Consider the following 55,025-nt stretch of genomic DNA (forward strand, 5'->3'; position numbering starts at 1 on the left):
TGGCGATGCGCTTGAGCAAGGCGAGCGTGCCATCCCCGTCGAGGCGCCGGTGGCGATCGAGATCAACGGCGTAGTCTATGCCGTGATGATGGCTACACCTACGGATCTGGACGATTTTGTCATAGGGTTCATCCTGTCCGAGGGGTTGGCCAACGCGGGCGAGATCGGGCCGGTGGAACTGGTGCGGGTTGCAGACGGCGAGGGAGTGGTCGCGCGGGTCAACCTGCCTGCTGACCGGGCGGCGCCGATCATGGAGCGTGCACGCAGGCGGCTGGGTGACAGCAGTTGCGGACTGTGCGGGGTGGAGAGCATCGAAGCGGCGCTGCGCCCGCTGCCCAAGCTGGCCACACCTTCGACCGCGACACCGCAGGCGATCCGCAAGGCGCTGGCTGCTCTGGACGAAGCTCAGCCCCTGAACGCGCTCACCTCCGCCACCCATGCCGCCGCCTTTGCGCGGGTGGACGGCGCGCTGGTGGCCGTGCGCGAGGACGTGGGCCGCCACAACGCGCTGGACAAGCTGATCGGCGCGCTTGCGCGCGCGGGCGAGGATGCCTCACGCGGTTTCATTGTGATGACTTCGCGCTGCTCCTACGAGCTGGTCGAAAAGGCGGTGCGGGCGCGTTGCCCATTGCTGGTGACCATCTCTGCACCAACCGACCTTGCGGTGCGCCGGGCCGAGGCCGTCGGACTGGCCCTCGCCGTAGTCGCACGCAACGATACTATGCTATGGGTAACAGGCCCGGAGATGGAGGCCGCATATGGGCTATGAACCGCAGGCTGATTTCGGTACGCCGGAAGTCCTCGCTGAAACGATAGTGACGCTGACGATAGACGGGCGCGCCATAAGCGTTCCGGCGGGCACGAGCGTGATGCGCGCGGCGGCGGAAAGCGGCGGCTCCATCCCCAAGCTTTGTGCCAGCGATAATCTTGCCGCATTCGGCTCCTGCCGCCTGTGCCTCGTTGAGGTGGACGGCATGCGCGGCACGCCCGCAAGCTGCACCACGCCGGTAGCGGAGGGCATGGTGGTTCACACCCAGACGCCCCGGCTGCAAAAACTGCGCAAGGGTGTGATGGAGCTGTATATCTCAGACCATCCGCTCGATTGTCTGACATGCAGCGCCAACAACGACTGCGAGCTTCAGGATACGGCTGCGCAGGTCGGCCTGCGCGATGTGCGCTATGGCTATGACGGCGCGAACCATATGGGTCTGGGCGTTGACAGCTCCAACCCCTATTTCGATTTTGACCCGTCGAAGTGTATTGCCTGCTCGCGCTGCGTGCGCGCGTGTGACGAGGTGCAGGGCACGCTTGCGCTGACTATGGACGGGCGCGGTTTTGCCAGCACCATCAGCGCGGGGCAGAGCAGCGATAACTTCCTCTCCAGCGAATGTGTCTCCTGCGGCGCCTGCGTTCAGGCCTGCCCGACGGCGACCTTGCAGGAAAAGGCGGTGAAGGAAATCGGCAAGCCGGAACGCGCTGTCGTCACCACCTGCGCCTATTGCGGGGTCGGCTGCACCTTCCGCGCCGAGATGCGTGGCGAGCAATTGGTGCGCATGGTGCCGTGGAAGGATGGCAAGGCAAATCGCGGACATAGCTGCGTCAAGGGGCGCTTTGCCTGGGGCTATGCCCATCACAAGGACCGCATCACCAGCCCGATGATCCGCGAGAGCATCGACCAGCCGTGGCGCGAGGTGAGCTGGGACGAAGCGCTGAGCCACACCGCCGCGCGGCTGAAGGAAATCAAGGCGCAGCACGGCGCGCGGGCGCTGGGCGGCATCACCTCCAGCCGGTGCACCAATGAGGAAACCTTCCTCGTGCAAAAGCTGGTCCGCGCGGGCTTCGGCAGCAACAATGTCGATACCTGCGCGCGCGTGTGCCACTCGCCCACCGGCTATGGTCTCAAGACAACCTTCGGCACGTCTGCGGGCACGCAGGATTTCGACAGCGTGATGGATGCTGACGTCATTCTGTTGATTGGCGCGAACCCGACGGACGCGCATCCTGTCTTCGCCAGCCGCATGAAGCGACGGCTGCGGCAGGGAGCAAAGCTGATCGTCATCGACCCGCGCCGGATCGATCTCGTGCGTTCGCCCCATGTCGAGGCCGCGCATCATCTGCCGCTGCAGCCGGGCACCAATGTCGCGGTGCTGACTGCCATGGCCCATGTGATCGTGACCGAAGGGCTGGCAGACGAGGCGTTCATCCGCGAGCGGTGCGATTGGGATGAATATCAGGACTGGGCCGCGTTCGTCGCTGACGAGCGCCACAGTCCCGAGGTGCTGGAGGCTGTCACGCGAGTCCCCGCTGCAGACCTGCGCGCGGCCGCGCGGCTCTATGCTACTGGAGGCAACGGCGCGATCTATTACGGTCTCGGTGTGACCGAGCATAGCCAGGGCAGCTCAACTGTGATGGCGATCGCCAATCTCGCGATGGCGACCGGCAATATCGGCCGCCGGGGCGTCGGCGTGAACCCGTTGCGTGGCCAGAACAATGTGCAGGGCGCCTGCGACATGGGCAGCTTCCCGCACGAGCTCTCCGGCTATCGCCATATTTCAGACGGCACCACCCGCGCTCTGTTCGAGGCGGACTGGGGCGTAAGCCTAGACCCCGATCCGGGCCTGCGCATCCCGAACATGCTCGATGCCGCGGTGGATGGCAGCTTCCGCGCGCTTTATGTGCAGGGCGAGGACATCCTGCAATCCGATCCCAACACCCACCATGTCGCTGCGGGTTTGAAGGCGATGGACCTCGTGATCGTCCACGACCTGTTCCTGAACGAGACGGCCAACTACGCGCATGTGTTCTTGCCCGGATCTACGTTTCTCGAAAAGGACGGCACTTTCACCAATGCCGAGCGGCGCATCCAGCTCGTGCGCAAGGTGATGGAACCGGCCAATGGCATGTCGGACTGGGAGGTTACGCAGGCGCTGGCCAACGCGATGGGACTGGGCTGGAGTTATTCCCACCCGAGCGAGATCATGGATGAGATCGCCCGCCTTACGCCGACTTTCGCTGGCGTATCCTTCGCGCGGCTGGAGGAGGCGGGTTCGCTGCAATGGCCGGTGAACGCCGCGCATCCGGACGGCAGCCCGATCATGCATGAGGATGGTTTCGTGCGCGGCAAGGGGCGTTTTGTCGTGACGGACTATGTGCCGACTGACGAGCGCACCGGCCCGCGCTATCCGCTGTTGCTCACCACAGGGCGGATCCTCTCGCAATATAATGTAGGCGCGCAGACCCGGCGAACCGAGAACAGCATCTGGCATGAAGAAGACGTGCTCGAGATCCATCCGACGGATGCCGAGAATCGCGGTCTTGCGAGCGGCGACTGGGTCCGCCTCGCGAGCCGCACCGGCGAGACGACGTTGCGCGCGCTGGTGACCGACCGGGTCGCACCCGGCGTCGTTTACACGACTTTCCACCATCCGGGCACGCAGGCCAATGTCGTTACCACCGATTATTCGGACTGGGCCACGAACTGCCCGGAATATAAGGTGACGGCGGTGCAGGTTGCGCCATCCAACGGCCCGTCGGAGTGGCAGCGGGACTATGATGCGCAGGCGCGTCAGTCACGGCGTATCGCCGGTCATGCCGAGGCCGCGGAGTGAGCGCATGAACGTTGACACGCTCGTGATGATGGCGAACCAGATCGCGCGCAACGTGCCGGTGCGCGGCGATGAAGCAGCGATCGCCGCAACCGCCGCGCATATCCGCGAGTTCTGGGAACCGCGCATGATCGGCGCATTGCGAGCTGCGCGGCCGGATACGCTCAATGCGGTTGCCCGCGCGGCGCTCGCGCGGCTGGAGCGATAGTTGCCTCAAATATCGACGGGAGAGGTTTAAAACGCCTCCGCGCTGAGCGACATGATTGGTTCCGCGCCACCCGATATGGAGGTCGCCAAACCATGCGCCTGGCACAGCACACGCTCGGCGAACAACCTGGCGACATGGCGCTTGCCCTCATGAAACGGAGTGTCGCCCTTTGCTGCGGCATGGGCCATGCGCACCCACATCCACCCCAGCGACACCAGCGCAAACAGACGCAGATAATCGGTCGCGGCTGCACCTGCGGCGTCGGTATCCGCACCGCGCAGCTCAGCGGTCGCCGTGCGCAGCAATGCCAGCGCCTCGGCCACGCGCGCGCCAACTGCGGCGGCTGAAGGCGCTTCGCCCGCGCGCGCGATGTCCGCCTCGATCATCGCGAAATAGCCCTCGACTACCGCCCCGCCGCCGAGCGGCAGCTTGCGTCCCACCAGGTCCATCGCCTGCACGCCGTTGGTGCCCTCGTAAATCTGGGCGATGCGGGCATCACGCACATATTGTTCCATGCCCCATTCGCGGATGTAGCCATGACCGCCGAACACCTGCTGGGCCAGCACCGCGCTTTCGAAACCGAAGTCGGTGAAAGCAGCTTTGACGACGGGGGTGAGCAGCGCGACGAGCGCGTCGGCCTTGGCCCGTTCCCCCGCGTCGGGATGGCTGTGGGCGCGATCGAGCTGGAGCGCGGTCCATCCGGCGAGCGCACGCCCCGCTTCCACGAAGGAGCGTGCGGTCAGCAGCATCTTGCGCACATCGGCATGTTCGATGATCGCGACCGGGCCTCGCGCGCCGTCGGCGCTGCGCCCTTGCAAACGCTCTTTGGCATAGGCAACCGCTTGCTGATAGGCTGCGCTGGCGATGCCCAGCCCCTGGATGCCGACGAACAGGCGTTCCGCATTCATCATCACGAACATGGCGGCAAGACCGCGATGGGGTTCGCCTACCAGCCACCCGGTGGCGCCATCATAATTCATCACGCAGGTCGGCTGGGCATGGATGCCCATCTTCTCCTCAAGCGCGCCGACCGAGAAGCCGTTGCGCACCGTGAAGTCCCCGTTCGCATCGGCAAGGAACTTCGGCACCAGGAACAGGCTGATGCCCTTCACGCCGGGCGGCGCATCGGGCAGGCGGGCCAGCACCAGATGGATGATGTTGCCCCCGAAATCATGATCGCCCGAGGATATGAAGATCTTGGTGCCGGTCACCGCGTATGTGTTATCGCCGTTAGGCACCGCCTTGGTGTTGAGCAAACCAAGATCGGTGCCTGCTCCGCTCTCGGTCAGCGCCATGGCGCCGGTCCACTCCCCTGAAATCATACGGGGGAGATAGGTGGCTTTCAGCTCTTCTGAAGCGTGGGCCTCGATCGCCTCGATCGCGCCGCGTATCAATCCGGGGAAAAGCCCGAAGGAGAGGCTGGCTGAGGATACCATTTCATCAAGCCAGAGCTGAATTACGAAGGGCAGGCCTTGCCCGCCGAATTCCGGATTTCCAGAAAGGGAGGTCCAGCCCGCCTCCGCATAAGCGCGGTATGCTTCGGCAAAGCCTTCCGGCGTTTGTACATTACCGTCGACCAGCTTGCTCCCCTGCTCGTCGCCCGCGCGATTGAGCGGTTGGATGACCTTTGTGCAAAAACGTCCGGCTTCCTCCAGCACGCTGACGGCCAGTTCGGCGTCAACTCCGTCTTTGCCGACCTCCGCCATGACGGCGTCAAAATCGAGCACCTCACCAAGGAGAAAGCGGAAGTCTTCGATGGGGGCGGTATAGTCCTGCATGACAGCCTCTCAGTGTTGAAACGGTATCGCGACAGCAGTGTACCAAACACTTGTTACAATTTCAACCGCGCTGAATTCAGTCCGGGCGCGGTCCGGGACAGAGCGACGAAAGGGGGCGCTTTTCCCCTGCCAAAGGCTCAGGCGGCGCCTGCCTCGTGGCGATATATCCTGATGACTTGTGCGCCGATCTCAGCGGGAGTCAAGCGGCCGGGCTGGTACCATTCGCCCGCGCTATTGAGCAGAGAGAGCAGCATGATACGATATAAACGGCGGTCGATCTCCGCCGGAATCGGCAGCTCGTCAACCAGCCTCCTGAATACGTCTTCAAATGCGTCGCGTGTCGCGATCATCTGGTCCTGCACGCTCGGGGGCACCCGGCGGAAATCGTTCATCAACGGGAGTGTGAGCGAGTCGGGCGCGAGCTGGATTTCCAGCAGGGTGCGGCATGCCGCCTCGAGCCGGAGCCACGGGTCAGTGTAGCGAGCGATTGTGGTCTCAACGGCCTGCCGCGCGGATTCAAGCGCCGCATGATGAATCTCGACGAACAGCGCATCCTTGGACTTGATGTAATGATAGAGCGAACCGCCGAGCAGACCGGCACGCTCGCCTATGTCGCGGATCGATGTGCCCTGATAGCCGTGCCGCGCAAACAGCTGAGCCGCAATCTCTAGGATCTGCCGCCTGCGCGGGCTGGCATCGCCGGAAAAAAGGGTAGGGGCGAGGGTAGGGGGAGCAGAGTCTGGGCTGGCCGATGCGTTCATAACCCACGCCTATACCAAGCTAGCCCCGTGCGCGAAATGCCTGTTCGGAGTAGGAGCAAGTTGCATGACCATAGCCAACCGCCGTACCCTTTAGCGTAAAAACTCTGCCCCAAGCGCAACCAGCAACTTTACGTCGATCGCCAGCCCGTCCGCCCGGCGCGTGGCAAGGAAGCCATGGATGTCGGCAAGTGGTGCGCGGTGCACGGTGATGTTCTCGCCCTCGTGCCCACCGCCATCGCCCGTCCGCGTCAGCCCGTCGGCGCGAAACAGGGTGAAGCTTTCCGACACCAGCCCCGGTGAACTATAATATTCGCCGAGGTCACGCATATGGGCGGCTCGATAGCCGGTTTCCTCCTCCAGCTCGCGGATCGCCGCCTGGGAAGCGTGCTCATCCTCCGATCCCGCCTCGTCTCCCACCAGCCCGGCGGGCAGCTCAAGGCAGGCGCGGCCCAGCGGCACACGGAACTGCTCGACGAGGATGAGGTGCGGCCCATCGCCACCGCTCTCGTCCACCGCGAGGATCACAGCGGCACGGATGCCACGGCTGCGTGAGACATATTCCCACGGGCCTTCCCTTTTTGCCGTTATATATTTTCCCGCCCACATGATTTCGGGCGTGCTGTGTCCGGGCATGGATTGTCCTTTGTTTATTGCTCTGGAGAGTTATTTTCCGTCATCCCGGACTTAGCGTTGCCCGGAAAGCTGGCAAGCTTTTCGCGGCAATGCTTGATCCGGGATCCAGCTTTCCCTGCGCAGCGCCCCGTTCATGGATCCCGGATAACGCGATTCCCTGCCCAAATTCTTTCTGATTTAGAGAAAATCGGTTTCAGGGATGACGGATCGGAGTGGACAGTCATAGCCCTATAGTTCGATGAGCCGGTCGGGCAGTTCATTGGGATTCTGGCTGGCGAGCGGGCGCTGCTCGGCGAGGATGGCGCCCAGCATGGATATGGCGTCCACCATGCCGTCTGCCGTACGATCCTGCCGCACCGCGTGGATCAGCGCGGCCATCGCATCTCCCCAGCGTTCGGGCGCCACCGCGCTGCTGATCGCGCTGTCGGCCACGATCTCGGCGCGGTGCTCGGCGAGCGAGAGGTAGAGCAATATTGCGGTGCTGGCGTGGGTGCGCCCTTCAGCTGAAGCGCGGAAGATCGTCACCGCCTGCCGCCGCACGCGCCGTGCCTTGGTGGCGGGCGGGGTGAGCGCGAGTCGCAGCGGCATCCAAGCGAGGGCGTAACGGATGACGAGAAAAACGAGGATCTGCGCGCCGACCAGCAGGGTGAGCAACTCCCATACGGGCAGCTCGTGCTGCCAGCCGCCCAGTGCCGTGACCGCCAGCGCCTCGAACCAGCCAGGAAAGGCAGCCACCAGCGCCAGCAGACTCAGCATGCCTGCCACCGCATAATGCAGGCCGACGTCATGATAGGCGTCCGAGCGCGGGGCGATGACGGTGACGATTTCGCCATCCGTCTGCGCCTCGGCCACGCGCACTGCGGCGCTGATCCGCTCATGATCCGCCTCGCTCAAAGAGAAACGCGCCATCACCAGCCTCCCGAAGCCCCGCCGCCGCCGAAGCCGCCGCCCCCGCCGGAAAAGCCGCCGCCAGACGACCAGCCTCCGCCGCTGCTGCCGCCCCAGCGCGATCCGCCGCCGGTGCCCGGGCCCCAGAGGATGACCGGCAGCGCGCCGCCGCGATAGGCCCGGCCCATGCGCCCGCGCAGCAGCATCGGCAGGATGATGAACATGAAGATGAGGAAGATCGCAACCAGCACCTGCCCCTGTTCCTCGCCGCCCTGCTGCTCCTGCGCGGCTTGCGCGGCGAGCTTGCGCGCTTCCTCGGGCGGCAGCATCAGCACGCGGACGATCTCGTCCGCCCCCGCCGCGATGCCGCCGGGATAATCGCCCTGCTTGAAGTGCGGCACGATGGTGTTGCGGATGATCCTGCCCGAGAGCGCGTCAGTCAGCACGCCTTCGAGGCCATAACCCACCTCGATGCGCAGCTTGCGCTCATTGGGTGCGACGATAAGGAGCGCGCCGTCGTCCCGCTCCTTGTTGCCGATTCCCCAGTGATCACCGAGCCGGAAGCCATAGTCGGCGATGTCATAGCCTTGCAGGTCGGCAATCGTCACCACCACCAGCTGCCGCTGGCTCTGCTGCTCCAACCGCGTCAGCTTCGCCTCCAGCGAGATTTCCTGCGCGGGTGAGAGAATGTTGGCGGCGTCGACCACGCGGCCGGTCAGCGTCGGAAACTGCTGCGCGCCCGCCGCCTGCGCGCTCAGCAGGATCAGGGGCCAAAGCAGCGCAACAATCAGGCGCGTGGCTGTGCTCACTTCGCTCCGTCGGTGTCGAAATCGACCTTGGGCGCGACATCGGCATTGGGGCTGGTCGCCTGATAGGGCGTGATCGGCTTCGCGCCGCGGATCGCCGCACCGATCATCTCGGGGAAGGTGCGCACGCGCGTGTTATACTCCTGCACCGCCTCGTTATATTTGATGATCGCGGTTGAGATGCGGTTTTCCGTACCCTCAAGCTGCACCTGCAGATCCTGGAAGTTCTGGTTGAACTTGATGTCCGGATAGGCCTCCACCGTGGCGAGCAGGCGACCCAGAGACTGGCTCAACGCGCCCTGCGCGGCGGCGAACTGCGCCATCTTGGCGGCGTCGCCAAGCTGGTCAGGCGTAACCTGAATCGATGTCGCCCGCGCGCGTGCCTCGACGACGGCGGTCAGCGTGTCCTGCTCCGCCCTTGCCGCACCCTTCACTGTGGCGACGAGGTTGGGGATGAGGTCTGCGCGCCGCTGATATTGCGCCTGCACGTCGGCCCAGCGCGCCTTGGCCGCTTCCTCCGCCGTGGGGATGCTGTTGATTCCGCACGCGGAAAGCGCCAGCATCAGCAACGCCATCACTGCGGCGCGCATTGGCGTTGTGCGGTTGCTTTGCATCATGTGGTCCCCCAGAGTCAGATGGCGCGAGCCTACAGCCCCCGTCCGCGCTACGCAACGTCTGGACAGCCAGGGGGTTCCGTGCAAGATTTGTGCGCTGAACTGGCCTAAATGTGGGGAGAAACGGGATGTCGATCGGTTCGGAGTTCAAGGAATTCATCGCGCGGGGCAATGTGATGGACCTCGCGGTGGGTGTCATCATCGGCGCTGCATTCGGCAAGATTACCACATCGTTGACCGAAGATGTTATCATGCCGGTGGTGGGCTGGCTGTTCGGCGGGTTTGATTTTTCCCAGCATTTCATCCGTCTCGGCACGCTCCCGGCAGACTTCAAGGGCAATCCTGAGAACTATGCCGACCTCAAGGCCGCCGGAGTGGCGATGCTCGGCTGGGGACAGTTTCTTACCGTGGTCATCAACTTCATCATCCTCGCCTTCATCATTTTCCTGATGATCCGTGCGGTAAACCGCATGATGGCGCCCAAGGCCGAGGCCGCGCCCGCCGGACCGAGCGAGGAAACCCTGCTGCTGCGGGAGATACGCGACTCGCTCAAGAAATAGCGGGGCGCACTTTTCGACTTTTCTCGGTCGGGAACCTCCTCTCGTCTCGGTGGTTTGCACCGCATCGCGCCGTTAGCGTGCGTGCACCGCCAAAGAGTGCGAACAGGAGTTAGATCTATGAAGCCTTTCATCGCCGTTATTGCCCTAGCGACCGTCGTCGGAGTCTCGGCTTGCGACTCGAAGCAGCAGGATGCTGTCGAGAACCGCGCAGAAAACAAGGCCGAAACCATCGAGAATATGGCTAACAAGCTTGAGGACCATGCGGATAACGTCGGGGCCGCGGTCGGCAACCAGGTCGATGCGCTCGAGCAGAAGGCCGATGATGTCCGCGAAGCCGGCGAGGCTGCCAAGGACCGGATGGAAAACAGCCACTAAGGTTGTTTGCGCACCCATTCGGGCCAAACAGGGCATGGATTTCACGATCCATGCCCTTTTCATTTGGGGGCGTTGCGCCTATATGGATCAGGCCGGTTTCGGCCGGCTATGGCGATAAATTGTGCCGTGTAATAGATGCAGCGGACCCGGGGGCAGTACCCGGCGGCTCCACCATATCCCCTGATCGCTCAGGGTATCTGACGGGGCCGAACCAGGATCGACGTGTATTCAAAGACGGTGTTTTCGCTCGGGCTGAGTAACCCGTTCAAGGCTCAAAACCTATAAGTGCCAACGATAACGAAGCACTTGCTCTTGCAGCGTAATTGAGGGCCTCACGGCCTGACATTACCCTAACAGAACGCGGCTGGGCCAGCCGGGCAACAGAATGGATTCCAGCGGCCGCCAGGGGGCCGGGCAACAGAACCCCTGGCACTCTCTTTTTGCGACGATGGTAAGGGGCAACGATGTTCGCCTGTTCCGGCGCTTTGTCGCCCTGCTTGCACAGAATGGCGAATTAGGCCATATGCCTCGCCGCGACAGGTTCCCGGAGACGGGATGAAAAGGGAAGCCGGGAATGGGGAAACCCATAATCCGGCGCTGCCCCCGCAACTGTGACCGGCGAGCCGCCGCTCCATATGTCACTGGGCTTAATGCCTGGGAAGACGGGGCGGATGGCGCTGACCCGGAAGCCAGGAGACCTGCCTGACGCGGTCGTTCTTCAGCCGGGCGGGGTGTATCGGATGAACGGGGGAGTTTCCTTCGCGTGACGGCGTGTGTGTCAACCGTCACGAAGAGGAGATTCCTGTGACATTTCAAAAAATTGCCTGCCTGTCTTTATGTGCGCTCTATGCTCTGCCAGCGTATGCGGAGGAGGCAGGAGAGCAGATTGTCGTCACCGCAAACCGGGCCGAAACGCCGGTCAGCAAGGTTGGGCTATCCGTCAGCGTCATAACATCGGAGGACATGGAGCGGCTTCAGTCTCCGGCCGTCACGGAGCTGTTGCGCACGGTACCAGGTCTCACGGCCACCCGTAGCGGCGGTCTGGGCACGGTATCGAGCGTGTTCATGCGCGGCGCGTCATCTGACCATACGGTTGCGTTGATTGACGGTGTGAAGATCAACGATCCTTCCCTTCCGGCGGGCGGGTTCGATTTCGGGCAACTGATGGCCGGCAATCTTGAGCGTGTCGAAGTGGTGCGCGGGCCGCAGTCCGTCCTGTGGGGCAGCCAGGCGATCGGCGGCGTCGTCAACCTCATCACGCGCAAGGCGGAGGGCGGTCGGCCTGTCGCAACGATCAAGGGTGAGTATGGCGGCCATGACACCATCGATCTCGTCGGCAATGCGGCAATCAAGGCGGGGCCGCTTTCGGTGAGCGGCGGCGCGTCATGGCTGCGCACGGACGGCATCTCTGCCTTCAGCGCGGCGCGCGGCGGGCGCGAGCGCGACGGAACAAAGCATTATGGCGCCAACCTCAACCTTGGCGTTGCGATGACCGATGCTCTCTCGCTCGATCTGCGCGGCTGGTATGCCCACAGCCGTATCGAGATTGATGGCTTCACGCCCGCCTTCACCTTTGGTGACACCGATCAATATAGCCGCACACGTGAAGCGGTGGGCTATGCGGGCGTCAACTGGAACGCCCTTGATGGCCGCTGGCGCAACCGTATCGGCTATGCGATCACAAATGTGCTGCGTGACGATTATGACCCCGCCGCGACGCCGGTGCATCAGGGCGACTCGCTTGGCCGCAACGAGCGGATCGAGGCTCAGACCATTTTCGACATCGCCGAGGGCTGGAGCGTGATCGCCGGGGCGGAGCGGGAATGGTCCCGCTTTCGCCAGACCAACGATTACGGCTTCGGCGCCAGCACGGACAAGGGCCGGGCGCGCCTGACCAGTTTCTATGGCCAACTGAGTGCAACGCCGCTTGCCGGCCTCACGGTGAATGCGGGCGCGCGGCATGATGACCATAGCGACTTCGGGGATCACACGACCTTCGCCGCCAACGCCGCTTATACACCCAATGCGGGCAATACGGTGATCCGTGCCAGCTATGGCGAGGGGTTCAAGGCGCCCTCGCTCTACCAGCTCCACAGCCCTTACGGCAACCTCGCGCTTCAGCCGGAGAGCGCGAAAAGCTGGGACATCGGCGTGGTACAGCAGGCTCTGGATGGGCGCGCCGAGTTCGGTATCACGTGGTTCCGGCGTACAACCCGGAATCTCATCGATTTCGTCTCGTGCTTCGGCAGTGCTTCACCGCTCTGCACCGGCTTCAACTTTGGCTATTACGACAATGTGCGCGCAAAGCGTGCGCGCGGTATCGAGGCGGAGATAAAGCTGCGCCCGGTCGACGAGCTGGCGGTCGAGATGAACTACACCCACGTGAAGTCACAGGACCGTGCGACCCATCTCGATCTGCTACGCCGTCCTCGCGACAAGGCCTATGCCAGCATCGACTATCGCTGGCCCTTCGGTCTCAGCGCGGGAGCCAGCGTGACGCTCGTAGGGGACAGCGAAGACATCGATGATTTCGGTTCTCCGGTTCAGAACGACGGGTTTACGGTTACCGACATTCGCGCGTCGTTCCCCCTTGGCCAGCATGCCGAGCTCTATGCACGGATCGAGAACCTGTTCGACACGCGGTACGAGACGGTTTTCAACTATGGTCAGCCGGGCCGTACGGCGACAGCAGGCGTGAGGCTGAAGATCTGATGGCGGCGCGGGCAGCGGCGCGCGGTGCGAAGGTGGCGGCTACGGCCGCGCTCGTCGCGCTCGCGCTGCTGCTCGGCTGTTCCGTACCGCGGGGAGAGGGCGAGGCAACCGCCGCCTCAACCCGTACCCCCACGCGCATCGTGTCGATGAACCCATGCGTCGATGGCATATTGCGCGAAGTGGCAGACCCGGCTCAGATCGCTGCGATCAGCCATTATTCGCACGATCCCCGATCGACGTCGGTGCCGATTGATTGGGCCAGGCGCTTCCCGGCAGTGGGCGATTCGGCGGAGGACGTCCTCTCCGCCCGGCCGGATCTCGTCATCGCCGGGCCGCACATCGCGCCCGATACGTTGGCGGCGTTGAAGCGCATGGGCGTGCCCCTGCTCAGCACGACAGTGCCCGCCACCGTGGAAGAGAGCACGGCGCAGATCGCGCAGATCGCCGCACGCATCGGGCGGGCCGAACAGGGCAGGGCGCTTGGCGCACGCATCGACCGCGCAGTGGCGGAGGCGCGGGCAGAGGCTGGCAGAGGCGCCAGGCCGCGCGCGCTGATCTGGCAGGATGGCGGCCTCGTCCCCGGCCCCGGTACACTCGCAAACGCTCTGCTGGAAGACACCGGCTTTCGCAGCTCCGCCGCGCAGATGCGCCTTGCCCAGTGGGACATGGTTTCGGTTGAACAACTGCTGCTTACCCCGCCCGATGTAGTGATGACGGGTGCGGGCGGCATGGAGTCCAGCGGCGACAACGGAAACGCCCCGGCGCGTCATCCGGTGCTGGCGAAGGCACGTCAGCACATCATGGTCGCGCCCTTTCCCTCGCGCCTGCTGCACTGTGCCGGGCCGACGATCGTAGAAACGGTGGGCCAGCTCACTTCTATCCGTGCGCGCTGGCGGCGGAAGCATGGGGCATGAGGTTGAACTTCACCCTTGCCGCCGCGCTGCTGTGTGCGATGCTGCTCTCGCTTCTCGCCGGGCGACACTGGATCGCGCCTGAAGTGTGGCTGGCGGGCGATCTGCCGTCGCTGATCATTACGCAGCTGCGCCTGCCACGCATCATTCTCGGCGCGCTTGTGGGGGCAGGGCTGGGGATATCCGGCGCGGCGATGCAGGGTTATCTGCGCAATCCGCTGGCGGACCCGGGCCTGTTCGGTATCTCGGCTTGCGCGGCGCTCGGCGCGGTGCTGAGCATCTTCTTTGGGCTGGGTGGCGTGCCGATGGCGCTTGCGCTTTGCGCGCTGGGCGGAGCGGGGGCAGGCGTCGCACTGCTGATGCTGCTCGCGGGCCGTTCCGGCAGCCTGATCCTGTTCACCCTGGCTGGCGTCATGCTCTCCAGCCTCGCCGCCGCGCTGACGGCGCTGGTGATCACGCTTGCGCCCACACCGTTCGCGAGCGCCGAGATCATCACCTGGCTGATGGGCGCGCTGACGGACCGGAGCTGGGACGATGTGCTACTCGCGCTGCCGCTGACGGCGGCGGGCGCGGCGCTGCTCTTTCTCACCGCCCGTCGTCTCGATGCGCTCAGCCTTGGCGATCTCGCCGCGCGCTCATTGGGGGTGGACCTCCCCGCATTGCAGCGCCTGCTCGTGATAGGGCTGGCCCTGTGTGTCGGCGGCGGAGTAGCGGTTACGGGGGTGATCGGCTTTGTCGGCCTCATGGTGCCGCATCTGGTGCGCCCGCTCGTGGGGCATCGCCCGTCCGCGCTCATGCTTCCCTCCGCCCTGGCTGGCGCTCTTCTGGTGGTGGTGGCGGATATGGCGGTGCGCGTGGCGCCGCTGGTGAATGAGGTTCGCCTCGGCGTGATGATGTCGGTCCTGGGCGCGCCGTTTTTCCTGATGCTGCTGTTGAAAATGCGGCGGGAGCTTGCATGACGGCGGCACTCTCCTTCTCGGACCTCACGCTGCGAAAGGGCGGCCGCGCGATCCTCGGCGGGGTCAGCGGCACGCTTCGCCCCGGCAAGGTCACAGCGATCCTTGGCCCAAACGGCGCGGGCAAGAGCAGCCTGCTGCACCTCCTCGCCGGGGTGGAGACGGCCCGCTCAGGCAAGGTAATGCTGGGTGATGTGCCGCTGCCCGGCCTGCCCGCGCGAGAGCGCGCGCGCCGTATCGGCTTCCTCCCGCAAAAGGGAGAGGTGCACTGGAATCTGGGCGTCTCGGCGCTCATCGGGCTGGGGCGGATGGGCCACATTGTGGGGCAGCGGCTTTCCCCCGCCGACCACGCTGCGATCGAGGCTGCCATGTGCGATACCGATGTCGCTCACCTTGCCGAGCGCGCTGTGCTCAGCCTGTCGGGCGGGGAACTGGCACGCGTGCTGCTGGCGCGGGTATTGGCGGGGGAGCCCGAATGGCTGCTGGCGGATGAGCCGCTGGCGAGTCTCGATCCTGCCCATCAGCTGGCGGTGCTTGGCCGTCTGGCCGCCACCGCGCGCGCAGGTGCTGGAGTCGCCGTAGTGCTCCACGACATCAATCACGCGGCGCGCATCGCCGATCATGTTCTGCTGATGAAGGATGGCGCGATCATCGCTGCCGGCCCGCCTGCCGAGGCGCTGACGCCGGAGCTATTGGAGGCAGCCTTTTCTGTGCGCTTCCGGCTAGTGCCCGACGGCGAACGCCAGCTGTATCTGGCCGAGTGAGTTACAGTCCGCTGGCGCTGCTGAGGCCGAACATGCGGTCCACCTCCAGCACCAGATCGCGCAAATGGAACGGCTTGGACAAAACCTTCGCCTGCGGCACGGCCTTGCCCGCCTTCAAGGTCACCGCCGCAAAGCCGGTGATGAACATCACGCGCATGTCGGGCGCAACCTTGGCGGCGTGCTGCGCCAGCTCTATTCCGTCCATCTCGGGCATGACGATATCGGTCAGCAACAGGTCGAACCGGTCGTTCTCCAGCAAGGGCAGCGCCTCGGTGCCGCGATCGACGGACACGACTTCATAGCCAGACCGCTCCAGCGCGCGGGCCAGATATTGGCGCATCGCATCGTCATCTTCCGCCAGCAGAATACGGATCATCGACCCCTCAACCCTTGTCCTGTTTGCCCTGTCTCGTGCCTGTGGCACAACGTGCTGTCAATGCCGCGCATCTTATGCTTATCTTTTATGGACAAGGGCTTAATTTCGGCGCCCTTAGGGATAAAAATTCGCGCATGAGCTTCGAAGTGCGTCAAAACCAAGGAGTTCCGGGGCAGATTGAGGCCGAGCCGTTCGTCGTCCTCGGGCCGGATCAGGTGCACGGGCCGGTGTTGATCTCCGTGCCGCATGCGGGGCGAGTCTATCCGGCGGAGGTGCGCGCGCAGAGCGCACACCCGCACGAGGCATTGGCGCTGCTGGAAGACCGCTATGCCGACGCGCTGGTGACTGGGCTGGAAATGCGCGGCTATCGGGTGGTCATCGCGCAGGTTGCGCGTGCCGTGATCGACCTCAACCGTGACCCGCGCGATATAGACCGCCGCATGATCGCCGGGATGCCTCACGGGCAGGCGCTGATCGAGACTGCCAAGTCGCGCGGGGGACTCGGGCTGTTTCCACGCTCGTTGCCGCGCGTGGGAGGGCTGTGGCGCGCGCCGTTGCACTGGGATCAGGCGCGCGCGCGCATTGCCTCGGTCCACGCTCCTTATCATGCGCGGATCGAGCAAGAGATGCGCGCCATTCGCGCCGCCTGTGGGCAGGCGCTGTTGCTCGACGTGCATTCCATGCCGCCCCTCGAAGCGGCGCGGTTCGGTGGTGGCATGCGGCCGGACGTAGTGATCGGCGATCGCTTCGGCGCCAGCGCTGCGGCGCGGTTCTCGGAAATCGCGCGGGGGGTGATTGCGCGGCATGGCCTGCGCTCGGCCCTCAACCACCCTTATCCCGGCACCTATATCGCGGAACGCCATGGGCGACCGGCTTTGGGCCGCCACGCGCTGCAGATCGAGATTTCGCGCGATCTGTATCTGGACTCTCGCTTGCGCGAGCCGGGCCAGGGCCTGGCTGCTATCCGCGCAATGGTGGCGGATCTCGCCGATACGTTGCGCGAAGAAGCCGGGCGCGACTCGGATTTTGCATTGGCAGCGGAGTAGCGGCGACTTCAGGCCAGAAAAAACCACCCTATGCACTGCATAGGGTGGCCAGGTTCAGGGAGGAGACGCCTTCCCGGGGGAAGGCATCCATGCGGGCGCCCGAAAGGGGAACAGGCACCGGCACAAAAGCTAAATAGTGCAAAGCAGCAGAATTTTCAACCGCTCAGTTGCGCGGGAGCGAAAAACTCTTCCTCCAATTCGGCTCAGTTCACCGCTTCCGGCACTTTTACTTGCGGCATCTTGCCCTGCTCCACCTGCTGCTGAAAGATCTCGCGCATCAGCTGAAGCGAGAACAGGTGGGCATGGATAAGCGGCAGCATGCCGTTCTGATTGATCTTGCGCAGCTGGTCACCGCGCAGATCGCGCAGTTTTTCCTCGTTCACCATGCGGAAGCCGCGATAGACGAAGGGCTGCTCGTTGCCGGGTACCTGAATGGCGACCTCGCCATCCATCAGCAGGTCCATCTCGGCAAGATCTTTCATGAAAAGGCCGGTGCGGTGGGCCGCCTGCTCGAAATCTTCACAGAATTTCAGGATGTTCTGCGTCAGCTCGGTCGGCTTGCCATCCTCAAGCAGGGCCTCGCCCTCCTTTTTGAACTCGCCGAGCGTGTCGGATGTCGGGTCGAAGCAGAGCGACAGCTCATCGCTGTCCGGCCGCAGCTTGGCGAGCATCCAGGGATAGCGGCGGACATAAGCGGGTACATAGCCCGTGCCGCGCAGTTTGCCGTCGTCGTCGAGGAACGTATTCACGCCCTCGTTGAGGCCCATCAGCGCCAGGGGGACCGGCTCGTCACCTGCGGAGAAGATGATCGGCACGAAACGCTGGGCCACCACGAACTCGTCGATCGTCAGCGGAACGGCGTGCTGGTCCTTGAGGAAGGGGGCCGCATCCGCAGGCTTGAGGCGCAGCTTGGCGTGCTCGTTGCTGTTGAGCGGCACAAGATCCTTGTAAAAAATGGGCAGATTATTTGCCTGCGGGGCGCTTGCCATCAAATCTTCTCCAAACGTCATGTCATCCGGGCCCACTGCACCGGATTTTTGAAACTAATGTGTCGGCGGATACTGTGCTCAGGCCTCGCTTGCAAGCGGGATGAGCTTGCCCGGATTCATGATGCCCTGAGGATCGAGTGCGGTTTTTATTGCTCTGAGCGCCTTGACGCGCGCGGGGGCGGAAAGGCGGCCCAGCTCCGCTCGCTTGGACTGGCCGATCCCATGCTCGGCAGATATGGACCCACCCGCAGCCACCACAAGATCGTGCACATAGTGCCGAATCTCCTCGCCGCTGGTCTTGAGCCATCCAGGATAGTCGGTAAGGCCAACCGGCGCGCGGACGTGAAAGTGCACATTGCCGTCGCCCAGATGGCCATAGGAAGTGGCGGTAGTGCCGGGGAAGCGGGCGATGCATGCATCGGCGGCGGACAGCATGAAGTCCGGCATGGCGTTGATCGGCACGCTGACGTCAAAGGCGATTGGAAACCCTGCCGCGCGCTCTGCCTCCGGGATGGTCTCTCGGATGCGCCAGAAATCGCGCGATTGCGCCTCGTTTTGCGCGATGGCGGCATCAAGCAGCGGGATGGCCCCGTCCGTCATAAGCTGTTCCAGCGCCGCCTCAAGCTGGGCGTGGCCTGTCTCTCCGAAACCGGAAAGATCGAATTCTATCAGTGCATTCCATGGCGCCGGTGACGCCAAAGGCGCGCGCGTGCCCGGAATATGGTCAATGACAAAGCCGACAGGCTCGGCCGCCATCACTTCAAAGCCCTCTATAACCGGGCCAAGCCGGGCCTCCAGCGCTCTCAGCAGGGCCAGCGCGTCATGGGGGCTGGCAAGGCCAAACCAGGCGGTCGCACTGCGCGTGATCGCGGGCACGAGCCTCAGCGTCGCCGCCGTGACGATGCCCAGCGTGCCTTCGGCGCCGATCAGCAGCTGCTTGAGGTCATAGCCGCGATTGTCCTTCTTTAAAGGCGCAAGGCCCTCATAGATGCTGCCATCGGTCAGCACCGCCTCAATGCCATCCACCAGCCCGCGCATCGTCCCGTGGCGCAAAACCTGCGTACCGCCGGCATTGGTCGAGATGAGGCCGCCTATGGTGGCGGAGCCTTTCGCGCCAAGGCTCAAAGGAAAGCGCCGGCCTTGCGCCTCTGCCGCTTCGTGCAGGGTTGAGAGGATGACGCCCGCCTCGCACACCGCTTGATTGGCAGCAGTGTCGAGCTTGCGAATCCGGTTCATGCGGCGCAGTGAGAGGATCAATGCGCTGCCGTCCGATGGTGGGGTCGCGCCACCCACCATCGAGGTATTCCCTCCCTGCGGTACCAGTGGCACCCCATGCTCGGCCGCGATGCGCACGCAGGCGGCGACCTCCTGCGTGGATGCGGGCGAGAGGATCGCAGCGGCCGCGCCATGATAATGCCCGCGCCAATCGGTCAACCACGGCGCGATGTCATCTGGATCGGTGATCATCCCCTTGGGGCCGAGGATGTCCGCGAAAGCGTTGAAGGGAATAGGGGCGGTCATGTGCTGGTGTATCGCGCCAATTCACCTATTGTTCAACCGCGCTGACCTATGCGAACAGCCAGTGCAGTGTTCGTAACCAACATGGAACAGGCGTGACGCCCCTTTCGTTGCTTCTTTTATCCGGCCTGGCGATGGGGGTGGACACGAGCACGCCTTTAGGTGGCGACGCTGCGGCTGCGCCTTCCCCCCTGCGCATATATGCTCCGATCTCTGATTGGAATAACACCCAGTGGGCGCAGATGACGATCGAACAGCGCGTCATCATCCGTGTGCCGATGCTGCGTCGCCCCCCTCCCAAGCGCATGGATATAGAATGGAAAGAGCGCAAGGGGCCGAAATGCATCGACCTCAAGCGCCTTCGCGCTGCTGCCGTCACTTCGCCGCGCGGCGTGGACCTGATGCTCTCCGGGCGGGAGCGGATGCGCGCGCTGCTGGGGCGCGAGTGCGGCCCGGAAGACCTGTATTCGGGCCTTTATGTGCAACCTAACGAGGACGGTGCGCTCTGCTCCGGTCGGGACAGGGTCCTCTCGCGCAGCGGGGCGGATTGCCCGATCCGCAAGCTGGTGCGGCTGGTTCCGGAGGAAGAGGACGAGTGAGGCTTGTTGGCCGCCGCGCCTTCTAACCCGCGTTTCGCCGGATTACCTTGACAAATTGCCGCAACACCGCCATTGGCGCGGCCTGTGCAGGCGTCCTGTCGGTCGCCACTATAATTACCCGGAAACTGAATGAACTTTGCCGATCTCGGCCTATCCGATGAGCTGCTGAAAGCCGTAAGCGAGGCGGGGTACGACACGCCTACGCCGATTCAGGCTCAGACCATTCCTCCAGTCCTGATGATGAAGGACCTGATCGGCATCGCCCAGACGGGCACCGGCAAGACCGCAAGCTTCGTGCTGCCGATGATCGATATTCTCGCTCATGGCCGCAGCCGCGCCCGCATGCCGCGCAGCCTGATACTGGAGCCGACGCGCGAACTCGCCGCCCAGGTCGCCGAGAATTTCGAGAAATACGGCAAATATCACAAGCTCTCTATGGCGCTCCTTATAGGCGGCGTGTCGATGGGCGATCAGGTTAAGGCGCTCGAAAAGGGTGTCGATGTGCTCATCGCCACGCCCGGCCGGTTGATGGACCTGTTCGAGCGCGGCAATATCCTCCTCACCGGGTGCGGGCTTCTCGTCATAGACGAGGCGGACCGGATGCTCGACATGGGTTTCATCCCCGATATCGAGAACATCTGCACCAAGCTGCCCTCCACGCGCCAGACTTTGCTGTTCTCCGCCACGATGCCGCCGCCGATCAAGAAGCTGAGCGACAGGTTCCTTTCCAATCCCAAATATGTCGAGGTTGCGCGCCCCGCCACCGCGTCGGCCAACATCACGCAGTGGCTGGTGAAGGTCGATGCGCGCAAGAAGCGCGAAAAGCTGCGCGCGCTGCTTCGTGACGAGGGCGTCGCCAACGCGATCATCTTCTGCAACCGCAAGACAACCGTGCGCGAGCTGAACAAGAGCCTGCGCAGCCATGGCTTCGCCTCCGGCGAGATTCACGGCGATATAGACCAGAGCGCCCGCATAGCCGAGCTGGATCGGTTCAAGAGCGGGGAAGTAACGCTGCTCGTTGCATCGGATGTCGCCGCGCGCGGGCTGGATATCAAGGGCGTGAGCCACGTCTTCAATTTCGATGCGCCCTGGCATCCGGACGATTACGTGCACCGCATCGGCCGCACGGGTCGCGCGGGCGCGAAGGGTGTCGCCTATACCTTCGTCACGAAGGACGATGCCGAGGCGATCGACAATATTCAGAAGCTGATCGGCACGTCTATCGACTATGCCGTGGGGTCTGCTCCGGCCGATGACGACGCTGGCGAAGAGGCTGAGAGCCGCGCGGCGCCGGCGCGTTCGACCGCGCGCGGTCGTAGCCGCAAGGCGGACAAGCCTGCAGCCGAAAAGGCGGAGAAGGCACCAAAGGCGGAGCGGTCCGAGCGCGGCAAGGCTCCGCGCCGCGAAGAGGCACCCCGCAGCACCGAATCCTCTGCCCGCGCCGAGCCGCGCGATCGTCGCCCGGCCCGCTATGCCGATGTTGACGGCACGGAGGAAGATGGCGCGTGGAATGGCCCCGTGCCCAGTTTTCTTGGCGTCGGCTTCACCGAGTAACCCGCCTTTCGGGGCGACGCAGATCGCGCAAATTGCCGTTGCCATCGCGCAGTGCCTCGCCTATAGGCGGGCGCCTCGGGGCCGTAGCTCAGCTGGGAGAGCGCGTCGTTCGCAATGACGAGGTCAGGGGTTCGATCCCCCTCGGCTCCACCAAATTCCCATCTATTTCCGGAGGGCCGCCATGCCGTTGTACGAGTTTGACGGCAAGGCGCCGCAGCTTCCAGCGGACGGTTCGGCCTGGGTCGCCCCTTCGGCAGACCTGATCGGCGATGTTGAGCTGGGCGAGAGCGCGAGCGTGTGGTTCGGGGCCGTGATCCGTGCCGACAACACCAAAATCAGCATCGGCGCGCGCAGCAATATCCAGGAGCAGTCGGTGCTCCACAGCGATGAAGGCGTGCCCTGCACCATAGGCGAGGGGGTCACCGTCGGTCATCATGTAATGCTGCATGGCTGCACGATCGGCGACAACAGTCTGGTCGGCATGGGCGCGACGATCTTGAACCGCGCCTTCATCCCGGAAAACTGCATCGTTGGCGCGGGTGCGCTGGTGACCGAGGGGAAGATGTTCGAGCCGGGCAGTCTCATCGTCGGTGTGCCCGCGAAAGCCGTTCGCCAGCTTGACGAGGCGACGATTGCGGGCTTGCGCGTGGGCGCAGACCACTATGTAACCCGGGCACACGCTTTCGCGAGTGGGCTGAAACAGGTGGGCTGACGGGTCCTACGGCCTATTTGTCCACGCCCTTCGCCTTCCCCCACGTCCGCGCGGCCGTATATCCCAGATAGCCGGTGCCGAACAGCGCGTAGAGCGGCTCGGGGATCCCGGCGAGGTAGGCATTCATGCCGCTTGCAATATCGTCCGCCATCTGCGGCTGCGCGGCGGCGATGAGGCCCATGGGGATCGCCCAGAGCAGCAGTGCGTACATGACGTAGAGGAACGCGGGGCGGGCGCGGCTGGTCCATGGGTCGGTCGATTGCGCCTCGGCCAGGATGGCGGAGAGCTGGGTGCGGATTGCCTCCATCTCCTGCGCGCCCTGAAGTTTCAGCAGTTCGAGCTTGGCGGCATCCCGCGCCTTCGGGTCGGGAATGATCTTGTCGATGATGCCCGCGATGGGGTTGATAAGGGCGGCAATGAGGGACATGGGCGTGATCCTTTCAGTCAGGGACTAACCGATACGGTTGGAGAGCCAGCCGTAGAGAAATGCCTCGTTGGCGGGGCGTCCTTCGGCCAGCGCGATATAGCGTTCGCCTCGCAGCGCCTGCATGGCTTTCAGCAACACCGCTTCTCCCTTTCCTCCGCGGACAGAAAGGAAGGTCGAGAGCGCCCGCTGTGTGGCTGGCCCGATGGCGCCGTCGAGGGCAACATCGGCAAAATCTTTCCCACTGCGATTAAGCGCATTGAGCGCGCGCTGGAGGAAGCGCGCCGCGACCGGCGGCCCCATGTTCACACCTGCATCGAACAGCTCTTCGGCTATTTTCGGGGCGATTGATGCAATCAGGTCAAATCGCGGCGCATCCCAATAGAGTTGGCGATAGATCCGCTCCGCCTCCGCACGCGGCAGGGCGCGCATCTCGCCGCCATAGCCATTGGCGCGAGCGACGGCCTGCGTGATCCCCCAGTTCGTCGGTCCGCCACGGTCAGCCGGGTGATTGCAATACCCGCCCTCGCGCACGATGAGGGCGTTCAGCAAGTATGCGATATCGGTCATGAGGCTCTCCGTGTGTCGCGAGAGCGATTAACCTATCTGGCACATTGTAGGACAGCAAAAAGCGCCGTGTCCCGAATGGCCGGCTGCTGCTGATGATGCTGCGTGAAGAATTTGGTCGGGACGAGAGGATTCGAACCTCCGACCCCCACACCCCCAGTGTGATGCGCTACCAGGCTGCGCTACGTCCCGACCGAGCGGCGGCCTTTAGGCCCAAAGCGCCCCCCATGCAACCCCTCTTGCCCGTTGCGCGAACATTCCTATCTGTGGTAGCCGCGCGCATCCTGCCGGGTGCGATCGATCCCAGCGTCCTGATACAAACGACAGAAAGAGCCGTGCCGATGCTTATCACCCCCGCTTACGCCCAGGCCGCAGGTAGCGCCGGTTCCGGTGGCAGCGCCGCCTTCATGGTGCAGATCCTGCCGCTTCTGCTCATTTTCGTGGTGTTCTATTTCCTGATTATCCGCCCGCAAAACAAGCGCATGAAGGATCACCGCGCCAAGATCGAGGCGGTGAAAAAGGGCGATCAGGTAGTGACGGGCGGCGGCCTCATCGGCAAGGTCGTCAAGGTGGAAGACAGCGTGGTTGAGGTTGAGTTGGGGCAAGGCATCAAGGTGCGTGCATTGAAATCGACGCTGACGGACATCGTGGACCCCACCGCCAAGCCCGCGAACGACTGATCGCGCACATGCTCAGTTTCCCCCGCTGGAAGGTCATCCTGATTTTCGCCGTGCTGGCGCTCGGTGCGGCGTTCGCCGTGCCCACCTTCCTGCCGGAGCGGGTGTTCAACCAGCTCCCCTCGGCCTTGCAGGTCAAGGTCAACCTCGGCCTCGATCTTTCGGGCGGCAGCCACATCCTGCTGGAGGCGAACCCGGACGATGTGACGAAGGCGCGGCTCGAGAATATGGAGGAGCAGATCCGCACCGAGCTGCGCCGGGGCGATCCGCGCATCGCCATCGGTGACATCTCGCGCAAGGGCGGGAAGCTGAGCTTCATGGTGCGCAATCCGAGCCAGGTCGATGCCGCTGTGGAGCGCATCCGCCCGTTGACGCAAGGCGCGGGGCTGACCGGCCAGCGCGACTATGACGTTGCAGTGCAGGACAGCAGCACGATAACCATCTCCCCCACGCGGGCGGGCATCGACAATGCCGTCAACCAGGCAATGGAAGTAGCGAAGGAAGTCATCGACCGGCGCATCAACGAGCTGGGCACGCGCGAACCGACGATCATCCGCCAGGGCTCTAACCGCATCGTCGTGCAGGTGCCCGGCCTGCAGGATCCGGCGCAGCTCAAGAGCCTGCTGGGTCAGACCGCGAAGCTGGAATTCAAGCTCGTCGATTACGCCGCCGACCCTGCCGAGCTGGCGCAGGGTCGTGCGCCGATCGGAAGCGAGATTCTGCCTTATCCCAACAATCCCTCGGGTCTGCCCGTCATCGCTGTGAAGCGGCAGCTGATGGTCTCGGGCGATGAGCTGACCGACGCGCAGCAGGGCTTTGACCAGCAGAACAACCAGCCTGTCGTCAACATTCGCTTCAATGGCTCGGGCGGGCGCAAGTTCGGCCGGGTGACGACCGAAAACGTCAACCGCCCGTTCGCGATCATTCTTGACGGCAAGGTGCTCTCCGCACCCAATATCAATGAGCCGATCCTCGGCGGCAGCGCGCAGATTTCCGGCAGCTTCACGGTGCAGAGCGCCAACGAACTGGCGATCGCACTGCGCTCCGGCAAGCTGCCGGTGAAGCTGACGGTCGTGGAAGAACGCACCGTCGGGCCAGACCTCGGCGCGGACTCGATCCGCAGCGGCATCATCGCCTGCGTGATCGCCACCGCCGCCGTGCTCGCCTTCATGCTCGTGACCTACGGTCGCTTTGGGATCTATGCGAACATGGCGGTGGTCATCAACGTGTTGGTGATCCTCGGTGTCATGGCGCTGTTGAACGCCACGCTCACCTTGCCCGGCATCGCCGGCTTCGTGCTGACGATCGGCACGGCGGTTGACGCCAACGTGCTGGTGAACGAGCGTATCCGCGAGGAACGGCGCCGGGGTCGCAGCGTCATGCAGGCGATCGAGCATGGTTACAAGGAAGCAAGCCGCACCATCTTCGAGGCCAACGTGACGCATGCGATTGCCGGCACAATCATGTTTGCGCTTGGCTCAGGCCCGGTGAAAGGCTTTGCTGTGGTGCTGCTGATCGGCATCGCGACCTCGGTGTTCACCGCCGTGGTGTTCACGCGGATGCTGGTAAGCTTCTGGGTCAAGGCCAACCGGCCGACCGAGATCAACATTTAGGGGCGGGAGAAGAGACATGCGCCTGCTCAAGATGGTCCCTGACGACACCAACATCGGTTTCGTCGCGCTCAGGAAATGGGCATTCGGCCTCACCGCTCTGCTCACGCTGTTGGCGCTGGCGGCGGTCGGCGCGCGCGGCCTCAACTTCGGTGTCGATTTCGTCGGCGGTCTGATGATCGAGGCCAAGTTCGCGTCCAAGCCGCCGCTGGAAAAGGTGCGGGCGGATGTCGACCGGCTCGGCGTCGGCAACAGCACGCTCCAGCAATTCGGCGATCCCTACACGGTGTCCCTGCGCCTGCCGCTGCCCGAGCAGGGCGGGGAGGGCGCCTCGAACGCTGTAGTGGCAAAGGTGAAAGGCGCGCTCGAGCAGGCCTATCCGGGCGTCAGCTTCACCCGCGTCGATACCGTCTCCGGCAAGGTTTCAGGCGAGCTCAAATGGAAGGGCACGCTTGCCGTGTTCCTGGCGGTGCTCGGCATCGCGATCTTCAGCTGGCTGCGCTATGAGTGGCAGTTCGGCGTCTCCACCTTCGTCGCCATCGTGCATGACGTGATGATGACCCTCGGCTTCTTCGCGATCACGCAGCTGGAATTCGACCTCAACATTATCGCCGCCGTGCTCACCATCATCGGCTATTCGATCAACGACAAGATGGTGATCGACGACCGTATCCGCGAGAATATGCGCAAATACCGCAAGATGGACATGAAGGCGCTGATCGACCTGTCCGTCAACGAGACGCTGCCACGCACGGTGATGACCTCGGTGACGATCATGCTGGCGCTTGGCGCGCTGCTGATCTTCGGCGGTCATGTGTTGATGGGCTTCACCGCCGCGATGCTGCTCGGCATCGTGGTGGGCACCTATTCGTCGATCTATGTGTCGTCGTCGCTGCTCATCACGCTGGGCCTCACGCCAGAATCGAACCTGCGCAAGGTAAAGGCGGCAGAAGTGGCGCAGGGGGCGGAGCGGATCGGCCCGCGCACCGGGGCGTAAGCTAGAGAGCATCGTGCCAAAAAGTGGGAACCGGTTTTTGGCAAAAAACGATGCGACATCAAAAAGATAAAGCGCGCGTCTTGCGTCAGATTTAACGCAGCGCGCTCTAAACCCGCTTTCCCGCTATCACGCTGAGGTGATCCACCAGCGCGTCTCCGTTGGTGGCCCATGTGAAGCGCAGCGCGGCCTTGCGCACTGCGACCCTGTTGGGCGCTTGCGCCAGCAATTCGCGCAGCGCAGTCGCCAGCGCCTCCGGCGTGCGCTCGATGATACGCCCGGCCTCTGGATCGCTCAATAGCTCGCGCGCGCCGCCGACATCGCTGATCGCAATCGGCGTGCCACAGGCGAGCGCCTCCACCCAGGCGTTCGCCAAGCCTTCCGACATGGAAGGCAGCGCCATAACGTCCGCCGCATTATATACGGCGGGCAGCTCCTCATGCGGCACAGCGCCGAGGAAGCCGACCCGCTCGGCCACGCCCAGCTCATCGGCGAGTTTCTGATAGGCTGCGCGATCCGGCCCGTGCCCCGCGAGCAGCAGTGTAACGCCCGGCAGATCGACGAGCGCCCGAATCAGCAGATCCTGCCCCTTGCGCGTGATGAGATTGCCGACGCACAATACAACGCGGCCATCGAGGTGCAGCCGCGCCTTCGCCGCTGCGCGGTCCTGCGGAGCGAAACGGTCGAGGTCGACGCCGGTATAATGCACCCGGATTTTATCCGCTTCCAGCCCAAGCGCGACCATTGAGCGCTTCATCGCTTCCGATACCGCGAGCAGACCGGCGGCATCATGGCCAGCACGAACCACCGCCTTGCGCGTGGCGGGCAGGCGGCCCCAATAATGGATGTCCGCTCCGCGCGCTTTTACCGAATAGGGGATGCCAAGGTGCTTTGCGAGATTACGCGCCACCGGCCCGTCAGGGTAAAAGAAGCTCGCGTCGATGACATCGAACGGCGCCTCGTCATGCAACCGCCGCACCAGCGGCCACACCGCGCGCGTCATGCTGGCGATCGTGAACCAGCCGCCCAGCTTCGGCATCACGGTAAAACGCGGCCGATAAACGGTCAGGTCACGCCAGCGCTGCTGTTCGGGCAGCGCGGTCAGCGGCGCATAATGCGGATGGCGGGAGAGCGGCCAGGGAGCGATACCTACCGGCGCGATCACCGTGAGGTCAACGCCTTCGCGGCTGGCCAGCTCACGGCACTGCCGTTCCACGAACACGCCAAAATTCGGGCGCGTCATGTCCGGGAACAGCGTCGATAAGGTCAGCACCCGCAGCGTCATGAAACGCCGCATAGCATAGATTGGTTAATGGGCGGGAGTTTCCCTTAAAGACTCCGCACCAGCTTGGTCGCCACCGCCGCCCAGGGCGGATCGGACACGATTTGCTGGCGCGCATTGGGGGTGAGCGGCAAAATCTGAAGTCTGTCGCCCTCGCGGCCGATCAGCCGCCCGAACAGGAAGCGGCCGCCGGGGCGTGGTACCACCACATCGCGATTGAGCGCTTGCGCATAGTCACTGGGAGCGATGCGCATGCACCAGATTTCGTCGCCCGCGCGATAGTCGCCAATGCTGGTAAGGATGCGCAGCCCCACCATCTCACCCTCGATCAGCGGCGCAACGAAGTGGGACGGCCGGGCCGGGGCGTAGGCGCCGTCCGGCCCCATATAGGCGACGATGGGGATATGCTCCTTTCCCGGCATGTCGACCAGATCGGCCGCAGTGACTCCCAAAGCCAACGCAATGCGGTTCAGCCACCCGATCGAGACGGTGCGCGTGCCAGTCTCCAATCGTCCGATCGTCTGCGCCGTGGTAGGCGGTTCGCACCTTTTGGCGACATCGTCGAGCGTCATGCCCTTGGCGCGGCGCACTTCACGAATGCGGGTAATCAATGGCGGTCCCCTAACCTATATGGTGTTTTCCCTTTCCTACAGTTCGCCGGAGATGGCAAGCGTTTGCCATTAGTCGAAGGAGGAAAGCATGACCCGCGCCGTGAACACCATTGAACGCAGCATCGAGGATCCCAGCGGCACGATGCAGCAGGTGCGAATCCACATTGGCGAATCGCCATTGCTCTGGCTTCACGCGCGCGGGCACCTGTCAGAGCGGTTGTATCTTGCTGGCGAACGTCTGCGGCAGGATTGGGAGCGGGCGGGCATGGGCGCGCGTGTGACAATGAGCTGGGACAACAGTGCGCCCCCCTCGCGCGGGTGCCGAGCCGCACCCCATGGTCCCGCGCGCGGGGATGGTCAGATCGCCGCCAAGGAGCGTCTGCACGAAGCGCTGGACCACGCGGGGCCGGGCCTGAAAGACATATTGTGGCGCGTGGCCTGCGCGGGCGAGGGGCTGGGGGCGGCGGAACAGGCGCTCGGCTGGCCCACCCGCGCAGCGAAGCTCGTGCTGACCTTCGCGTTGGAGCGGGTGGCGGACTATTATCGGGTAAGCTGATGCGGACCGGCCGAACCCGGATTAGCCTTTGCTCTTGAGCGCCTGAGCAAGCGACATAGTGGCAGAACCTCGCCGCGCCGGTGCGGGCTGGGAGGGATCGGGCTTCCAGCCGCTCATATGCAGGATGGAGAAAGTCTCCGCCGTCTTGCCATCGGGATCGGCGGCATCGGCGAAATGCGCGGCTGCGCGCAGCACGGTCTGCCGGCTCAGCGGCCCGCGGCGGCCAGCCGCCATCATATTGCCCGCGCCCATGTGGCGCAGGTCATGCATCAGGCGCAGCAGCGAGGAATAGCGCACGGTCAGCGTTTCGCTGTCCGCCACCGGCATGGCGAAGCCCGCTCTTGCCAGCAGATCGCCCATCGCGCGCACGTCTGTCTGCGGGTGGATGTGCGGACGCGGGCTGTCTCCCTCGGCAGCAAGTAGCGCCTGCCGCAGGCGGGGGAGCGATCCCGCTCCGAAGCACGCGCCAAGGAAGAGGCCATCGGGCCGCAGCACTTGCCGGATTAGGATAAGCGCGCCGGGCAGGTCGTTGACGGTATCAAGGGTGCCGCACGCGAGCACGAGGTCGAAGCTGTTGGGGGCAAATGGCAGCGCGTCTTCCTCGGCCCGCTGGCCCCCGACCGCAGCCGCGTTGCGCGCTCCAGGGTCGACGGACGTAACCGTCATACCCTTCGCGGCCAACGCGTCTCGCGCGCTCGTGTCAGGACAGCCGATGAAGAGAACATCGGAAAAGTCCCGTTTTACGTCGTCCAGCCGATCCAGCAGGCTATTCAGCATATGCCTGTATAGGAAATCATGCTCTGCAAAGCGCGCGTGCGCCCTGTCGCGCGCCAGCGCGCGGCGGCGGGGATCGAACAACAGTGGTGGCCCGGACTCGGCGGTCATCAAGGGGCTTGTGCCGGGGCGGCGGGTGTTGGACAAGCGGGGAATGATGGCGGGGGCGATCCAACTGGCGAAAAGGGCGGCACTCGCCACGCTGGACTATGCCCTGCCGCCGCGCTGCCCCGGATGTGGCGAGATTGTGGGCCAGATCGACGCCTTTTGCGGCGCCTGCTGGGGCGAGATGCGCTTCCTCCATGGTCCGGGCTGCGCGAGTTGCGGCTTGCCGTTCGATTTCGAGGAAGCAGATGGAGCGCAATGCGGCGCCTGCCTCGTCGATCCGCCGCCATGGACCTCCGCGCGCGCGGCGCTGAGCTATGGTCCGGTATCGAGCCATGTCGCCATGCGGCTCAAATATGGGCGGCGCACCGGCCTTGCGCGGCTGATGGCGCGCCATATGGCGGCGCGTGTCCCGAAGGAAGTGCTGGAGGCGGGCAAGGAGGCCCTGGTCATTCCGGTGCCGCTCCACCGCTGGCGCATCTGGGGAAGGGGGTTCAACCAGTCGGCGCTGATCGCCGGGCAGGTTGCGCGCCTGACGGGCCTTCCGCACGATCCGCACCTGCTGGAGCGCACGAGGGCGACGCGGCCGCTGCGCGATCTTGGTCCTCGCCAGCGCGAGCGGGAAGTGCGGCAGGCATTCGCCATCGCGGCCGCGAGGCGGGAGGAACTGCGCGGGAAGACCGTGCTGCTGATCGACGACATTCACACCAGTGGCGCTACAGCCCGCGGCTGCACCAGGGTGTTGATGGCAAGCGGTGCGCGTGCAGTTCATGTCCTCTGCTGGGCGCGTGTGCTGTGACACGCGCGGTTGACAAAGCCCGTCGCTCACCCGATCTCCAATCCAGGAGGCCAAACAACCCATGAAACCTGTTGAGATCTACACGAAGGCGTTCTGCGGCTATTGCGCGCGCGCCAAGGCGCTGCTTGAGAGCAAGGGCGTCGCCTTCGAGGAATATGACATCACCATGGGCGGGCCGAAGCGCGCGGAAATGACCGAACGCTCCAATGGCGGCCTGACGGTGCCGCAGATTTTCATCGGCGGCACGCATGTTGGCGGGTCTGACGATCTGGCGGCGCTGGAACGGGCAGGCAAGCTCGACGCCATGCTGGGGCTTTGAGCGAGGGTTCATTCCCGATGCGCGCGGCGCTGTTACAATCCACCAGCGGAGTGGAACCCGCTGCCAATGCGGAGAGGATTGTCGCGGCGATCGCGGAGGCGAAGGCGGGCGGTGCGGACATGCTGTTCACGCCGGAAATGGTCGGATGCCTCGATCGCAATCGGGAACGCGCGGCGGCAACTCTTACAGATGAGGCGCGAGACAGGGTGCTTCGGGCCGTGCGGCAGGCTGCGCGAGAGGCGGGGCTATGGGTGCATATCGGTTCCCTCGGCCTGCGGGACGAGCGCGCCGACGGACGGTGGATCAATCGCGGTTTCGTGATCGACCCTGCCGGAGATATCCGTGCGCGCTATGACAAGATCCACCTCTTCGATGTCGAACTGCCCGATGGCATAAGCTGGCGCGAATCGGCGGTCTATGGGCCGGGCGACGCGCTCGCGGCGGTTGATACGCCGTGGGGGCGGATGGGCCTCTCGATCTGCTATGATTTGCGCTTTGCCGATCTCTATCGTCGCCTCAGTGATGCGGGCGCAGCGGCGCTGCTGATCCCGGCCGCCTTCACGGTGCCGACCGGCAAGGCGCACTGGGAGACCCTGCTGCGTGCCCGCGCGATCGAATCCGCCTGCTTCGTCATCGCCGCCGCGCAGGTTGGACACCATGAGGACGGGCGCGATACCTACGGCCACAGCATGGTGGTCGACCCGTGGGGCGAGGTGCTGCTCGACATGGGCGATAAAGAAGGCCTCGCTTTTGCCGATATTGATTTTGCCCGTGTGGAGCAGGTAAGGGCGCGCATCCCGGTGCTTGCGCATCGGCGGGCATTGCCGGAGAGAGTGACTGTCACGTGATTGTGTTTGATCTTCAGTGCGCGCAGGCCGGGCACAGGTTCGAAGGCTGGTTCGCGTCAAGCGACGATTATGAGCAGCAGCGCACGCGCGGCCTGCTGCAATGTCCTGTCTGTGGCGATGGCGATGTTGGGAAGGCCGTGATGGCGCCCGCCGTCGGCGCGAAATCGAATCAGCGCGTGTCCGTCGTTCGCGCTGCCCCGGAACCGGTGGAAGGTGCGGGTCAGGCGGTGGTGCCGATGAGCGCGGGAAATGACAATCCCCGGTTGCAGGAGCTGATGCAGGCACTGGCGCATGCTCAGGCTGATGCCTTGAAGAAAAGCGAGTGGGTGGGGCGAGGCTTCGCCGACAGGGCGCGTGCCATGCATTATGGCGAGGAAGAAGCGAAGCCGATTCACGGCCCGGTCGCGGCGGATGAAGCGCGCAGCCTGATCGAGGAGGGGGTGGAAGTCGCCCCTCTCCTGTTTCCCGTGGTGCCGCCCGAAGCGCAAAATTGATTCCACGGCAGCGGTTGAACCCATTGGCGATGCGCGATAGAGCGGGCGCCGCGCCTCGGATGATGCGCACGCGCCCATAGCTCAGCAGGATAGAGCGTCGGATTCCTAATCCGAAGGCCACAGGTTCGAATCCTGTTGGGCGCACCACTTCGGAACAAAGCTGGGCACTGCGCCCGGCTTTGTTTCTGCGGCCCCCGCGATCAGCGCTTGCAGCAGGTTGCTTATCGAGCCGAGAATCCGGACCTCCCCGACATCGACCTCCACGCGCTGCGCCAGCGCGCGCACATGATCGCGGCGATAGCCGCCACCCTCAATTCGCATCCTCTGGCGCGCGGTGGTGGCGAACTTTGCGAGCATGTCAGGCGCGACCAACTTTTGGCCCACATCGCCGAGCGAGGCGGTGACGCGCTCCGCATCGGCCTTGGCCTGATCGCGCGTCGCCTTGAGCGTCGCGATGCGCTCTTTTAAGTCGGGGTCGTTCACGTCGGCAATGCCGTTCTCGATTGCGTCAAAAAGGCGCTTTAGTCGCAGGTCGGTTTCGGTGGCTCGCTTGTTGAGGTCAGCCACGTGGGTGCGCTTACGCGTCGTCTGTTCCTGCCGCCGATCCAGCACGGCAGACAGGATGGTTTCCAGCCGGTCCGGTTGGAGAAGTCGGTCCTCCAGATGCTTAGCTACCAGATCGTCCAGCTTCTCCATTGGCACTGTCATGCCAGCGCAGGCGGTCGGCCCCTGTCGCGCCTTGGTCGAGCAGGCGTAATAGCGATACTGCCCCCCTTTGCCGGTGCGTATGGTCATGGCCCCGCCACACTTTGCGCAATGAATGAGGCCGGTAAGGAGCGTCGGGCCGCTTATGACGCGAGGCGGCACCTTCTTTGGGTTGCGGGCCTGCAAATGCGATTGCACCGCTTCGTAGGTCTCTTGATCGATGATGGGGGGGACATCGACCAAGACCGCCTCTGACTTCGGCTTGAGCTTCCTGTTCTTGCCCCGGCGATTGAACTCGTGGCGTCCGGTGTAGGTCGAGCGGGTCAATATCTGGTGCACAGCACCGAGACCCCAGCGCCCGCCATCGCGGGTGCGAATGGACCTCTCATTGAGCCAAGCCGCGATTGCCTTCACACCCATCGAACCCGATACACCATCGCCTTCTAGGGCGAGCCGGAAAATGGTTCGCACGGTCTCGGTGTTGATTGTCGCTGAGAGTTGACCCGGGAGGGTTATAAATTTCCACTGAGATTTGACCCATGTTGAACTCATCCCTGGCTTTGATGAGCGAGGGATCATGGAGTGTTGGACATGGCGTTATTGAGCATTATTCGGCGCTGGCATTTGCGCGATCATTTACCGATCCGGGAGATAGCGCGACGCACGGGACTATCCCGTAATACCATCCGTAAATATCTGCGTGCAGGGACTGTGGAGCCCCGGTTCAAGGTGCCGGAGCGGCCGAGCAAGCTGGATCCGTTTGCCGAACGATTATCGGCATGGCTGAAGCGGGAGATGGGACGCCCGCGCAAGCAGAAGCGCACGATGAAGCAGTTGCACGCCGATCTGGTCGCGCTGGGTTATGACGGTTCCTATGGCCGGGTTGCTGCCTTTGCACGAGCCTGGCGCGACGATTACCGGCAAGCGCAGCAGATGAGCGGTCGCGGCACCTATGTGCCGTTGGCGTTCGCGCCGGGAGAAGCGTTCCAGTTCGACTGGAGCGAGGACTGGGCGATCATCGACGGGGTACGCACCAAGTTGCAGGTGGCGCACTTCAAGCTCAGCCACAGCCGGGCCTTTCTGGTGCGGGCCTATTTGTTGCAGACGCACGAGATGCTCTTCGACGCCCATAATCACGCGTTCCGTGTGCTGGGTGGCGTTCCGCGCCGGGGCATTTACGACAATATGCGCACCGCCGTCGACAAGGTCGGGCGCGGCAAAGAGCGGACCGTCAATGCCCGCTTTCTGGCGATGGTCAGCCACTACCTGTTCGAGGCCGAGTTCTGCAACCCGGCAGCAGGATGGGAGAAAGGCCAGGTCGAGAAGAACGTTCAGGACGCCCGCCATCGCCTGTGGCAACCTGTCCCTCAGGCTGAGAGCCTTGATGCGCTCAACCTGTGGCTCGAACAGCGCTGCAGGGCCTTGTGGCAGGAGATACCGCACGGGATCGAGCCGGGTTCGGTCGCGGACGCGTGGGCCGACGAAGTGCAAAGCCTGATGCCGATGGGCAGGCTGTTCGATGGCTTTGTGGAACTGGGCAAGCGCGTCTCGCCGACCTGCCTCGTCCATCTGGACCGGAACCGCTACAGCGTACCGGCATCCTTCGCCAATCGGCCCGTGTCATTGCGGATTTACCCTGACCGTATTCTGGTCGCTGCCGAAGGTCAGGTGATATGCGAGCACCAGCGCATCATCGATCGGTCGCATCATCTGCCGGGCCATACTGTCTATGACTGGCGCCATTATCTCGCCGTCGTCCAGCGCAAGCCCGGAGCGTTGCGCAACGGTGCGCCGTTCCTCGAGATGCCCGATGCCTTCCGGCGGTTGCAGACGCATCTGCTGCGCACCCCTGGTGGCGACAGAGAGATGGTCGAGATCCTGTCACTGGTGCTCCATCATGACGAACAGGCCGTGCTGACTGCGGTCGAACGGGCACTGGAGGCTGGCGTCCCGACCAAGACCCATATCCTCAACCTGCTGCATCGGCTGCTCGACGGAAAGCCCACCGCTACGCCGCCGGTGACGGCACCGCAGGCATTGAGGCTGGTCAGTGAACCAATGGCCAATGTCGAACGCTATGATGCGCTGCGTCGGGAGACACGCCATGCGTCATGATCCTGCCAGTGGCGCTATCGTCGTGATGCTCCGAAGCCTTAAGATGCACGGTATGGCACAGGCCGTTACCGATCTCATGGCACAGGGATCGCCGGCGTTCGAAGCCGCCGTGCCCATGCTCTCACAGTTGCTCAAAGCCGAGACGGCCGAACGGGAGGTGCGCTCCGTCGCCTATCAACTCAAGGTCGCGCGGTTCCCGGCCTATCGCGATCTTGCCGGCTTCGACTTTGCCAGTAGCGAGATCAACGAGGCGCTGGTTCGTCAGCTCCATCGTTGCGATTTTATCGACGTTGCCGACAATGTCGTGCTGGTTGGCGGCCCGGGCACCGGAAAGACCCATGTCGCCACCGCGCTCGGTGTGCAGGCCATCGAACATCACAGGAAGCGGGTGCGGTTCTTCTCCACTGTCGAACTGGTCAACGCCCTCGAACAGGAAAAAGCGCAAGGCAGGGCCGGACAGATCGCTAATCGGCTCGTGCACTCCGATCTCGTGATCCTCGATGAGCTGGGCTATCTGCCGTTCAGTGCATCAGGCGGCGCATTGCTGTTCCACCTGCTCAGCAAACTCTATGAGCGCACCAGCGTCGTCATCACCACCAACCTCAGCTTCAGTGAATGGGCCAGCGTGTTCGGCGATGCCAAAATGACCACCGCTCTCCTCGATCGCCTCACCCATCACTGCCACATCCTCGAAACCGGAAACGACAGCTTCCGCTTCAAAAATAGCTCTGCCCAGCAGGCAAAACCAGAAAAGGAGAAAACATCATCTTGACCCACAGGACGTAACCGAAACATATATCCGAGACGGGTCACTTCTCAGTGAAAATCCCGGGTCAACTCTCAGCGACCATCAACAGCGAGGAGATTCTGGATTGGGTTCGGTCCGTCGTCATTTCGGGTTCGACCGAATATCGTCGGTATCAAGCTGAAGCCGTGAAACAGCGATTTGGTATCCGTTTTCCTGATTTAACCGATCGCAGGCCGCTTGGGGAATTAGATTTGGAAGATGACGGGGATATTCAGTTTCTTGCCGACGTCGAAATGGACCTCACGGCCGCTGCCGTGGATGCGCCGCCCCGGCTTGCAGACGAAATGGCTGATTTGATCCGGTTTAAGACTGCGACCCTGACCGAGATCGGGTTTCAACGAAACGGTGTTTGGAACTCGGTCACAGGCGCTCAAAAGATCGAACACCTTGGCCTATTGTTTGGAGCATTGGCCGCATCTCCTCGCAGCGAGATCAAAGGGTTCGGAGTGCCGCGCAGAAACTTGGCTTTCGGTATGCTTGTCTTCCCGGCCGTCTGGGATTGGTACGTCCAGTGGCGCGAACGAAGGCGAGGCTTCTACACGAGCTGGGAGGTGAACATGATCCAGCTCGGCCTATCTCTGATGCGGGCCGAAACCGGCTGGCTCAGACAGAATCCGCAACTCAGCGCACGCCTTCGGATAATTCCTGGATTAATATCGTCCGCCGATGTTGCGGCTGCTCGCTCCGATTGGGAGAGCGCCTGCGAGCGATTCTACAAGCATGGCCTAGCACGAGCAAAAGAGATACAGCGCGTGGCGCGCGTTCATCGCGATCCGTTCGAGCCGATCTTACCAGTGCTTGAAGCCGATAGCCCCGTCGCTGAGTATCGCCGGATCACAGAAGAAATACTGCGGCTCATGCCCGATGCCCGGCGATATCCGCGCCAAGCGGCTGAATCTGTCCGGTCCTTTTTAATGGTTCGGCTAGCTCTCCATCTTGGGCTTCGTCAGAAAAACTTGCGAGAACTTCTCTTCTGCCCTCGCGGTCGTTCGCCGACGGCGGAGCGGATTCTAGAATCCCGCCGTCGAGGCGAGTTGCGATGGAGCGAGCGCGATCAAGGTTGGGAGGTGCTGATTCCCGCGTGCGCTTTCAAAAACTCCACTTCCTCCTTTTTCGGGAACAAGCCATTCCGATTGGTGTTGCCCGATCTTGGCGGACTCTACCGATACATCGAATCCTACATCAGTGGGCAGCGGGCCTTGTTGCTCAATGGCGCGGCTGACCCTGGCACATTTTTGGTGAAGACGGTGAAGGCCACCAGCCGGGATGCCGCGTACAATCAAAATACGTTCTACGAAGCATGGCGGCTCATTACCCAGCGTTACGGCATCCAAAACCCGTACACTGGTCGGGGAGCAATTAAAGGGCTGCTTCCGCACGGGCCGCACAACGTGCGCGACGTATTGGCGACGCATATTCTCAAGCAGACGGGTTCCTATGAACAGGCGAGCTATGCAATTCAGGATACGCCGGAGACTGTGGCGAAGCACTACGGCCGCTTTCTGCCGCAAGACAAGGCAGCGCTCGCGGCGCTGATATTGAACCGGGTATGGGAGGCGGCCTGATATGCGGCAGGCGCTGCCAACGAGTTCGTTTTTTCCAAACGAGACGAACTAAGGTGGCTTTTCGTGCAATCAGAATATTCTAGCGCACGATCGCCAAGACGTATTGCTCATCTTCGCCGGTCGCGGTGCACCATTTTATTGCAGGCTCACAGCCAGCCGCCACACCCTGGCTGCTCGCCTGTTGTGGTTCGACTTCGCTCCGCTCAGCCGCACCTTTTTTTTGGCTGTCAAAGGCCGGGCGGCCGTTCGGCCTCGCGAACCCTCAAGGGTTTGTTGGTACTTCTGCGATGCTTGGAAAGTAATGGACTGGTGGAGCCTAGCGGGATCGAACCGCTGACCTCCTGCATGCCATGCAGGCGCTCTCCCAGCTGAGCTAAGGCCCCAATCCATGTCGTGCGCGCCGGGCTGTCTCTCGGCGCGGGGATCAAAACACTTGCCGCATTGGCCCGATCCCGGGGGCCGTCTGAACTGCGGAGGCGCTGCCTTTAGGCGAGCAGCACCCCTAAATGCAAGTGGTTAATTCTCAGTTGTCGTCGTCGCCTTCATCGCCGCCGGCTTCGAGGCCGAGATCGTCGTCGCCGCCGAGGTCAACCTCGTTATCGGGCGAATCGCCGTCGTCATCGACATCCAGGTCGAGATCGAGATCGGTGTCGACCACGGCAAGATCCGTGTCGGCGTCCTCCGCCTGCTTGACGGGCGCGGTCATCTCATAGGGCAGCGGCTGCTTGGACTTGAGCACAGGCTCCGGCTCCCACGAAACGCCGCAGGAAATGCAGGTTACCGGCGAATCATTGCCGAGGTCGTAAAAGCGCGTTGCGCATTTCGGGCAGGTCCGTTTCGTGCCCCATTCAGGCTTCACCATGTGCCGCCTTCCATCCTTGTTTCAAGCCAGTGCGAATATGCAAAATCATGGCGTGCGGAGCGTCCGCCGCCGATGAAGACGCGCGCCTTGCCATAGCCGCGCGGCGCTGTCAAAAGCCCGAACGAAATTTCTGCATGAAAGCTTAGACGTGACCGCTGCTTCGATAGATGCTCTGCCTTCTCCCGCGACCTTCCGCGCACCCGGCGCCGGTCTTTCCGGCACGGTCGCAGTGCCGGGGGACAAGAGCATCTCGCACCGCGCGCTGATGTTTTCCGCGCTGGCGGTGGGGCGCAGCCGGGTCGAGGGGCTGCTGGAGGGGGAGGACGTGCTGTCCACCGCTGCGGCGCTGCGGGCCATGGGCGCGAAGATCGAGCGCGACGAGGCAGGCGTCTGGCGTATTGATGGCGTGGGGGTGGGTGGGCTGCTCCAGCCTGAGACCGCGCTCGACATGGGCAACAGCGGTACCTCGACGCGGTTGCTGATGGGCCTGCTCGCCAGCCATGACCTCACCGCGACATTCATCGGCGATGCCTCTTTGAGCAAGCGGCCGATGGGTCGGGTGACGGAACCTCTGTCGCTGATGGGCGCGGAGTTCACCACCGCGCCGGGCGGCCGGTTGCCCTTGACGATGCGGGGTGCCGTGCCTGCGGTGCCGATAGAATACCGCCTGCCGGTCGCCAGCGCGCAGGTGAAAAGCGCGGTGCTGCTCGCCGGGCTCAATACGCCGGGCATCACACGCGTGATCGAGCCGGAAGCCACGCGCGATCATAGTGAGCGGATGCTGGCGGGCTTTGGGGCTGAGCTGAGCGTGGAGCGGGATGCTGACGGCGCGCGGGTAATATCGATTCGCGGCGAGGCGGAACTGAGGCCGCAGCACATCGTGGTGCCTGGCGACCCCTCTTCTGCCGCGTTCCCGATCGTCGCCGCGCTGATCGTGCCGGGATCGGATATCACGATAACCGGCGTCGGCATGAACGAAACGCGCACCGGCCTGATCAAGCTGCTTCAGGCCATGGGCGCGCGGATCGAGCTGCTGAATGCGCGCGATGCCGGCGGAGAGCCGGTGGCGGACATTCGCGTGCGCGCCTCGACATTGAACGCCGTGGAAAATGACCCCCCAGAGGTGCCGTCGATGGTCGATGAGTTCCCCATCGCCTTCATTGCCGCGGCGCTGGCAAAGGGGCGCAGCGTGTTTCGCGGGTTGGAGGAACTGCGCGTCAAGGAGAGCGACCGCATCGCCGTGATGGCGGCGGGCTTGCGTCAGATCGGCGCGATCGTCGAGGAAACACCGGATGGACTCATCATAGAGGGAACGGGGGGAGAGCCGCTGGAGGGTGGCGGGCCGGTCGCCACGCATCTTGATCATCGCATCGCCATGAGCTTCGCCGTGGCGGGGCTGGTGAGCTATCACGGCGTAACGATCGACGACATGCGCCCAGTGGCGACGAGTTTTCCGGGATTTGTTGGGTTGCTGGAGGCTTTGCAGCAAAAATAGGCTGCATGAAACATGAAGGGGGGGGACTATGACATTTAGGGCCGCAACGAGCGCGCTGACTGCAATTGCCTTTCTGTCTGCAACGGCAAGCATGGCAGCCGAACCCTTACCGCCCAAAGCCGTGAAGGAACCGTCTCTCTACGTCCAGTGTGATGGCAACCCGAACAACATGGCCGCCGGCGAATCGATCGCGCGTCTCATTGCCCTCACGGCGGTGATCGGTCTGCTGGCCCCCTCGCCCGAACAGCCAGATGCTTCGAAGCGCAAATTTGGTGTGGACGGGGTGGCTGCGTGTAATGGCATCCTTAACGGGGACAAGGGCGAGCATAATGTGGTTCGGCGGATACCATTCATCCTGGCACGAGCGCTCCATAACATCGAGGCCAAGAGCTATGATGCAGCGATTGCCGATGTCGGCGTCGCGCGCAAGGAGGCTGGTGTCGCGGGTCTTGTGGGTAATCCCTACTTCGATCGGTCGATGGGTTTATCGTTTGACCTGATCGAATCCCAGGCCCTGCTGCGTCAGGGGAAAGTGGAAGAAGCGCGAGAGGTTAACACACGTTCGGCTCGCCGTTCGCCATACAGCTATTTTCCGCTGCTTCTGGTGCGAGGAATGAATGTTTACTCCGCTAACCCATTGAGTGCGGAGGAGGAGGCCAGTCTCAGGAATCTCTCCAAGATTTCCCCAAGCGCGATATTTGGCCTCGCGGCACAGCTTGATGAAGCGCGCCGTTTCACCGAGAGCGCCGCGGCCCTGAAGTCGCTCGATGATTTCCAAAAGGTCGCATATCACGACAACAACAGTCAGGGCATCGATCTGCTGATCGGGACAAATGTTGCTGTCTCACTGGCATTGGCCGGTGATTGGACGTCAGCCGAGGCTGTGGACGCCCGCAACTCAGCGCTGCTCGCCACGATGCGAACAGAAGGCAAGGCCATAGACAATGAATCGATCATTATCGAGCGGATGGATTTTTATGCACTTGTGCGGATGATGCGCGAGGGCAAGCTGAACGAAGCCCGCAGGCAGTTTGCCGCTCGTTCCCGTTGGACAGCGCCGACGTTCGGACAGGTGCTGGAATTGAACAGGCGCCTGCGCGCCGGAGCGGGCAAAGAAGATCTTTTTGGCTCACTTGCTGATGACGCCGATGCCATGATAGCGCGTCGGAGGCAGGAGGCAGTCGCTGTGCGTGATGAAAAAGATAAAAATAACAAAACGTTATTCAGCTACATTCTGCCTTATGCCTCTGTTTCTGGATATGAGCGCCTTTCCGGCCGGACATGGAACGCCAAAGGGAACAGGATCATCTCCAAGGACAAGCGAAAGGACTCGGAGGTCTATATGCTGTCCATTTTTGATGCCGACCCGATGACTCAGCCTGACATCCTACTCCTGCATGCAGCTTTGCAAGCAAAGGCTCGTGGTAAAACTGGACTCGTTTTTCGCCTGATACCCGACGATCCGCGCATTGCATTCGTCTATTTCGCTGACAAGGGAGAGGCCGGTGTGTCAGACATGCAATATCTCGACGCGGATGCCGTCATCGCGGATCTCGGAAAAATCATTCCCTCACCGGCCGACTTGAAGGCCAGAGAAGCTCAACGGCTTAAGGCCAGGCAATGATTATCGAGATAAGTTGTCGCGGAGCCTCTGGAAAGGGACGATCCGCATGAGCGGCACGCTCGCGGACATCATCGGCCTGATGGGCAGCGCGCTGTTCATCGGAGCCTTTGCCTATAGCAATGTCTGCACCTCGATGAACTTCGTGCTGTTCAACCTGCTCAACCTGTGCGGAGCCATCCTTCTCATTATTTCGCTGACGGTTCACTTCAACCTTGCGGCGATGGTGATGGAGATCTGCTGGGCCTTCATTGCCAGCTTCGGTCTGGTGAAGGCGTGGCGGGGGCGGGCGCGCCCATGATCATCGCGGTCGATGGCCCGGCGGCGTCGGGCAAGGGGACGATCGCGCGGGCGCTGGCGGCGCACTACCGGCTGCCGCATCTCGACACCGGGCTGCTCTATCGCGCGGTGGGGCTGACGCTGAAGCGCGCTGGCGGCGATCCGGCAAGCGAGGCGGACGCAGCGGCGGCGACAGGGTTTGCCGATGGCCTGCTTGTTGATCCGGAATTGCGCACAGAAGAAACAGGCGCGCTGGCCTCGCGCGTCTCGGCGCATGCGGCCGTGCGCGCGGCGCTGATGGCGCGACAGCGGGCTTTCGCGCATCAATCGGGCGGCGCTGTGCTTGATGGGCGCGATATCGGCACCGTCATCGCGCCCGAGGCGGATGCCAAGCTCTATGTCACGGCTTCGCCGCGTGTCAGGGCTGAACGGCGTGCCAGGGAGATGGAGGGGAGGGGCCTCGCGGCCGATATCGACGCGATGGAGGCGGAGATCATCGCGCGAGACGCGCGTGACATGGGGCGTAGCAATGCCCCCCTCGCGCAGGCCGATGATGCGGACTTGCTAGATACCAGCGAATTGGGTATAGACGCCGCCATCCAGCGGGCGATTGCCCTGGTGGAGGCAAGAGTGAAACGTCACCACATAGAGTGACGCGACGAGGCGCACGGAGATTCCGCGCGCCCTTTTCGGTTTTTCAGATGCCATCCGTCAGTGCGCCGCCTCAAGGAGGTTCGTGCGGCATGGGGCCGCGCGGGCAGTGTGCAAGCCAAAGACCCTCGGATACAACCGGGTGGCCTGCAATGACGTGAAGAAGGACTTAGTCTATGGCCTCTACGGCATTTCCGTCGCGTGACGATTTCGCGGCGCTTCTCAATGAATCTTTCGGTGGTGCGGATGGCGGCTTTGAAGGCCGCGTCGTCAAGGGCACCGTAACCGGCGTCGAGAACGACATGGTTCTCATCGATGTCGGCCTCAAGAGCGAGGGCCGTGTGGCGATGCGCGAGTTCGCGATGCCCGGCCAGAAGGCAGACATCAAGGTCGGTGACGAGGTCGAGGTCTATGTCGACCGCGTCGAAAACGCGCATGGCGAAGCCGTCCTCTCGCGCGATCGCGCCCGCCGCGAAGCCGCGTGGGACAAGCTCGAAGCTGAGTTCCAGGAAAACACCCGCGTCGAGGGCGTTATCTTCGGCCGCGTCAAGGGCGGCTTCACCGTCGATCTGGATGGCGCCGTGGCGTTCCTGCCGGGCAGCCAGGTGGACATCCGCCCCGTGCGCGACGTCACCCCGCTGATGGATATTCCCCAGCCGTTCCAGATCCTCAAGATGGATCGCCGCCGTGGCAACATCGTTGTGTCGCGCCGTGCCATCCTCGAGGAAACCCGCGCCGAGCAGCGCACCGGCCTCATCCAGAACCTCGCCGAGGGTCAGATCATCGAGGGTGTCGTCAAGAACATCACCGATTATGGCGCGTTCGTCGATCTGGGCGGCATTGACGGCCTGCTGCACGTCACCGACCTCAGCTACAAGCGCATCAATCACCCCAACGAGATGATCAACATCGGCGACGTGCTGAAGGTGCAGATCATCCGCATCAACCGCGACACCCAGCGCATCAGCCTTGGCATGAAGCAGCTGGAGAGCGATCCGTGGGAAGGCGCGGAGGCGAAGTATCCGGTCGGCGCAAAGCTGTCTGGCCGCGTCACCAACATCACCGAATATGGCGCCTTCGTGGAGCTGGAGCCGGGCATCGAGGGCCTGGTTCACGTGTCCGAGATGAGCTGGACCAAGAAGAACGTGCACCCCGGCAAGATCGTTTCGACCAGCCAGGAGGTCGACGTGCTGGTGCTCGAGGTCGATGGCGACAAGCGCCGTATCAGCCTCGGCCTCAAGCAGGCCCAGAACAACCCGTGGGACAGCTTTGCCGAGCGTCACCCGATCGGTTCCGTTGTCGAGGGCGAGGTCAAGAACGCAACCGAGTTCGGCCTGTTCATTGGTCTGGAAGGCGATGTGGACGGCATGGTCCATATGTCAGACATCGCCTGGGGCATCTCCGGCGAGGACGCGCTCAACCTGCACCGCAAGGGTGAGGTCGTGAAGGCGATCGTGCTCGATATCGATATCGAGAAAGAGCGCATTTCGCTCGGCATGAAGCAGCTTGAAAAGGGCGCTCCGGGTGCTGGCGTTTCCGCTGCCGGCGGTTCGGGCCTCAACAAGAACCAGACGGTTACCGTTACCGTGCTCGAAGTGCGCGATGGCGGGCTTGAGGTGCAGGCGGGCGACGATGGCGTCACCGGCTTCATCAAGCGCGGCGACCTTGGCCGTGACCGTGACGAGCAGCGCACCGAGCGCTTCCAGCCCGGTCAGAAGTTCGACGCAATGGTCATTGGCTTCGACCGCAGCAAGAAACCGAACTTCTCGGTCAAGGCGCTTCAGATCGCCGAAGAGAAGCAGGCTGTTGCGCAATATGGCTCGTCAGACAGCGGTGCGTCACTGGGTGACATTCTTGGCGAGGCGCTGAAGGCCAAGAACGAAGCCTGACACTAGTTCTTGCGAACATTGAATTCCCGTCGTGATCCAATCACGACGGGAATATACAAAAGCTTCCGATGGCCGTTTTCTACAATATGTTACTTTTGTTTGAGACGATGATCGGCGCTTTTATTCTATGGTGTAGAGATTGTCATTCGTGTGTCATTCGCTTAAGGGGTATATTCGGCAAATGTGGGACTGCCGAAATTAAGGAGGGCAAATGATCCGTTCCGAACTTGTTCAGAATCTCGCTGAGCAGCATGATGGCCTCACTTACGGGGAAGTGGAGCGCATTGTGGATATCTTTTTTTCCGAGATTACGGCCCAGCTGGCCAACGGCGGCCGCGTGGAATTGAGGGGCTTCGGTGCCTTCACGACGCGCGCGCGCGATGCCCGTACCGGTCGCAATCCGCGGACAGGGGAAACGGTGTCGATCGACGCCAAAAAGGTCCCCTTCTTCAAGCCGGGCAAGGAAATCCGCGAGCGTCTGAACGTCAAATAGGCGTTGGCGTGCGAGCGTGCAGTGCCTATAGGGGCACTGTGGCTATGCGGGCGTGGCGGAATCGGTAGACGCAACGGACTTAAGCCAAACATTGAGTGCGCGCAGGGAAACCGGCGACGTAGAACTGCTCAAATTCGGGGAACCCTTTCACATGGCGATCCCGAGCCAAGCCGCGCGACCATCCGGCCGTACGGAAGGTGTAGAGACTAGACGGGCAGCACCTAAACCTCCGGCGTTTCGCCGCAGGCAGGGTGAAGGGATAGTCCAGACCCCGAACATCCGGCGGCGCGCCCCCGGATGGCGGCGAAAGCCGTAGCGGGTAAGAAAATTCGTCGGGCTTTTGCCCGTGGGGGTTCGAGTCCCCCCGCCCGCACCACTTATTGCGCGAAGTGAGCCTCTGATCCATCGTGCCGGAGGCTGCGCTCGCTGCGTTTGCCTTCAATCTTTGTCGAGGGCTGACGGATCTTTCCCGTGCGGGCGTCCGCCAACTACCCTGACGTCGCCAACGCCGCCATTTTTTCGTCCGCCAGCCGGTCCAGCTCCGCGCGGCTCATCTTGCTGGCCTGCGTTTTCAACTGTCCGCATGCCGCCGCGATGTCTCGTCCTCTAGGCGTGCGCACAGGCGCACTGATGCCTGCCTCAAAGATGATGTCAGAAAACCGCTTCACCCGCTCCGGGCTGGAGCATTCATAGATCGCGCCGGGCCAGGGGTTGAACGGGATAAGGTTCACCTTCGCGGGCAGCTTGTACTGCCGGATCAGGCGCACCAGCTCGCGCGCGTCGTCGTCGCTGTCGTTCTTGTCCTTGAGCATCACATATTCGAAGGTGATACGCCGGGCATTGTTCGCGCCGGGATATGCGGCGCAGGCGGAAAGCAACTCCTCGATGCCATATTTCCGGTTGATCGGCACGATCTCGTCGCGAATCTCCTTGGTGACGGCATGAAGCGAAACGGCGAGGTTGACGCCGATCTCGTCGCCCGCGCGGGCCATCATCGGTACCACGCCGGAGGTCGAGAGCGTGATGCGCCGCTTGGAAAGGGCAAGCCCGTCGCCGTCCATGACAACTTTCAACGCATCGCGGACATTGTCGAAATTATACAGCGGCTCGCCCATGCCCATCATCACGATGTTGGTGAGCATACGGCCGTCGGTCGTGTATTGCGGTGCGTCGTCGTCTTCGTCGTCGGTGGTGGACGCCATCGAACCGCGCGGCCATTCGCCCAGCGCATCGCGCGCCAGCATCACCTGGCCCACAATCTCGCCCGGCGTCAGGTTGCGCACAAGGCGCATCGTGCCGGTATGGCAGAAACGGCAATTCAGGGTGCAGCCCACCTGGGACGAGACGCACAGCGTGCCCCGGTCCGCGTCGGGGATGAACACCATCTCGTAATCCTGCCCGTCGTCGGAGCGAAGCAGCCATTTGCGCGTACCGTCAGAGCTGACCTGCGCCTCCACAACCTGCGGGCGTCCGATCACGAATCGTTGGGCAAAGAACGGGCGCTGCGCCTTGGCGATGTCGGTCATCGCGTCGAAATCTGTTACGCCACGATGGTAGAGCCAGTGAAAGATCTGCTTGGCGCGCAGCTTCGCCTGTTTACCGTCAAGCCCCGCGCCTTCCAGCTCGGCCCTGATCTGTTCGCGCGACAGGCCAAGCAGATCGACACGCCCATCCTCGCGCGGAGTGATCGCGCGCGGTACGGGCAGAGGGTCAATATGTCCGGGGATTTGCATTGCCGCGCGATATAGTATGACAGCTTCGGAACTGCCAGCCCTTTCCGCAGTTTATCATGGGTTAGGAGACTCTATGGATCGCTTCTTTACGCGCATCTCCACCTCCGTTTCCGCAGCCGTTGGCCAACCATGGGCATTCGTGATTGCGCTCGCGTTCATTATCGCCTGGGGCGCGAGTGGACCGATTTTCCAGTACTCCGACACCTGGCAATTGGTGGTCAACACCTCCACCACCATCGTCACTTTCCTGATGGTGTTCGTGATCCAGAACAGCCAAAATCGAGACTCTGCCGCCATCCAGGCAAAACTTGATGAACTGATCCGCGCGGTGGAGGAAGCACGCACTCAGTTCATAGGCATCGAACACAAGTCTCAGAAAGAGCTGGAAGAAATCCGCTCTGGCCTTGAGCAGGAATGCGATGCGGACGAAAAAGGCTCGCCGAAACGCTCGCTCGAGTCGCTCATTGAGCGAAACTGACCGCTACAGCTGAAACGCGAAGAACAGCGCCGTCGCGAGCGCCATCACCCCTGTCGCCGCCCATCCAAGCACGGTCTGCTTTCTGCCCAATGTCAGCCGCCCCATCGCGCGTGGGTTGCGCACGATCAGCATCATCACTGCCATGAGCGGAACGGCAAGAATGCCATTCACCACTGCCGCCCAATAGAGTGCCTTCACCGGATCGATGCCGATCGTGTTCAGCGACGCCCCTGCCAGCGTCGTTACCGCAATCGTACCGTAGAAAAGCTTGGCCGAGAGAGGCTTGGCATCAAGACTGCCTGACATTCCTGCCATCTCCGTCACAGCATAAGCCGCGCTTCCGGCGAGCACGGGCACCGCGAGCAGCCCTGTGCCGATGATTCCCAGCGCGAACAGCGCGAACGCCAGGTCGCCTGCGATAGGTCTCAGCGATTCGGCTGCCTGTGCTGACGTCTCGATATCGCGGATGCCGTGCGCATGCAGCGTCGCCGCTGTCGCATAGACAATCGCGATCGACACCAGGGTGCTGAACGCCATGCCCGTTAACGTATCGATCCGGATGCGCTTCAGTTCCGGCCCCGCCTCTTTTGGTGTGATGCACAAGGGCTTCGCGTGGCGGCGATGTTGCTCCTCGATCTCCTGTCCTGCCTGCCAGAAGAAAAGATACGGGCTGATCGTCGTGCCCAGAATGGCGACCAGCGCGGTCATGTAGGTGGCGTTCCACTCGATATCGGGCACTATCAGCGAGGTCAAAGCCTCATCCCACGGCACATGCGCCACCATTACTACCGCAATATAGGTGAAGAGCGAGAGCGTCGTCCATTTAAGGATCGATGCATAGTGCGGGTAGCTCAGCCAGATTTCGGCCACGACGCAGACGATGCCGAACAGCAGCGTATAAAGCCCCGCATTGCCGCCCGTCAGCAATTGCAGCGCTGCGCCCATTGCCGACAAGTCCGCCCCCAGATTGACGATGTTCGCCACCAGCAGCAGCCCCACCACACCGAACAGAAGAGGGCGGGGGTAATGGCGACGCAGGTTGCGCGCGATGCCCGCGCCCGTCACCCTTCCGATCTCGGCGGCCACCATCTGTATCGCGACCATCAGCGGAAAGCTGAGCACGAATGTCCAGGAAATGCTGTAGCCGAACTGCGCGCCGACCTGGCTGTGCGTACCGATACCTGAAGGATCATCATCGGCCGCACCGGTAACGAGGCCGGGACCGAGCACATCGAGCAAGCCGCGCTTAGGTTCGGTGCCCCCCGATGTGCCGGTATCCTCCCGCATCATCTTTTCGCGCAACCGAGTACGGCCGCATCCATTGCGGTGGCGGCGCCCTTCAGCACATAGAGATCCGCAAAGGCGCGCCCGTTGGCAGAGCTGCTCTCCACGCTCATCGTCGCGGCGGAGCGCATGGCGGCGATGATCGCCGCGTCCATCCGCGCATCCTGCGCCCAGGCGTCGCTCTTGCCGGAAACCAGCGCGAATCGGCGCTCACCGATGCTAAGATACACTTTGGCCTGCGGTGCGCGTTCGCGGCTCAGGCGGATGTGCAGCTGGTTCCTCACACGGAGCGCGGGCCATGTGCCGACCGAGGCGAAGGCACGCCACCCTGCCTTGCCGGCCGATGTGCGCGTGGGTTCCGCTATCGCGTAGCAGCGCGGCCCGGCGGCGTCATGAAAAGCCCCCCAGCCGCCGAAGACGCCCAGCGAATCGCGCGCCTGCGCCGATGCCATCAACGCCCAACTGGCCAGCAATCCCACCCCGATCCGCTTCATGTGCTCCTGCAAAGCCCAAGCGCCACGGTTTTGCAAGCACAGGCGGCAAAATATCGGGGGTAGAAGTCCGCGCCCGCTTGCGGTGCGCCGCATAGTCGGTAATGAAGGAGGTCCAAATATCCGGGCACGGCGGGCACTCCGCCAGGGGCACATTACGGCAAGAGCGGGAACAGGGAATGAAGGCAACCATCGAACGCGCAACGCTGCTCAAGAGTTTGAGCCACGTCCAGTCGGTGGTCGAACGGCGCAATACCATTCCCATCCTCTCCAACGTGCTGATCGAGGCCGCTGCGAACGGCACCATCCGCCTCATGGCGACGGACCTTGATCTTCAGGTGGTGGAGCAGGTTCAGGCGCAGGTCGAGGTGCCGGGGGCGACCACCATTTCGGCCCACACCCTGTTTGACATCGCCCGCAAGTTGCCCGAGGGAAGCCAGGTCTCGCTGGAGGCGGCGGACGGCAAGATGCTGATCCAGGCCGGGCGGGCGAAGTTCAACCTTTCCACCCTGCCGCGTGACGACTTCCCCGTGATTGCCGAAGGTGATCTGCCCACGCAGTTCGAACTCCCGGCCGAGACGCTGAAGCAGATCATCGACAAGACGCGCTTTGCCATTTCCACGGAAGAAACGCGCTATTATCTGAACGGCATCTTCTTCCATGTGTCTGATGACGGTCAGCCGGTGCTGAAGGCCGCCGCGACCGACGGGCACCGCCTCGCGCGCGTCACCGTGCCGCGCCCTGATGGCGCAGAGGGCATGCCGGACATCATCGTTCCGCGTAAGTGCATCGCGGAGCTGCGCAAGCTGCTCGACGAGGTGGATGGCAGCGTCGAAATCTCGCTGTCGGCCAGCAAGATCCGCTTCGGCATCGGCAACGCGATCCTCACCTCCAAGCTCATCGACGGCACCTTCCCGGACTATAGCCGCGTGATCCCGACCGCGAACGACAAGCTGCTGCGCATCGATCCGCGCAGCTTCGAGGAGGGGGTGGACCGCGTAGCCACCATCGCCACGGAGAAGACCCGCGCGGTGAAAATGGCGCTGGACCGTGACAAGATAACCCTTTCCGTCACCAGCCCGGAGAACGGCACGGCGGCGGAAGAAGTACCCGGCGATTATGCGTCGGACGGCTTCGAAATCGGCTTCAACGCGCGCTATCTGCTCGATATCCTCGGCCAGATCGAGGGCGATGTGGTCGAGCTTCACCTTGCCGATCAGGCCGCACCGACCTTGATCCGCGAGAATGATCGCAGCCCCGCGCTCTATGTGCTGATGCCGATGCGGGTTTAGGGTTTACACCCACCCGCACTCCTCATTCGTCACCCCGGGCTTGACCCGGGGTCCCGCTTGTAGTCCCCAAACTGCCCGGAATGTGGAGACAAGGCGGCTGGCTTTTCCCTTCGTGACCGGGAGGTCATCAGCGTACAGGTCAGGCGCAACAGCGGGACCCCGGGTCAAGCCCGGGGTGACGGGGTTAAATGGCCTTTGCGGGTTTAATATCTCAACCGTATCTCATACAATTTCGGCCAATATTTCCCGGTGACGAACAGCCTGTCGGTCGCTGCATCATAGGCGATGCCGTTGGGCACGGCGTCCGGGTCGGTGAGCTTCAACTTCCGCGACAATTTGCTGATGTCGATCCAGTCGATCACCTTTCCCGTCGCAGGGTCTATCCGCGCGATTTTGTCTGTCATCCAGACGTTGGCGAGGATTTCGCCCTTCATATATTCCAGCTCGTTGAGCATGCGCACCGGCTTGCCGTTGAACGTCACCGTCAGGCGGCCGGTTTCCTCCAGCGTTACGGGATCGAGAAAGCGCAAGGTAGCGCTGCCGTCGCTCAGGATCAGGCGCGTGCCGTCGTTCGTCAGTCCCCAGCCTTCGCCCGCATAGCGGAACGTCGCGGTCTGGCGGAAGGTCGCGCGGTCCCAGCGAAAGGCGAGGCCGTTTTGCCACGTGATTGAAATGAGGCTGTCGCCCCAGTTCGTCATCCCTTCGCCGAAATAGCGTGGTGAAAGCGGCACGGACCGCTGCACCGCGCCGTCCGTCAGGCGCACCTCGCGCAGGCTCGACTGGCCATATTGCCCGGTGGTTTCATAGAGCGCGCCATCGAGCCAGATCAGCCCCTGGGTGAAGGCCTTGGGGTCATGCGGATAGCTGCGCACCAATGACCAGCGCGTCTCCGCCTGGGCTGGCGAGAGGGCAAGCAGCGCCAGCAAAAGCGCGGCGAAAAACCTCACACCGGCGCGTCCGCTATCGCCTCGGCCAACCAGCCGGGGAGGGGTAGGGCGACCATATCCTCCACCCGGCGATGATCGACAGCAAGGCCGAGATCGGGAAACGCCGCCATCTGCCGCGCGGGGTCGGACTGTGCGATTGGCACCACCACCAGCCGCCGGTTGACTTTCTGCCGGTAATGCATGCGCGCGGTATTCTCCTGCCCCACATAACAGCCCTTGGCAAAATCGACGCCATTCAGCTCCCGCGCGTTCGCCTCCAGCCAGAGTGTCTTGTCGCTGCCCAGCTCCGTCACGCCTTCCGTGACGCCGAGCGACAGGCGATGCGCGCGAAACGCCGAAGCAGCGTCCCCCTCATCGGCAGGGGCGAGCCAGCGATGGCCCAGCGCCATCAGGCGGGGGTCATAGGGCTTGTTGGGCGCATCAAGTGACCAGTGAACCGCGAGCGCCTCGTCCCGCGCGATCACGACCTTGCGGCGCAGGCGATAAATGCTGAGGCGCTTTGCCAGTGCGTCTGCCTGTGTTTCCTCACAGTCCATCAGCACGTCGTCGCCATCGGCCCACAGGACGAAATCGTACAGCGCCTTGCCTTGCGGTGTCAGCAGCCCGGACCAGCGCGGCGAGTCTGCTTCAAGGCCGAGCACGTCCTGTGTCACCAGCCCCTGCAGAAACGCGCGCGCCTCCTCGCCGGAGAGTCTGATGAGCGCGCGGTCTTTGAGGGTGGTATCGGCCATCCGCTTTAGGTAGGACGGAAGCAGCGATTATCCAAGAGTATCCCTTTATGCCCCAGACATTCGACCTGATCCTCAAAAACGGCACCGTACACACACCCGCCGGGCCGGTCAGCGCCGATGTGGGTGTGCGCGGCGGCAGGATCGCGGAGATCGGCGCATTGCGGGCCGATGGGGGCGAGGTGATCGACTGCGCGGGGCTGGACGTGCTGCCCGGCGTGATCGACAGCCAGGTCCATTTCAGAGAGCCGGGGCTGGAGCACAAGGAAGACCTCGAATCGGGCAGCCGCGCGGCGGTGATGGGCGGGGTGACGGCGGTGTTCGAAATGCCCAACACCAACCCCAATACCGATACGGCAGACCGGGTGCACGACAAGCTCGCCCGCGCGCATCACCGCATGTGGTGCGACCATGCCTTTTATGTCGGCGCGACGGCGGACAACGCGGAGGACTTGCGCGAGCTGGAGCGCATTCCCGGCACGGCGGGCGTCAAGATCTTCATGGGCGCCTCTACGGGTAGCCTGCTGGTCGATGATGACGCGGCGCTGGCGCGGGTGCTGGCGAGCGGAACGCGCCGCGTTGCGATTCATGCGGAAGACGAGGCGCGCATGAACGCGCGTAAGGACTATCGCGTCGAGGGTGACCCGGCCTCGCACCCCGTCTGGCGCGATGACGAGAGCGCGATGCTGGCTACCAAGCGGATCATCGCGCTCGCCCGCGCCGCACGCCGCCGGATCCATATCCTGCACGTAACGACCCCGGCGGAACTCGAATATATTGCCCAGCACAAGGATGTTGCCACCTGTGAAGTGACGCCGCAGCATCTCACGCTGGCGGGGGAGGACGCTTATCCCCGCCTCGGCACCTATGCGCAGATGAACCCGCCGATCCGCAGTGCAGCCCACATGGAAGGCTTGTGGCACTGGCTGAGGCAGGGCGTGCCCGATGTCATCGGCTCGGATCACGCGCCGCATACCATTGAAGAGAAGGCGAAAACCTATCCGGCCTCGCCCAGTGGCATGCCCGGTGTGCAGACGCTGGTGCCGCTGTTCCTCAATCATGTGGCGGAGGGGCGGCTGACGCTGCAACGCTTCATCGACATGACGAGCGCCGGGCCGCAACGCATCTTCGGCCTGGTTGGCAAGGGGCGGATCGCTTGTGGTTATGACGCGGACTTCACCACAGTTGACCTCAAGAAGCGCTGGACGGTGGGTCCGGATTGGCTGCAATCCCGCTGCGGCTGGTCGCCGTTCGAGGGTGATACGCTCACCGGCAAGGCGGTGGGCACGATTATCCGGGGTCAGCGCGTGATGTGGGAAGACACGCTCGCCAATGAAGCGCTGGGCGAACCGGTGCGGTTCGAGGCAACCGAGTTCCGCTCTTGAACCCTGCGCCATTTGTGGCATAGCTGCCACAAAGCATAAGCAGCGGGGAACAAGATGAGGCTTGGAGGCATGAAGGCGGCGTTGGCCGCTTGTTGTGTTGTGCCGATTGCGGCGCACGCGCAGGATAACGTGGCGGCAAACAGCGGTGATACCGGCTGGATATTGACCGCATCGGCCTTTGTCTTGCTAATGACACTGCCGGGGCTGGGCCTGTTTTACGGCGGGCTTGTGCGCGCGCGCAATGTGCTCTCGGTCCTCATGCACTGTTTCGCGATCGCCTGCGCGATTTCGCTGTTGTGGGCGGTGGTCGGCTACAGCCTGGTGTTCGATGGCACGGCCCCGTGGATCGGCGGGACGGACAATCTCTTCCTCGCTAACCTCGCGCCGCTGCGCGATGGGCTGACGCTGCCGGAAAACGCCTTCGCGCTGTTTCAGATGACGTTCGCGGCGATCACTCCGGCACTGGTCATCGGCGCGTTCGTGGAGCGTGTGCGCTTCGGCTGGGTGATGGCCTTTTCTTTCCTGTGGACGCTGCTCGTCTATTTTCCGGTGGCCCACTGGCTCTGGGGCGGCGGCTGGCTGGCCGCGCAATGGGGCGCGCTGGATTTCGCGGGCGGCATAGTCGTGCATACCACGGCGGGCGTTGCCGCGCTTGTCGTCGCCTTGATGCTGGGCGCGCGCAAGGGTTTCAACAAGACGCTGATGCTGCCGCACAGCCCGGCCTTGACGATGACGGGCGCGGGCCTGCTGTGGGTGGGCTGGTACGGCTTCAACGGCGGTTCGGCCTTGGCTGCCAATGCCGGGGCCGCAAGCGCGATCCTCAACACGCATTTCGCGGCATGCACCGCGGCTCTGGTGTGGATCGGCATCGAATATTGGCGCATCGGCAAGCCGACTTCGGTCGGCATCGTCACCGGCGCCATCGCGGGCCTCGCCACCGTTACGCCGGCTGCTGGCTATACCGGCCCGGCGGGCGCGATCATTCTTGGTCTGCTGGGTGGTGCGCTCTGCTTCTTCGCGGTGCAGATCGTCAAGCAGAAATGGGCGGTGGACGACTCGCTTGATGTCTTTGCCGTGCATGGCGTGGGTGGCATGCTGGGCTCGCTGCTGATCCCGCTGATGATGCTGCCCGCCATGGGCGGCATCGGCTTTGTCGACGGCAACAACGTGCAGCACCAGTTCGTCGCGCAGGCGCTCGCGGTAGGTGTAACGATCCTGTGGACCGCTGCCATTACCTTCGGGTGTGCCAAGGGCGCGGCGCTGCTGGTGCCGATGCGGGTCAGCGAGGAAGCGGAGCATGATGGTCTGGATCTCGCCAGCCACGGCGAGCGCGGTTGGGAAATCGATTAACCTTGATCGGGGTCGGTCGGGGGAAGGCCCTCAAAGGTCTTTTTCGTAGACCGTGTAGACCTTGTTGATCGTGCTGTTGATCGCCTCGGCGATGGCGTTCATGCCCTGATTGTCGTCGAGCACCCAACCGATCTCGCCGCGCGTCGCGCCGAATTTCGATACCGCGTCACGGCGGATATATTCGATCATCATGAAGGCAAGCTGGCTGGCCAAGCGGCTCGCCTGCAGGCGTTTGACCACGCCCATCAGCGGCACGCGCATGGTGCGCACCTGGGGCCTGCGCAGCCACCAGAGCAGCTTCGCCCAGTTGAACGGCAGCAACGAGCCGTTGAAGCCCCTGATCCCCTCATTGAGGTCCGGCAGCGTCATCATGAACGCCACCGGCTCGCCATCCAGCTCGGCAACGCGGATCAGGTCCTCAAACACGAT

56 protein-coding genes, 4 tRNA genes, 1 other RNA gene, 1 pseudogene and 1 riboswitch (2 of these 63 cut by a window edge) are annotated in these 55,025 nt (G+C 63.2%); of the genes and pseudogenes, 38 read left to right on the top strand and 24 right to left on the bottom strand.

What is annotated here, in order from left to right:
- The 3 genes in view from fdhD to OOT33_RS01385 are tightly spaced (at most 4 nt apart) and all read left to right on the top strand, a layout consistent with a single transcriptional unit that may run on beyond the window.
- Window positions 1-769: the 3' portion of a formate dehydrogenase accessory sulfurtransferase FdhD gene (gene fdhD / locus OOT33_RS01375; protein WP_307748188.1), read on the top strand. It extends 44 nt beyond the left edge of the window; 769 of the gene's 813 nt are visible here — the last part of the coding sequence; its start codon lies beyond the left edge, outside the window; its stop codon occupies window positions 767-769.
- Window positions 759-3,608 (top strand): formate dehydrogenase subunit alpha, encoded by a 2,850-nt coding sequence (gene fdhF, locus OOT33_RS01380; RefSeq protein WP_307748189.1) that lies wholly within the window; start codon window positions 759-761, stop codon window positions 3,606-3,608. The genes fdhD and fdhF overlap by 11 nt, the downstream gene beginning before the upstream one ends.
- Before the next feature lie 4 nt (window positions 3,609-3,612).
- Window positions 3,613-3,813 carry a formate dehydrogenase subunit delta gene (locus tag OOT33_RS01385; RefSeq protein WP_307748190.1) on the top strand — a complete coding sequence of 67 codons (201 nt, stop codon included), beginning with the start codon at window positions 3,613-3,615 and terminating at the stop codon, window positions 3,811-3,813.
- Window positions 3,814-3,839: 26 nt separating this feature from the next.
- Here the strand turns inward: OOT33_RS01385 and OOT33_RS01390 are convergent, their stop codons facing one another.
- The 6 genes from OOT33_RS01390 to OOT33_RS01415 form a co-directional block, all read right to left on the bottom strand.
- Entirely contained in the window at window positions 3,840-5,591 is a 1,752-nt protein-coding gene (locus tag OOT33_RS01390) for an acyl-CoA dehydrogenase C-terminal domain-containing protein (protein ID WP_307748191.1), read from the bottom strand.
- 137 nt (window positions 5,592-5,728) lie between these two features.
- Window positions 5,729-6,352, bottom strand: coding sequence for a TetR family transcriptional regulator (locus tag OOT33_RS01395; RefSeq protein WP_307748192.1), 624 nt, complete (start codon window positions 6,350-6,352; stop codon window positions 5,729-5,731).
- 90 nt (window positions 6,353-6,442) lie between these two features.
- A complete protein-coding gene (locus OOT33_RS01400) occupies window positions 6,443-6,985 on the bottom strand; it encodes an NUDIX domain-containing protein (protein WP_307748194.1) in 543 nt (180 codons plus the stop codon).
- Window positions 6,986-7,213: 228 nt separating this feature from the next.
- Window positions 7,214-7,894: a hypothetical protein gene (locus OOT33_RS01405; protein WP_307748195.1), complete on the bottom strand. Its 681-nt coding sequence runs from the start codon at window positions 7,892-7,894 to the stop codon at window positions 7,214-7,216.
- Complete coding sequence (locus tag OOT33_RS01410) at window positions 7,894-8,664, bottom strand: YgcG family protein (protein WP_373690512.1); 771 nt, start codon at window positions 8,662-8,664, stop codon at window positions 7,894-7,896. Before OOT33_RS01410 ends, OOT33_RS01405 begins: the two co-directional genes overlap by 1 nt.
- A gap of 14 nt (window positions 8,665-8,678) precedes the next feature.
- Window positions 8,679-9,296 (bottom strand): LemA family protein, encoded by a 618-nt coding sequence (locus tag OOT33_RS01415; protein ID WP_307748197.1) that lies wholly within the window; start codon window positions 9,294-9,296, stop codon window positions 8,679-8,681.
- Window positions 9,297-9,421: 125 nt separating this feature from the next.
- Here OOT33_RS01415 and mscL point away from each other — a divergent pair, with 125 nt between their 5' ends.
- The 7 genes from mscL (at window position 9,422) to OOT33_RS01450 (ending at window position 15,571) form a co-directional block, all read left to right on the top strand.
- On the top strand, window positions 9,422-9,853 hold the full coding sequence (mscL, locus tag OOT33_RS01420; RefSeq protein WP_307748198.1) for a large conductance mechanosensitive channel protein MscL: 432 nt from the start codon (window positions 9,422-9,424) through the stop codon (window positions 9,851-9,853).
- Between the two features lie 117 nt (window positions 9,854-9,970).
- On the top strand, window positions 9,971-10,228 hold the full coding sequence (locus OOT33_RS01425; RefSeq protein WP_307748199.1) for a hypothetical protein: 258 nt from the start codon (window positions 9,971-9,973) through the stop codon (window positions 10,226-10,228).
- A 52-nt stretch (window positions 10,229-10,280) separates the two neighbouring features.
- Window positions 10,281-10,623, top strand: a transfer-messenger RNA (tmRNA) gene (ssrA, locus tag OOT33_RS01430).
- 126 nt (window positions 10,624-10,749) lie between these two features.
- A riboswitch (cobalamin riboswitch) is annotated at window positions 10,750-10,949 on the top strand.
- An 83-nt stretch (window positions 10,950-11,032) separates the two neighbouring features.
- Window positions 11,033-12,940 carry a TonB-dependent receptor domain-containing protein gene (locus OOT33_RS01435; protein WP_307748200.1) on the top strand — a complete coding sequence of 636 codons (1,908 nt, stop codon included), beginning with the start codon at window positions 11,033-11,035 and terminating at the stop codon, window positions 12,938-12,940.
- Window positions 12,940-13,854 (top strand): ABC transporter substrate-binding protein, encoded by a 915-nt coding sequence (locus OOT33_RS01440; protein WP_307748202.1) that lies wholly within the window; start codon window positions 12,940-12,942, stop codon window positions 13,852-13,854. The genes OOT33_RS01435 and OOT33_RS01440 overlap by 1 nt, the downstream gene beginning before the upstream one ends.
- On the top strand, window positions 13,851-14,810 hold the full coding sequence (locus OOT33_RS01445) for an iron chelate uptake ABC transporter family permease subunit (protein WP_307748203.1): 960 nt from the start codon (window positions 13,851-13,853) through the stop codon (window positions 14,808-14,810). The genes OOT33_RS01440 and OOT33_RS01445 overlap by 4 nt, the downstream gene beginning before the upstream one ends.
- Window positions 14,807-15,571, top strand: coding sequence for an ATP-binding cassette domain-containing protein (locus OOT33_RS01450; protein ID WP_307748204.1), 765 nt, complete (start codon window positions 14,807-14,809; stop codon window positions 15,569-15,571). Before OOT33_RS01445 ends, OOT33_RS01450 begins: the two co-directional genes overlap by 4 nt.
- A 1-nt stretch (window position 15,572) precedes the next feature.
- Here the strand turns inward: OOT33_RS01450 and cpdR are convergent, their stop codons facing one another.
- On the bottom strand, window positions 15,573-15,947 hold the full coding sequence (cpdR, locus tag OOT33_RS01455) for a cell cycle two-component system response regulator CpdR (RefSeq protein ID WP_307748205.1): 375 nt from the start codon (window positions 15,945-15,947) through the stop codon (window positions 15,573-15,575).
- 134 nt (window positions 15,948-16,081) lie between these two features.
- Between cpdR and OOT33_RS01460 the strand changes: the two genes are divergently transcribed.
- Window positions 16,082-16,993: an N-formylglutamate amidohydrolase gene (locus OOT33_RS01460; RefSeq protein ID WP_307748206.1), complete on the top strand. Its 912-nt coding sequence runs from the start codon at window positions 16,082-16,084 to the stop codon at window positions 16,991-16,993.
- A gap of 203 nt (window positions 16,994-17,196) precedes the next feature.
- On the opposite strand, the gene OOT33_RS01465 is transcribed toward OOT33_RS01460, so the two are convergent.
- Both OOT33_RS01465 and OOT33_RS01470 read right to left on the bottom strand, forming a co-directional pair.
- A complete protein-coding gene (locus OOT33_RS01465; protein ID WP_307748207.1) occupies window positions 17,197-17,982 on the bottom strand; it encodes a SapC family protein in 786 nt (261 codons plus the stop codon).
- 78 nt (window positions 17,983-18,060) lie between these two features.
- A complete protein-coding gene (locus OOT33_RS01470; RefSeq protein ID WP_307748208.1) occupies window positions 18,061-19,503 on the bottom strand; it encodes an FAD-linked oxidase C-terminal domain-containing protein in 1,443 nt (480 codons plus the stop codon).
- Between the two features lie 239 nt (window positions 19,504-19,742).
- Here OOT33_RS01470 and OOT33_RS01475 point away from each other — a divergent pair, with 239 nt between their 5' ends.
- From OOT33_RS01475 to OOT33_RS01490, 4 genes are all read left to right on the top strand, one after another.
- A complete protein-coding gene (locus OOT33_RS01475) occupies window positions 19,743-20,099 on the top strand; it encodes a hypothetical protein (RefSeq protein ID WP_307748209.1) in 357 nt (118 codons plus the stop codon).
- Between the two features lie 129 nt (window positions 20,100-20,228).
- A complete protein-coding gene (locus tag OOT33_RS01480; protein ID WP_307748210.1) occupies window positions 20,229-21,653 on the top strand; it encodes a DEAD/DEAH box helicase in 1,425 nt (474 codons plus the stop codon).
- 77 nt (window positions 21,654-21,730) lie between these two features.
- Window positions 21,731-21,806 (top strand) — tRNA-Ala (locus OOT33_RS01485).
- A gap of 28 nt (window positions 21,807-21,834) precedes the next feature.
- A complete protein-coding gene (locus tag OOT33_RS01490; RefSeq protein WP_307748211.1) occupies window positions 21,835-22,365 on the top strand; it encodes a gamma carbonic anhydrase family protein in 531 nt (176 codons plus the stop codon).
- Between the two features lie 13 nt (window positions 22,366-22,378).
- Here the strand turns inward: OOT33_RS01490 and OOT33_RS01495 are convergent, their stop codons facing one another.
- From OOT33_RS01495 to OOT33_RS01505, 3 genes are all read right to left on the bottom strand, one after another.
- Window positions 22,379-22,792 (bottom strand): 3TM-type holin, encoded by a 414-nt coding sequence (locus OOT33_RS01495; RefSeq protein WP_307748212.1) that lies wholly within the window; start codon window positions 22,790-22,792, stop codon window positions 22,379-22,381.
- 24 nt (window positions 22,793-22,816) lie between these two features.
- On the bottom strand, window positions 22,817-23,359 hold the full coding sequence (locus OOT33_RS01500) for a glycosyl hydrolase 108 family protein (protein ID WP_307748213.1): 543 nt from the start codon (window positions 23,357-23,359) through the stop codon (window positions 22,817-22,819).
- 112 nt (window positions 23,360-23,471) lie between these two features.
- Window positions 23,472-23,548 (bottom strand) — tRNA-Pro (locus OOT33_RS01505).
- Window positions 23,549-23,697: 149 nt separating this feature from the next.
- On the opposite strand from OOT33_RS01505, the gene yajC reads away from it, so the two are divergent.
- The 3 genes from yajC to secF are packed head-to-tail and all read left to right on the top strand — an operon-like array spanning window position 23,698 to window position 26,640.
- Window positions 23,698-24,036 (top strand): preprotein translocase subunit YajC, encoded by a 339-nt coding sequence (gene yajC / locus OOT33_RS01510; RefSeq protein WP_307748214.1) that lies wholly within the window; start codon window positions 23,698-23,700, stop codon window positions 24,034-24,036.
- A gap of 8 nt (window positions 24,037-24,044) precedes the next feature.
- Window positions 24,045-25,646, top strand: coding sequence for a protein translocase subunit SecD (secD, locus tag OOT33_RS01515; RefSeq protein WP_307748215.1), 1,602 nt, complete (start codon window positions 24,045-24,047; stop codon window positions 25,644-25,646).
- Between the two features lie 16 nt (window positions 25,647-25,662).
- Window positions 25,663-26,640 (top strand): protein translocase subunit SecF, encoded by a 978-nt coding sequence (gene secF, locus OOT33_RS01520; protein ID WP_307748216.1) that lies wholly within the window; start codon window positions 25,663-25,665, stop codon window positions 26,638-26,640.
- Window positions 26,641-26,746: 106 nt separating this feature from the next.
- Here secF and OOT33_RS01525 read toward each other — a convergent pair whose 3' ends face one another.
- On the bottom strand, window positions 26,747-27,922 hold the full coding sequence (locus OOT33_RS01525; RefSeq protein WP_307748217.1) for a glycosyltransferase: 1,176 nt from the start codon (window positions 27,920-27,922) through the stop codon (window positions 26,747-26,749).
- A 44-nt stretch (window positions 27,923-27,966) separates the two neighbouring features.
- On the bottom strand, window positions 27,967-28,530 hold the full coding sequence (locus OOT33_RS01530; protein ID WP_307748218.1) for a helix-turn-helix domain-containing protein: 564 nt from the start codon (window positions 28,528-28,530) through the stop codon (window positions 27,967-27,969).
- 88 nt (window positions 28,531-28,618) lie between these two features.
- On the opposite strand from OOT33_RS01530, the gene OOT33_RS01535 reads away from it, so the two are divergent.
- Window positions 28,619-29,086: a DUF6456 domain-containing protein gene (locus tag OOT33_RS01535; RefSeq protein WP_307748219.1), complete on the top strand. Its 468-nt coding sequence runs from the start codon at window positions 28,619-28,621 to the stop codon at window positions 29,084-29,086.
- A gap of 21 nt (window positions 29,087-29,107) precedes the next feature.
- Here OOT33_RS01535 and OOT33_RS01540 read toward each other — a convergent pair whose 3' ends face one another.
- Window positions 29,108-29,971 carry a methyltransferase domain-containing protein gene (locus OOT33_RS01540; RefSeq protein WP_307748220.1) on the bottom strand — a complete coding sequence of 288 codons (864 nt, stop codon included), beginning with the start codon at window positions 29,969-29,971 and terminating at the stop codon, window positions 29,108-29,110.
- A 46-nt stretch (window positions 29,972-30,017) separates the two neighbouring features.
- On the opposite strand from OOT33_RS01540, the gene OOT33_RS01545 reads away from it, so the two are divergent.
- From OOT33_RS01545 to OOT33_RS01570, 6 genes are all read left to right on the top strand, one after another.
- Window positions 30,018-30,764: a double zinc ribbon domain-containing protein gene (locus OOT33_RS01545; protein ID WP_373690474.1), complete on the top strand. Its 747-nt coding sequence runs from the start codon at window positions 30,018-30,020 to the stop codon at window positions 30,762-30,764.
- Between the two features lie 61 nt (window positions 30,765-30,825).
- Window positions 30,826-31,083 carry a glutaredoxin 3 gene (gene grxC, locus OOT33_RS01550; RefSeq protein ID WP_307748221.1) on the top strand — a complete coding sequence of 86 codons (258 nt, stop codon included), beginning with the start codon at window positions 30,826-30,828 and terminating at the stop codon, window positions 31,081-31,083.
- 17 nt (window positions 31,084-31,100) lie between these two features.
- Window positions 31,101-31,931, top strand: a complete 831-nt coding sequence (locus OOT33_RS01555; protein ID WP_307749264.1) for a nitrilase-related carbon-nitrogen hydrolase — start codon at window positions 31,101-31,103, stop codon at window positions 31,929-31,931.
- On the top strand, window positions 31,928-32,425 hold the full coding sequence (locus OOT33_RS01560; protein WP_307748222.1) for a DUF1178 family protein: 498 nt from the start codon (window positions 31,928-31,930) through the stop codon (window positions 32,423-32,425). The genes OOT33_RS01555 and OOT33_RS01560 overlap by 4 nt, the downstream gene beginning before the upstream one ends.
- Window positions 32,426-32,495: 70 nt before the next feature.
- A tRNA-Arg gene (locus tag OOT33_RS01565) sits at window positions 32,496-32,572 on the top strand.
- A gap of 60 nt (window positions 32,573-32,632) precedes the next feature.
- A complete protein-coding gene (locus OOT33_RS01570; protein ID WP_307748223.1) occupies window positions 32,633-32,893 on the top strand; it encodes a hypothetical protein in 261 nt (86 codons plus the stop codon).
- A gap of 204 nt (window positions 32,894-33,097) precedes the next feature.
- Here the strand turns inward: OOT33_RS01570 and OOT33_RS01575 are convergent.
- Window positions 33,098-33,709, bottom strand: a pseudogene (locus OOT33_RS01575) (recombinase family protein); the annotation flags it as partial.
- A gap of 12 nt (window positions 33,710-33,721) precedes the next feature.
- Here OOT33_RS01575 and istA point away from each other — a divergent pair.
- Genes istA through OOT33_RS01590 form a run of 3 tightly spaced genes read left to right on the top strand, consistent with a single transcriptional unit; the run spans window position 33,722 to window position 37,618 of the window.
- Window positions 33,722-35,245, top strand: coding sequence for an IS21 family transposase (gene istA, locus OOT33_RS01580; RefSeq protein ID WP_307748224.1), 1,524 nt, complete (start codon window positions 33,722-33,724; stop codon window positions 35,243-35,245).
- Window positions 35,235-36,017: an IS21-like element helper ATPase IstB gene (istB, locus tag OOT33_RS01585; RefSeq protein ID WP_307748225.1), complete on the top strand. Its 783-nt coding sequence runs from the start codon at window positions 35,235-35,237 to the stop codon at window positions 36,015-36,017. Before istA ends, istB begins: the two co-directional genes overlap by 11 nt.
- 47 nt (window positions 36,018-36,064) lie before the next feature.
- Window positions 36,065-37,618 carry a hypothetical protein gene (locus tag OOT33_RS01590; RefSeq protein WP_307748226.1) on the top strand — a complete coding sequence of 518 codons (1,554 nt, stop codon included), beginning with the start codon at window positions 36,065-36,067 and terminating at the stop codon, window positions 37,616-37,618.
- 307 nt (window positions 37,619-37,925) lie between these two features.
- Here the strand turns inward: OOT33_RS01590 and OOT33_RS01595 are convergent.
- Window positions 37,926-38,001: transfer RNA gene (locus OOT33_RS01595), tRNA-Ala, on the bottom strand.
- A 140-nt stretch (window positions 38,002-38,141) separates the two neighbouring features.
- Complete coding sequence (locus OOT33_RS01600; RefSeq protein ID WP_307748227.1) at window positions 38,142-38,480, bottom strand: TIGR02300 family protein; 339 nt, start codon at window positions 38,478-38,480, stop codon at window positions 38,142-38,144.
- Window positions 38,481-38,628: 148 nt separating this feature from the next.
- Here OOT33_RS01600 and aroA point away from each other — a divergent pair, with 148 nt between their 5' ends.
- From aroA to OOT33_RS01630, 6 genes are all read left to right on the top strand, one after another.
- Window positions 38,629-39,975: a 3-phosphoshikimate 1-carboxyvinyltransferase gene (aroA, locus tag OOT33_RS01605; RefSeq protein WP_373690476.1), complete on the top strand. Its 1,347-nt coding sequence runs from the start codon at window positions 38,629-38,631 to the stop codon at window positions 39,973-39,975.
- A gap of 28 nt (window positions 39,976-40,003) precedes the next feature.
- Window positions 40,004-41,599 carry a hypothetical protein gene (locus OOT33_RS01610; protein ID WP_307748228.1) on the top strand — a complete coding sequence of 532 codons (1,596 nt, stop codon included), beginning with the start codon at window positions 40,004-40,006 and terminating at the stop codon, window positions 41,597-41,599.
- A gap of 46 nt (window positions 41,600-41,645) precedes the next feature.
- Entirely contained in the window at window positions 41,646-41,897 is a 252-nt protein-coding gene (locus tag OOT33_RS01615; RefSeq protein ID WP_307748229.1) for a hypothetical protein, read from the top strand.
- Window positions 41,894-42,529, top strand: coding sequence for a (d)CMP kinase (gene cmk, locus OOT33_RS01620; protein ID WP_307748230.1), 636 nt, complete (start codon window positions 41,894-41,896; stop codon window positions 42,527-42,529). Before OOT33_RS01615 ends, cmk begins: the two co-directional genes overlap by 4 nt.
- 173 nt (window positions 42,530-42,702) lie before the next feature.
- A complete protein-coding gene (rpsA, locus tag OOT33_RS01625; protein WP_307748231.1) occupies window positions 42,703-44,415 on the top strand; it encodes a 30S ribosomal protein S1 in 1,713 nt (570 codons plus the stop codon).
- A gap of 211 nt (window positions 44,416-44,626) precedes the next feature.
- Window positions 44,627-44,908, top strand: coding sequence for an integration host factor subunit beta (locus OOT33_RS01630; RefSeq protein ID WP_307748232.1), 282 nt, complete (start codon window positions 44,627-44,629; stop codon window positions 44,906-44,908).
- Window positions 44,909-45,396: 488 nt separating this feature from the next.
- Here the strand turns inward: OOT33_RS01630 and rlmN are convergent, their stop codons facing one another.
- Window positions 45,397-46,641, bottom strand: a complete 1,245-nt coding sequence (rlmN, locus tag OOT33_RS01635; protein ID WP_307748233.1) for a 23S rRNA (adenine(2503)-C(2))-methyltransferase RlmN — start codon at window positions 46,639-46,641, stop codon at window positions 45,397-45,399.
- Between the two features lie 73 nt (window positions 46,642-46,714).
- Here rlmN and OOT33_RS01640 point away from each other — a divergent pair, with 73 nt between their 5' ends.
- Window positions 46,715-47,119: a low affinity iron permease family protein gene (locus tag OOT33_RS01640; protein ID WP_307748234.1), complete on the top strand. Its 405-nt coding sequence runs from the start codon at window positions 46,715-46,717 to the stop codon at window positions 47,117-47,119.
- Between the two features lie 3 nt (window positions 47,120-47,122).
- On the opposite strand, the gene OOT33_RS01645 is transcribed toward OOT33_RS01640, so the two are convergent.
- Both OOT33_RS01645 and OOT33_RS01650 read right to left on the bottom strand, forming a co-directional pair.
- On the bottom strand, window positions 47,123-48,409 hold the full coding sequence (locus OOT33_RS01645) for a divalent metal cation transporter (protein WP_307748235.1): 1,287 nt from the start codon (window positions 48,407-48,409) through the stop codon (window positions 47,123-47,125).
- Window positions 48,406-48,897: a hypothetical protein gene (locus OOT33_RS01650; protein WP_307748237.1), complete on the bottom strand. Its 492-nt coding sequence runs from the start codon at window positions 48,895-48,897 to the stop codon at window positions 48,406-48,408. Before OOT33_RS01650 ends, OOT33_RS01645 begins: the two co-directional genes overlap by 4 nt.
- Before the next feature lie 176 nt (window positions 48,898-49,073).
- Here OOT33_RS01650 and dnaN point away from each other — a divergent pair, with 176 nt between their 5' ends.
- The gene (gene dnaN, locus OOT33_RS01655) at window positions 49,074-50,186 is read left to right on the top strand and encodes a DNA polymerase III subunit beta (RefSeq protein WP_307748238.1); all 1,113 of its coding nucleotides are present in this window, start codon (window positions 49,074-49,076) and stop codon (window positions 50,184-50,186) included.
- A gap of 203 nt (window positions 50,187-50,389) precedes the next feature.
- Here the strand turns inward: dnaN and OOT33_RS01660 are convergent, their stop codons facing one another.
- Complete coding sequence (locus tag OOT33_RS01660) at window positions 50,390-51,133, bottom strand: glutaminyl-peptide cyclotransferase (RefSeq protein WP_307748239.1); 744 nt, start codon at window positions 51,131-51,133, stop codon at window positions 50,390-50,392.
- Window positions 51,130-51,864 (bottom strand): folate-binding protein, encoded by a 735-nt coding sequence (locus tag OOT33_RS01665; protein WP_307748240.1) that lies wholly within the window; start codon window positions 51,862-51,864, stop codon window positions 51,130-51,132. Before OOT33_RS01665 ends, OOT33_RS01660 begins: the two co-directional genes overlap by 4 nt.
- A 47-nt stretch (window positions 51,865-51,911) precedes the next feature.
- Between OOT33_RS01665 and OOT33_RS01670 the strand changes: the two genes are divergently transcribed.
- Window positions 51,912-53,246, top strand: a complete 1,335-nt coding sequence (locus OOT33_RS01670) for a dihydroorotase (RefSeq protein WP_307748241.1) — start codon at window positions 51,912-51,914, stop codon at window positions 53,244-53,246.
- Window positions 53,247-53,375: 129 nt separating this feature from the next.
- Window positions 53,376-54,596: an ammonium transporter gene (locus OOT33_RS01675; RefSeq protein ID WP_307748242.1), complete on the top strand. Its 1,221-nt coding sequence runs from the start codon at window positions 53,376-53,378 to the stop codon at window positions 54,594-54,596.
- A 30-nt stretch (window positions 54,597-54,626) separates the two neighbouring features.
- Here OOT33_RS01675 and OOT33_RS01680 read toward each other — a convergent pair whose 3' ends face one another.
- Window positions 54,627-55,025, bottom strand: partial view of an N-acetyltransferase gene (locus tag OOT33_RS01680; RefSeq protein WP_307748243.1) — the final stretch only. 759 nt of this gene lie beyond the right edge of the window; only the last 399 of its 1,158 coding nucleotides appear in the window; its start codon lies off the right edge, out of view — the gene reads right to left on this strand; it ends in the stop codon at window positions 54,627-54,629.

The organism is Sphingobium sp. DEHP117 (assembly GCF_030867385.1).
In the GTDB taxonomy this organism is placed as follows: Bacteria; Pseudomonadota; Alphaproteobacteria; order Sphingomonadales; family Sphingomonadaceae; genus Sphingobium.

What these genes read in the sequence shown, in the direction of transcription:
- yajC (WP_307748214.1), top strand. Translation starts at nt 23,698, where the DNA reads ATGCTTATCACCCCCGCTTACGCCCAGGCCGCAGGTAGCGCCGGTTCC.
- dnaN (WP_307748238.1), top strand. Translation starts at nt 49,074, where the DNA reads ATGAAGGCAACCATCGAACGCGCAACGCTGCTCAAGAGTTTGAGCCAC.
- grxC (WP_307748221.1), top strand. Translation starts at nt 30,826, where the DNA reads ATGAAACCTGTTGAGATCTACACGAAGGCGTTCTGCGGCTATTGCGCG.
- secF (WP_307748216.1), top strand. Translation starts at nt 25,663, where the DNA reads ATGCGCCTGCTCAAGATGGTCCCTGACGACACCAACATCGGTTTCGTC.
- OOT33_RS01470 (WP_307748208.1), bottom strand. Translation starts at nt 19,503, where the DNA reads ATGACCGCCCCTATTCCCTTCAACGCTTTCGCGGACATCCTCGGCCCC.
- OOT33_RS01535 (WP_307748219.1), top strand. Translation starts at nt 28,619, where the DNA reads ATGACCCGCGCCGTGAACACCATTGAACGCAGCATCGAGGATCCCAGC.
- OOT33_RS01555 (WP_307749264.1), top strand. Translation starts at nt 31,101, where the DNA reads ATGCGCGCGGCGCTGTTACAATCCACCAGCGGAGTGGAACCCGCTGCC.
- OOT33_RS01670 (WP_307748241.1), top strand. Translation starts at nt 51,912, where the DNA reads ATGCCCCAGACATTCGACCTGATCCTCAAAAACGGCACCGTACACACA.
- istA (WP_307748224.1), top strand. Translation starts at nt 33,722, where the DNA reads ATGGCGTTATTGAGCATTATTCGGCGCTGGCATTTGCGCGATCATTTA.
- OOT33_RS01390 (WP_307748191.1), bottom strand. Translation starts at nt 5,591, where the DNA reads ATGCAGGACTATACCGCCCCCATCGAAGACTTCCGCTTTCTCCTTGGT.
- OOT33_RS01600 (WP_307748227.1), bottom strand. Translation starts at nt 38,480, where the DNA reads ATGGTGAAGCCTGAATGGGGCACGAAACGGACCTGCCCGAAATGCGCA.
- OOT33_RS01440 (WP_307748202.1), top strand. Translation starts at nt 12,940, where the DNA reads ATGGCGGCGCGGGCAGCGGCGCGCGGTGCGAAGGTGGCGGCTACGGCC.
- OOT33_RS01450 (WP_307748204.1), top strand. Translation starts at nt 14,807, where the DNA reads ATGACGGCGGCACTCTCCTTCTCGGACCTCACGCTGCGAAAGGGCGGC.
- OOT33_RS01545 (WP_373690474.1), top strand. Translation starts at nt 30,018, where the DNA reads ATGGCGGGGGCGATCCAACTGGCGAAAAGGGCGGCACTCGCCACGCTG.
- OOT33_RS01480 (WP_307748210.1), top strand. Translation starts at nt 20,229, where the DNA reads ATGAACTTTGCCGATCTCGGCCTATCCGATGAGCTGCTGAAAGCCGTA.
- OOT33_RS01640 (WP_307748234.1), top strand. Translation starts at nt 46,715, where the DNA reads ATGGATCGCTTCTTTACGCGCATCTCCACCTCCGTTTCCGCAGCCGTT.
- OOT33_RS01540 (WP_307748220.1), bottom strand. Translation starts at nt 29,971, where the DNA reads ATGACCGCCGAGTCCGGGCCACCACTGTTGTTCGATCCCCGCCGCCGC.
- istB (WP_307748225.1), top strand. Translation starts at nt 35,235, where the DNA reads ATGCGTCATGATCCTGCCAGTGGCGCTATCGTCGTGATGCTCCGAAGC.
- OOT33_RS01645 (WP_307748235.1), bottom strand. Translation starts at nt 48,409, where the DNA reads ATGATGCGGGAGGATACCGGCACATCGGGGGGCACCGAACCTAAGCGC.
- rlmN (WP_307748233.1), bottom strand. Translation starts at nt 46,641, where the DNA reads ATGCAAATCCCCGGACATATTGACCCTCTGCCCGTACCGCGCGCGATC.
- rpsA (WP_307748231.1), top strand. Translation starts at nt 42,703, where the DNA reads ATGGCCTCTACGGCATTTCCGTCGCGTGACGATTTCGCGGCGCTTCTC.
- OOT33_RS01500 (WP_307748213.1), bottom strand. Translation starts at nt 23,359, where the DNA reads ATGACCGATATCGCATACTTGCTGAACGCCCTCATCGTGCGCGAGGGC.
- OOT33_RS01475 (WP_307748209.1), top strand. Translation starts at nt 19,743, where the DNA reads ATGACGATCGAACAGCGCGTCATCATCCGTGTGCCGATGCTGCGTCGC.
- cmk (WP_307748230.1), top strand. Translation starts at nt 41,894, where the DNA reads ATGATCATCGCGGTCGATGGCCCGGCGGCGTCGGGCAAGGGGACGATC.
- OOT33_RS01385 (WP_307748190.1), top strand. Translation starts at nt 3,613, where the DNA reads ATGAACGTTGACACGCTCGTGATGATGGCGAACCAGATCGCGCGCAAC.
- OOT33_RS01400 (WP_307748194.1), bottom strand. Translation starts at nt 6,985, where the DNA reads ATGCCCGGACACAGCACGCCCGAAATCATGTGGGCGGGAAAATATATA.
- OOT33_RS01415 (WP_307748197.1), bottom strand. Translation starts at nt 9,296, where the DNA reads ATGATGCAAAGCAACCGCACAACGCCAATGCGCGCCGCAGTGATGGCG.
- OOT33_RS01490 (WP_307748211.1), top strand. Translation starts at nt 21,835, where the DNA reads ATGCCGTTGTACGAGTTTGACGGCAAGGCGCCGCAGCTTCCAGCGGAC.
- OOT33_RS01460 (WP_307748206.1), top strand. Translation starts at nt 16,082, where the DNA reads ATGAGCTTCGAAGTGCGTCAAAACCAAGGAGTTCCGGGGCAGATTGAG.
- OOT33_RS01395 (WP_307748192.1), bottom strand. Translation starts at nt 6,352, where the DNA reads ATGAACGCATCGGCCAGCCCAGACTCTGCTCCCCCTACCCTCGCCCCT.
- secD (WP_307748215.1), top strand. Translation starts at nt 24,045, where the DNA reads ATGCTCAGTTTCCCCCGCTGGAAGGTCATCCTGATTTTCGCCGTGCTG.
- mscL (WP_307748198.1), top strand. Translation starts at nt 9,422, where the DNA reads ATGTCGATCGGTTCGGAGTTCAAGGAATTCATCGCGCGGGGCAATGTG.
- OOT33_RS01650 (WP_307748237.1), bottom strand. Translation starts at nt 48,897, where the DNA reads ATGAAGCGGATCGGGGTGGGATTGCTGGCCAGTTGGGCGTTGATGGCA.
- cpdR (WP_307748205.1), bottom strand. Translation starts at nt 15,947, where the DNA reads ATGATCCGTATTCTGCTGGCGGAAGATGACGATGCGATGCGCCAATAT.
- OOT33_RS01405 (WP_307748195.1), bottom strand. Translation starts at nt 7,894, where the DNA reads ATGGCGCGTTTCTCTTTGAGCGAGGCGGATCATGAGCGGATCAGCGCC.
- OOT33_RS01445 (WP_307748203.1), top strand. Translation starts at nt 13,851, where the DNA reads ATGAGGTTGAACTTCACCCTTGCCGCCGCGCTGCTGTGTGCGATGCTG.
- fdhF (WP_307748189.1), top strand. Translation starts at nt 759, where the DNA reads ATGGGCTATGAACCGCAGGCTGATTTCGGTACGCCGGAAGTCCTCGCT.
- OOT33_RS01495 (WP_307748212.1), bottom strand. Translation starts at nt 22,792, where the DNA reads ATGTCCCTCATTGCCGCCCTTATCAACCCCATCGCGGGCATCATCGAC.
- OOT33_RS01630 (WP_307748232.1), top strand. Translation starts at nt 44,627, where the DNA reads ATGATCCGTTCCGAACTTGTTCAGAATCTCGCTGAGCAGCATGATGGC.
- OOT33_RS01610 (WP_307748228.1), top strand. Translation starts at nt 40,004, where the DNA reads ATGACATTTAGGGCCGCAACGAGCGCGCTGACTGCAATTGCCTTTCTG.
- OOT33_RS01665 (WP_307748240.1), bottom strand. Translation starts at nt 51,864, where the DNA reads ATGGCCGATACCACCCTCAAAGACCGCGCGCTCATCAGACTCTCCGGC.
- OOT33_RS01615 (WP_307748229.1), top strand. Translation starts at nt 41,646, where the DNA reads ATGAGCGGCACGCTCGCGGACATCATCGGCCTGATGGGCAGCGCGCTG.
- OOT33_RS01465 (WP_307748207.1), bottom strand. Translation starts at nt 17,982, where the DNA reads ATGGCAAGCGCCCCGCAGGCAAATAATCTGCCCATTTTTTACAAGGAT.
- OOT33_RS01525 (WP_307748217.1), bottom strand. Translation starts at nt 27,922, where the DNA reads ATGACGCTGCGGGTGCTGACCTTATCGACGCTGTTCCCGGACATGACG.
- OOT33_RS01425 (WP_307748199.1), top strand. Translation starts at nt 9,971, where the DNA reads ATGAAGCCTTTCATCGCCGTTATTGCCCTAGCGACCGTCGTCGGAGTC.